Raw genomic sequence first — 57,671 nt, forward strand, 5'->3', positions numbered from 1 at the left:
ATTTTATTCGCAATTGTATTCATATTGCCGATGACTTGAATATCATCTTTCATATACAATCTGACTTTATTGCGGCTTTCCTTATCATCTGCGTATTCGACTTCAGAGATTGCTTGACGAATATTTTTCGGCATTTCTGATAAAGCTTGAATGATTTTCTCGCGGTTAGAAGCATTAAAGCCTGAAACCACAGGTGCATCATTCGGCAGTTTTCCTTTATAATCTTTTAAAATATGATCATTTGAAAGGATGGGATGAAACTTCCCTTTTTCTTCAAGCAAACCGACTAACTGATACTCTTTGACTTGCACTTCTAAGTTGTTCGGCAGTTTTCTGTTGATTTGAACATCTTTTACAAAAGGATTTTGTTTCATCTTATCGACAGCTTTGCCTTTGCCGAACATGTAGATTTTAGTATCCTTCTTTAAATTCAAGGCATTCTTAACCTCTTTATTAGAAAGATAATGATTACCTTTAATATCTACACGGTCTATATTACTAATCGGCGTAAACATATACAACACAATTAAAATAATCAGTGCGATGAGCGTACCGAAGATCGACAATTGGATACGCCGTTGTCTTTCTCTTCTTTTTCGAAGCTTTTCCTTTAGGTACTCAGAATCGATTTTACGAACTTTATCCGTCATTAAAACATCACACCCCTACTTCGAAGGCAGATGCGAACGGAAGCTGTCGATAAAGACATCGCCGCGTTCTTCAAAAGTTTTGTATTGATCCCAGCTGGCACATGCCGGTGAAAGCAAGACCACATCATTAGGTTCGATGACCTCTTGTACTTTGTTAACAGCATCTTTCACATCGGTCGCACGAATCACATACTTGCCTTGGCTTTCGCCGAGTTTCGTTAACTTATCTTGTGTTTCGCCGAATGTCAGCATCACTCTTACATCCTTCATGTAAGGAATCAGCTCATCGAAGCCGTTGCCTCTGTCTAAGCCGCCGCATAACCACACAATCGGCTGATCAAATGAATTCAAGGCAAATTGTGTTGCTAACGTATTCGTTGCTTTAGAGTCGTTGTAATATTTGTTCGTTTTGTTAGAACCGATATATTGCAGACGGTGTTTGATACCAGAGAATGTAGTTAATGTATGATTAATCGCATCTACAGGTACACCTGCAAGTACAGCTGCCAAAACTGCAGCTAAGATATTTTCAAGGTTATGCTCGCCAGGGAGCACAATATCATCTTTATGAATGAGACGTAAACCATTCAACATGATATAGCCGTCTTTGATGTAAATACCGTCAACTTCTTGATTGGTTGAGAAGTAATAGGTTTTAGCTTTTAAATCTTCTGTTTCAATCAAATGACGCTGACTGTAGTTGCAAATCAAATAATCATCTTCTGTTTGATTTTTATAGATACGGCGTTTGGCATTGCGGTATTCTTCCAGCGAACCATGATAATCAAGGTGGGCTGAATAGATATTAGTAATAATCGCAATATGCGGACGGTACGTATCAATACCTAATAATTGGAAAGATGACAACTCTGTAATCAAGTAATCATCAGGATGTGCTTCTTGTGCCACTTTAGAGGCAACATAACCGATGTTGCCTGATAACAGCCCTTTGATTCTGCTGTTGTCAAACATGTTTCCAATCAAGGATGTTGTGGTTGTTTTACCGTTCGTACCAGTCACCGCAATAATCGGTGCTTCTGAAACTAAGTAGCTTAATTCAACTTCAGTTAAAATCGTTAACCCGCGTTTTTCTGCTTCTTCAATTAAAGGCACAGTATATGGAATCCCCGGGTTCTTTACGATAATAGGATGATTATCAAGCAATGAGAGCGGATGGTGACCGCCGATAACTGTTAATCCCATTTTCTCTAAATCATTTGCGTGCGGATCTTTGGAAAGGTCGCCGCCATCATTCACAGTAACATCTGCACCTAAATGATTTAATAATTTAGCTGCTTCATAACCGCTTTTCGCTAAGCCAACTACTAAAACATTTTTTCCTTCTAATCCTTTGTATTTAAGCATTTATCAATGCACTCCAATCCATAATCCTATCAAACCTGTAATGAGGCCTACTGTCCAAAATACAGTAACAACTTTCCATTCATTCCATCCGCTTAATTCAAAGTGGTGATGCAGCGGACTCATTTTAAAGATACGTTTGCCGGTTAATTTGAATGATGCTACTTGCAAAATAACAGATAATGTTTCAGCAACAAACACAAAACCGATAAACAGTAATGAGATTTCCGCATTCAGCATAATCGACACTGTTGCGATAATACCGCCTAATGCCAAGCTGCCTGTATCACCCATGAATGTTTTGGCCGGGTTGACGTTATAGAATAAGAAACCTAATAACGCAAAGACCATAATGATACAAAACGTACCCACAGCATGGTCGCCCAGCATAAAGCTCATAATCGCATACATCGCAAATGCGATGATAGATAAGCCGGTTGCCAATCCGTCTAAACCATCTGTTAAGTTCACAGCGTTAGAGAAACCGACTTGCCAGAATACGATAAAGATGACATAAGCGACTGACAATGGAATATGCACTGTCGTAAACGGAATATGGATGCCTGTCGCAAAATGAATCATATTGAATGTATCACTTAAGATAAAGAAAATAACCGCAATCGCAATTTGCGCTAAGAATTTTTGTTTGCTTGTCAATCCTTGGTTATTCTTCTTAACGACAATAATATAATCATCAATGAACCCGATTAATCCGAATCCTACTGTCACAAATAACAATAAGATGAATGGATTAGGGTTATTTGAAAAGATGATCGCAATAATCGTAGTGACAATAATACTGATTAAGAAAGTCAGGCCGCCCATTGTCGGTGTGCCTGTCTTTTTCATGTGGCTTTTCGGCCCTTCTTCTCGAATACTTTGGCCGAACTTCATTCTCTTCAGTGTTGGAATCAAAATCGGCACTAATACTGCTGTGATTAATAATCCAACGATTGCTAAAACATAAACCATAGTTATCTCCTTGTTATATATAATTTTAAACACTTATGTAAAGCGAGGCTTGGGTACCGAGGGTACCCCTTGCCTCTTCTGTCTATTCTGCTGAAGGTGCGGACAATTCAACTTCTAATTGTTTTTGATCTTTAAGCGGTGTATTCGGACTGATAGATTGTTTAGATACAAATCCATTACCTTTCATTTTAACACTAATTCCAGTTAAGGATTCAAAAGCTAATACATCATCTTTGCCCCAGTCTTTCATATCCGGCATAGTCATGTCGCCATCTGTTTTGATGAACACTTTGCTGTAAGGCAATGTTTTTTCGTTGCCTTCAGGCAGCTGCTGCGCCACGTTGTCGCCTTGACCGATGACAACCGGTTTTAAATTCTGAGCTTTAAGTGCATCTTTTGCTTTATCAACAGATTGTCCTGAAACATCAGGCACCTTGCTGAAGGATGCTTTAGATGATGAGTCGCTTGATTTGCCTACATTCAAGTATTTCAATGTATTTTCCATAATTGGATTAAAGGCTTTGCTGACACTCATTTCATACGCTTCTTTTTTGTTTTTCTGAGCCAAGCTCATACCTGCATAAACCACAACTTTAGGGTCTTTGCTCGGTGCATGGCCGATAAAGCTTGTGAAGTATGGATAAGGTCCTTCTACGTAACCGCCGTTTTCCGGATCGGCAACTTGTGCTGTACCGGTTTTACCGCCGATACGGTAGCCTTTGACTCTGAAGTTCTGCGCATGGCTTTTCTCGCTGTTAACAACTAAGTCTAATTCTTTCATCACTTTCTTAGAAGTTGCTTCGGTAATCGGTTTACCGACAATTTCTCTTTTACCTTTATATAATTCTTTATCTTTGACTGGATTATTGATACTGCTGACATACCAAGGTTTAATCATGTTCCCTTTATTGAACATTGCACTTTGCGCTTGCAGCATTTGAACCGGAGTGACAGTTGTTGATTGTCCGAATGCTGATGTTTTTTGTTGCAGTTCATTATCCCAAGCGATACCGCCAGGTGCTTCGCCATCGAATAAACCGCCTGTTTTCTTACCGAAACCGAATTTTTCATACCAAGATTTCATCTTATCAGCACCGACTAAATCTTGAAGGTGCATCATCAATGTGTTGGATGAATAAGTGAAACCAAGACTCATTGGAATTTTACCCCAACCAGTACGGTTCCAGTCAGAGATTTCAGAACCCATAATCGTACGATGTCCTGATTTATATTCTTTCTTAGGATCGAATTTGCCTTCTTGAATGGCTGCTGCTAAACCGTATGTCTTAAATGTAGAACCAGGCTCATACGTGTTTTGATATAAATCATTCGCCCAATTTTTACCGAAGTCTTTCCCTGTTTCAGGGTTGAACGTCGGACGTTGGCTGAACGCCAAGATTTCGCCAGTATGAGCATCCATAACGACCACGAATGCATCTTTCGGTGCGAAGTGATCATCGAGCTGATTCAACGCTTCTTCCACAAACACTTGGATATTTGAATCAATTGTTAAATGCACATCTTCACCGCGCTGCGGTGCCACTTCTCGTTTAGAATTCGGTGCAATATAACCCCAAATATCATGAATATATTTTAAAGAACCATGTTTACCAGCTAAATAACTGTCGAAGATTTTTTCAACACCCATCGCACCTTTCAACTCGCCGTTATCCGGATTCTTTTGCGCCATACCGATTAAGTGTGAGGCAAAATTACCGTTCGGATAGAAACGTTCCGTTTCAGGATACAATTTAACCCCAGGTATCTTCATCTTCTCAATTTTATCTTTTTGCTGATACGTCAAATTACTGCCTTTTCGTCCGAACTCTACTTGGAACGCTTTTTTGTTATTCAACATTTTCTCTATTTCTTTCGATTCCATATCTATTACAGTTGAAAGCTTTTTAGCTGCTTCTTTTTTATCCACGACATGTCGCGGTTTCTCAGAGCCTTCATCCGCTTTTTTATCGATGACTGCTGTCAGCTTGAAGCGTTCAACATCTTCAGCCAGGACTTTGCCGTGGCGGTCATAAATCTTACCGCGTTCCGGTTGTTCTTGACTTTCTACTAAATACTTTTCATTGGCTTTATTAATTAAATCTTGCCCAGATGAATGCCCTGTCAGCATGACAAAGGCATACCTTAAAACCAATAGAAAAAAGAGCAGTCCGAACAAACTGACGAGGAGGACTGCCCCTATTTTATTTTTTTTAATTTTAATTTTTCGCTTCGGCATTATTACGCACTACCTTTACATTATCGTTCTTTAAGCTCATGCCTTGTTTTTGAGCTTTGTCGTAAATGCGTTCATAAGAAGAGTTCTTTTTGATTTCTGACTTTAATGCACTATTTTGACTTGATTGTTGTTCGATTTTGTAATCTAAATCTGCAATTTTTCCTTTAGTGTCATAAGCATCCATTTTCAAAGAAAGTATATAAATACTTACCATTGCGATGACAGCGACTAAAGTTATGTATAATACCTTCTCAAATTTAGTTAGTTGAACAACTACTTTTCGTTTTACTTTTCTGGTTGGCGATGGTTCGGTTTGCGGTACTTGTCTTGCTGGTTCATATTGCTCGTTATATGGTTCGTAGATCTTTTCAACAGCCATAGCAGCTCGTCACTCTCCTATCATTTTAAAATCTCTGCTACACGCAATTTAGCACTGCGGGCACGATTATTTTCTGCTAAATCATCATCTGTTGCGGTAATCGGTTTGCGGTTCACGCGTTTTAATTTCGGTGTATATTCCTCTGGAATAATCGGTAAGCCTCTCGGCACTTCCGGACCTTTCTCATATTCTTGGAAGATTTGTTTGCATAAACGATCTTCTAGTGAATGGAAAGTAATCACAGAAATACGTCCGTTAACCTTTACTCTATCGATAGCTTGTTCTAATGAATCTTCAAATGCTTTCAATTCATCGTTGACTGCTATTCTGATAGCTTGGAAGACACGTTTTGCAGGGTGGCCGCCTTTGCGTCTTGCTTTAGCGGGAATCCCTTCTTTAATCACGTCTACCAATTGTAAGGTTGTCTCAATGGGTTCATGTTCTCTCGTTTTTTCAATTCTTCTTGCAATCTGTTTAGAGAATTTCTCTTCACCATAGCGATAAAAGATTCTGACTAAACTTTCATATGGCCACTCATTTACAACTTCATACGCTGATAAAGGCTGTGTTTGATCCATACGCATATCCAGTCTTGCATCTTGGTGATAACTGAATCCTCGTTCAGGCACATCTAACTGCGGGCTGGAAACCCCTAAGTCATAATAAATGCCGTCAACTTTGTCAATGTTCAAATCATCAAGGATTTGATTGATTTCTCTGAAATTGCTATGCACAAATGTGACACGATCTAAATGGTCCTTTAAGACCTCTTTAGCATTTTCTATGGCTGTCATATCTTGGTCAATCGCAATCAAATGTCCATTGTCGTTAAGTTGATTCAATAAATAAAGGGCATGGCCTGCTCCACCAAGTGTGCAGTCAACATATACACCATCTTCTTTTATATTTAATTCATCAATGGTTTCTTTTAACATGACACTAACGTGATGAAACACTTTCATTCCTCCATTTAAAAATCAAAATCTATCAAATCTTCAGCGATATCTTCGAAACTGTCTTCAGATTCATCATAGAACGCATTCCATGTTGCTCTGTCCCAAATTTCGATACGGCTTGAAACACCGATCACTGTACATTCCTTACTTAAGTTAGCGTACTCCCTTAAATTTTTAGGGATATTGATACGCCCTTGTTTGTCGAGTTCCACTTCAACAGCACCTGAGAAGAACATACGCATAAACTTACGTGCGTCACGTTTTGTCATCGGTAATGACTTCATTTTCTCCTCGATATTCTGCCATTCTTCCATAGTGTATCCGAACAAACATTTATCAAGGCCTCTGGTAATGATAAAACGTTCATTTAATTCATATCTGAATTTAGATGGTACAATCATGCGGCCTTTTGCGTCTAACTGGTGTTCGTACTCACCCATGAACATTTATCTCACCTCACCTTATTTATAATTTACCACAACTCCCCACTATCCTCCACCATTTATGTAAACATATCGAAAAAAATTCACTTTTGGCATAAAAAAGACCCGTGCTCCTCACCGCGAGCACGGGCAAACTATTGGTATATTAAGGTTTTATGATAATTTGATCTAAAGTGTAACGAAGTGGTGGATAGGTGGAGGGACTGAACATATCTGTCCCAAATTCATTCATAAATTGCAGTGCATTCCACACTCTTTCTTGAAGTCCTCCCATTGGGTGGAGAGAGTCATTGATTTCTCTGAAATGTTTCATGCTGATTGCATTTTCTCTTTCGATATTCACGAAATAGCGTTTTCGCAAGTAATCATATTGCGATTGATGAATTTGATTATTCTTATTCACTAAATTTTTATTATCCTCGTTACCCTCTACTTCAGCTAAAAGCTGTACATACACTTTTTGCTGATTTTCTTTTAACGCCTCTAATTGATTTAAGAAAGTTTCAGAAGCATGCGCTCTGATAAACTTATTCTTTTCATCTTCGATGCCGTGCTGAATCACTTCTTCTGCTGTGATGTCATAACGTGCTAATAATTTTTCAACACGCTGTGTCAGATAAGTCATCTTCGTTCTCGGCAATACAATCGGCATATCAACACCTAAAACTTCAAATGCTGTTTTTAATTCGGCCCAGTATTTAATTTCGCTTGGTCCGCCGACAAAGCTGACTGTATTAAACAGCCATTCTTCCATGATAGGTCGTGTGACTACGTTATTGGAGAATCTTTCAGGACTTTGTTCTAAAATCTCCAATAAGTCCTCTTTGGTATAAGCCGTCTGTGATTTGCTTGTGTAATAGTAGCCTTCTTCAAACGTTAATAATTGACGCATGTCATCTTCATGTAAAAACAAATGTACATTTGTATCTGTTTGAATCATTGCATCCATACCTGCACCAACTGAACGTGCTTGCTGCGAACGAAACGCTTGGTCTACTTGTTTGTGCTTTTCAATCATCTCTCTCAAGATCGGCTGTTCTAATTCTCTGAGTTTCTGATATTGTGCATCTATCAGCAGCAAGCCATAGTCTTTGAAAACTTCGTGACATAAGGCTTTAAACATATCTGACCATGTTTCATAATTTGTGATTATCTCACGCATCATTTGATGCAGCGGCTGCGTATGTTTAGTTTCAGGCAGCTGTACCATAAATTGATCCAATGCATGCAGTAACGCTTCCTTATCAGGTACATAACGCGACACATTGCTTTCAGGCGGTGTCATTGTATGATATTTTACTTTGTGCAATAATGCTTTTTGTTCATTAAAGACATACGTATGATTCACTTCATCGAAGTCATGGTCCTCTCCCGCAATCCAAAATACAGGCACAACTTCTTTGTGATAGTCTTCTTGCAATTCACGGCTTAAATTAACAATCGATAATATTTTATGAAAAGTATACAGCGGTCCCCCGAACAAGCCAGCTTGCTGCCCGCCGATGACTACTTTAGCTCCTTGATTCAATTTATCAATATTATCTCTTTGTTGATCAGATAAATCTAAATCTGACATGTACTGTGCAATAATTGAAGCTAACTCCTGCTCTCTGCCGTTATTCGGCTTGTTTAAAACTGTTTTAAAACTTTCAGGAGACATCGCATCATATTGGCAAAATGAGTTTAACAATGCATCACTTTCTTTTAATTTTGTCAGAAACTGATCATTCTCATTGATTTTTGCGGTTAAACAATCCATACACTTTTCTCCTTAACTACTGAGTTTTCTCAACCATAAGTATAATGTTTATCTATATATAACACAATTTAACGGCTTATCGTATTCAATGCGTGTAAGCGTTATTTATTATATAATGGCTATAACGAAGCAAGGGGGGAGACAGAAATGAGCAACGTTAAACATTTAGATATTAACTATAAGACAGATGAGTTATTTGCGGACTTTAGAGAAACAAGCAATCCTAACCTCGCCTTAATTGATGAATTTGCCGGCGAAATGATTGACGCAAGTTCTGAATCACCATTCTACGGCATTTTTGTAGGGGAAAAAATCGCAGCAAGAATGGCATTATACGAAAATGGCCAAGTTGAAGAACATTACTTCCCAGAGTACGACAATTACTTAGTATTGTGGAAACTTGAAGTACTGCCTTCTTTCCAATCAAGAGGATTAGGTACAGAACTTGTTGATTTCGCTAAAGAAAAGCACTTGCCGATTAAAGCAATTGCTAGAAACAAGTCAAAAGACTTCTTCATCAGACATGGTTTCAAAGATACAGAAGCCAAAAATCCTGAGGGTTATGATGTTTTAATTTGGGCACCAGGACATTAATACTTAAAGTTGTAATCAAATATCAGCTTAATATATGAATACGGTCTCGCATATCACAATGCAAGACCGTATTTTTATTGGATAATAGATTTAATCTCACTCAGATTCTTAATTTCATAATCCGGTTGAATATTTGACGCATTCGCTTTGTTTCTATAGTTAAACCAGCATGTATCAATGCCTGCATTAATACCGCCTTTGATATCTGATGTTAAAGAATCACCGATAATCAATGCGCTTTCACGCTGTGTATCAATACGGTCAAAGACATAATCAAAGAATTCAGGCATCGGTTTTTGGAAACCTGTCACTTCTGAAATAAAGATATCATGCATGATATTTTCAAGCGGTGTTTGCGTTAAACGACGCAACTGTGTATCCTCCACACCATTTTTCACAATATAAACCTTTGCATGCTGCGACATATATTCAATTGCTTCAATCGTTTGCGGAAAATATTTAACCGGTGCTGTCGCTAATCCATCTCTGAATGTGACATCCGCTTCATGCCCATTCACTTCCATCCCAAAACGCTTAAAGTAATTAATAAAACGCTCCGTCAGCACTTTGAACTGCTCCCTGTCAAGTAGACAGGAAAAAAACAAAAAATAATTTATTGGGAATCTGATAAACAAATTTTAAGTTACTGTACAAATGAGTTGATAAATCTCGTTTGTACAGTTTTTTTATTCTCCTAGCGCACTATCGTTTGCTTGATCTGGTAAAAAAAGTGGTGCGCTACGCACACTACTTCTTTTACCAGATTATTTAGGGTAGACATTAGTTAGAAGTTAAGCAATTAATCTTTCCATTTCCAAAGTAATTCTCTCATTGTTGTAAAAATCAATGTATTCTTTAAACTGCGAGCGTGCAGTTTTTATATCCTTGAATTTATAATGTCTATTACCGCGATAAATTTCTGATTTCATTATTCCCCAAAATGATTCCATTGGACTATTATCTATGCATCGTCCGACTCGTGACATGCTTTGAATAACACCTTGCTCATCGAGCAAGAATTTAAAATGTTTGCTTGTATATTGAAAACCTCTGTCGCTATGTAGTATTAAGCCGCTTATATTTTTCACTTTCTTTAACGCTTTATTGAAAGTATTAAAAACCAGCTGATTGTTATTTGAATAACTTATATCATAGCTTACAATTTTACCTGTTCCGAGATCTCTGATAGCGCTTAAATAAAATTTCCTTCCATTTTCTAAAATAAGTTCTGTCACATCTGTTACCCATTTTTTGTTAGCTTCCGTTTCACTAAATTCTCTATCTAATAAATTCTCTGCAGTAATAGTAGGTGTTGAGGGTCTATATCTTTTTCTTGCAGCACGTATGCAAGATTTTAGACCTAATTTTTTCATTAAACGATATACTCGTTTACGACTTACTTTTTTATCCAGTCTTAAACAGATATATATACGAATACGACGATAACCATATATACCGTTGTATTTATTGAAAATCCACAAGATTTCTTTCATTAATATTTCATCTTCAATTTCACGCTGTGTTTTAAATTCTCTTCTCTTTCTCCACTTATAATAACTGGCTCTAGAAATTCCAACCACCTTACATAACAGAGTTATTGGATATTCATTTTTTAAGTCTCTATTACAAGGTACTCAACTATTTGTCTAAACGGCGATTGATCAGCTCTCTTTCTTTCTCCTTCAACTTTTTTAAAATCTTGTTTTCCATTTCTAAGTATTTGATTCTTTCTTCAAGAGCTTTTGTTTTAGCTAATGCTTGTTCTTCATCAGTCATTGTCTGAGTTGGCTTACCTTTACCTCTTCCGTCTACAAGACCGGCACTTCCAAATTGTTCATATTTTTTAACCCAACTATATACTTGGCCATAATTAACATTATATTTTAAAGCTGTTTTCTTATAATCTTTTTCTGACTCAATACATGCTTCTACTATTTCTACACGTTCTTCGAACGTTGTTTTTCTCGCTTTCATTGAATACACCCCTAGTAATGGAGAATATGAAACATTCTCTTTTCCTAAAGTATATCGTTTTATCCAATCCCTAACAGTAGAATATGCTGGAATATTATATTTTATTGCTAAATCAACAGCAGAAACACCTTCAGTTAAGTATTCCTGAACAATTGTTTCTTTAAATGCTTTACTATAAGTATTATTGCTTTTCTTTGGTAATAGTACCTCAACGCCATGTACTTTATATTGGTGATATTTAAACATCACCTGTTTACGATTTAATTCTATACCACTCTTTTCTATAGCTTCATTACAACTATAACCTTCATCTATTAAACTAAATGTTAAGAGAAATAATTTAATGTCACTTTCGAGATATTTAGACATAAGAATGCTCCCCATATAGTTTTGTTTTTTTAGTGTCTACTATAGGGGGAGCATATCACTTCTTCTTTCGTCAGCTTATTTTCTTGAAATGCTTCCCAATGTGCTTGATTCACTTCTTTGAATAACGACAGATTTTTCGGCGTCGGATCTAACTTATATTGCTGCGCAAGGTATTCAAACGCACGATCTTCAGCATCATGAAAATCCACGATTGTATCATCAAAATCTAATAATATCGTTTCATACTTCACAACTTCACCCCCATTATTCCTCATGGTAGTTGAATTTTTAACAACTTGCAATAGCATCCCGATTTTATATTCTTAACCACACCATGAATGCATCTAACAATAAATTGCGAAACTATAATTTGTCATATATAATCAAAATAATAAACAAAGATAAACAACCTATTATTAGGGATTGGGGGATACAAATATGACCTTGCACGCTTCTGCTTTTTTAGCCCTATGGCTGCTTTTCACACTTATCTTTATCATCTTTTTATTCTTGACTTTGAATGCACTGGGAAATCAAAACAAATACAAATTCAAACTGACAGTTGCACTCACTGCGTTAATTCTAGGGCTAGTGAGTTTCGTTGGAATCTTCACTGATCAGTCACTCTATCAAAACACTAAGAACAATCTATCAATTAAAGACAAACTGCCCTTCCTCAACAACAAAGACAAATCAAAACCATCATCTGATTCAACTGTAGTACTGGATTCAAAAAGAGAATTCACACACGATGAAATTGAAGCTAAAGGATACGAAAGCGTGTACGCCTACTTTCCTTTGAAATTCAAACCCACTACCGCTTCAGGCAAATCTAAATGAAGCGACGCTGAAAAACTAACGGTCGGCAAAGATATTAAACCGGGCTATTATCGTATTTCAGTCGAAGGCGACCCACCTTATGGTACCATCGAGATCTTTAACCCATTTGGCGAAGTTGCTGAATTTGCACATTTAACTAAATCTGAAACACCTAAATCATTAACCACATACTTAGTTAAAGGACATACACTTAAACTTAATTCTGCAAAGAAAAAGTATAAAACGACATATTCCATCGCTCCAGAAAAGCACATCATGCGCAATACACTAACCGCAGGTACTTATATTGTCGGTACGGATGTAAAACCTGAGCGTTATCAGATCGCATCAGAAAAAAGTGGAAACTTCATCGTACAAATGCAAAAGAAGCGACGCTTTGAACTTAAGTATAATGAACTTTTAGAACAAGATTTCACTAAATCAGTTACATTAGGCAATGGAGATATGGTTTACATTAAAGGGGAAGCAACTGTTAAGTTAACACGTCAATAAGTTGTTTGTCTATTGTTTATCACTGGCGTATAATTAATATCGTATGTATTTAATTATCTTTTGTATTAACTATTCAATAAAGGGTATTAATAGTAATAAGAGATGTATTATAAATAAGGGAGTTGAAACATATGAACCCACGTTTAGAGCGCGCATATCAACAATATATTGAAAAGTTCGGTGAAAAACCGCCGAAACCTTACTTAAGTACATTAAGTAATTATGAAAAAGAAGAAATTCTATTACAACGCATCAGAAACAACACACCATTCTCAGAAAGTAAATATTACCGCAAATTGAACGTACAATAAGCTTTGATGATTGTCAGACGTACCCTAGCAGGTGCGTCTTTTTTATATTTAATTGCTCCTTTTTGTCATCTTTCATATAATATGTTTAACTACACTTAATTTTAAATTTGCTTCATAAACAAACAAAAAAGGAGCGAGATCTATGATGTTATCCCCTATGAAATTCTTATTGTTATGGATTTTATTTTCTTTGCTATTTATCATTTTCACCTTTTTAACTTTAAGTGCTCTTGGTAATCAAACACGCTTTAAATTAAGATTGTCTATAGCAACATTTTCTTTCTTGTTAGGTCTTATATGTTTCTTCGGCATTTTCACAGACAATTCCATCAAAACAGACTGGAAACGTATAGGGAGTTTCAAGCCTTCTATTTCCGTCAAAGAAACTTTAAACAACTTCTTTGACGGAAAAGATACAACACCAAAAACGACGAAAAATGATTCAGACACACCGCCTGCTCCACCAAAAAACGACTCTAATACTCAACAAAAAAATAGTGGAAATTATATCTCCAAAGGCAGACACTATCCTGTAGGTTATAATCCGACTGCTGATAAAGGACACAAAACAACGAAAGGTTCCGGCATCTATACAGTTGGAAAAGATATTCAACCTGGCTATTACAAAATATCAATTAAAGAAAAAGAAATAGGAACAATCATGCTGGAAAATGAAAACGGCAGGTCTAATCTCTCTTCGATGTTGGATGGTTATCAAAAATCCAATAACAACTCTATCAACCTGCATCTAGCAAAAGATCAAAAGCTTATTATAAAAAGAACAGATCAAGTATCACTTGAACCCATACCTGTTAAAACTACAACAACTTTAAAACAGGGATTATATATTGTAGATGCCGACATCAAACCAGGTCGCTATATCGCAAAACAAACAAGCAAAGATTCAACCAATAACCTTACACTTTATAATGATAACTACAGACTTAAAACTAATGAAATTCTGACTAATAGAAAAATGAAATCCAGTAAATCAGTCAAACCAAAACCTCAAACTGCAATAGATATCAAAAAGAACGACATTATCACAATCTATGGCAAAGGTACAACACAATTGGAACCGCAATAACCTGAAAAAGAGAAAAAGGCGAGGAACAAAAAATGTTCACTCGCCTTTAATAATATTGTGAACTATTCATTATCAATTAGAATCCGAATAATTTGCTTACGATGCTTGCACCGTTAGTGATGATGTCAACGATGTTTGATCCTAAGTTTAAGTTGTCACCGCTTTGAGCAGCGTCGATTGTACCTTGAATAGCTTTGAATAAACCTTCCATGATTGTCACCCCTATAAGTAGAATAGTTAAGGTTAATGTATGTACTAACCTTCGATACATACACTATACAATGATTCTTAATTGAATTGGACAAAATTCCTCAACTCGCCATCTTTGATTCATCCTCGTGGATTTCTATCAAAACAATTACAGTTAGGCATTCCAAACTGTCCCCCAACCTCTAAAATATGATATAATTGCCATGATAAGTGCAATTCATCTACTAAAGTGAAAAATCTTATCGAAATTTATAAAGAATGGTATTGATTTAAATACATTAATTAGATATAATTATTCTTGTGTTAAAAAATCATGTCCTGGTAGCTCAGCTGGATAGAGCAATGGCCTTCTAAGCCATCGGTCGGGGGTTCGAATCCCTCCCAGGACGTAAATTGCTTATACCCCGTTAGTCTCCGTTAACCTAAACGTTGATTTAACGGGGTATTGTTGTCTTTGGTTGTCTTTGGCTGTCATTCGTTTTCAATTGTAAAATATTTTTACTGCACCAAAACTGCACCAAAAAGCCCGCCTGCTTAAATAGGCGAGCCTTTAATAAACAAAAATTACTCGTGATTTATTAAACCCTTTAATATATATTCAATCTTTTGTTCATCTAAAAACCTTTGCGTAGTCTCTCTGATTATTAGAATAGCGCTAGCATTAGAAGGAACTTTATAAATTCTATTTGCATTTTGTTTTAATGTATTATCAATATTCCCTTTATATATCTTATTTGTATTGTTATCCGTTAGACCAAACGAATTATTTTTTGGTATCAATTATATATATATTAACATTTTCGAGAGTTATTTTAGATTCGGAGACTTCATCTTTCCTATTTATACTCAAAAACTTTTGAGCACTATCAGAAGTAATTTGACTAACCTCTATAATTTCATCATTTTGTCTAAAATTGTAATACACTGTGCTCATTTCAATACTATTAAGCTCTAGTATTTCCAATAATGACAGCAATTCTTTTTTTCTTTCTTTCCATAGAGATTAAGAAAGTTTTGAGGAACATCCTTCGAATTTGTCACAAACTTTAGTATATCCATAAATCTATTGATAACTTCATCATTTTCTCCAATTCGGTTATCTTTATCAATATTTAATGAGATTCCAAAACTACTTTGAAATGGATAATTAACACTTAAACTGAACTTTTGTTTAGTTATTTCATTAAAAATATGCCCCGCTTTTTCCATAAGTTTTCCAATGCTTTCAATTGTATACTTATTGGTTTCATTATTAAAAGCAATCAGCATTCCTTCTTCATGTTTTTCAGTATAATTTTGAATTTGCTTTTTTATACCAGGTTTGTCATTTAGAAACTGCTCAACCTTTTCTCTTCCTGTTTTCAGTTCATTTTTAATGTCCCCATAATCAATTATAGAAAACTCATCATTTTCTACAGTTAAATATAAATTATGATCAGGCAACATTTTTTCATATTCTACATCGAGTTTAACGGTAGTTATTTATTTGAAATCATATGGCGATCCTTCTGTAATAAATGATTTTCTAACATTGTTCGCAAAAACTTCGCGAATTTCTATTTCACCATTTATCAATAACTTGTATGTGTTTTGATTTACAATAACATTGAGAAAAAAATCAGTTTCAGTATTTTCATCATAATGTGCAAATACAGATACAACTACCTTCTCTTTTTTACTAATAGCGGCTTTATAGGAAAAGAAAATCGGATAGAAAAGTTCATCAAAAATATGAAGGATTTCAATTTTTTCAATCTCCATTATTTTCCCTCCTAATCTCATCTACTGCACAAACATATTTATATTGAATATTATCATTACCAAAATGCCAGTATGTATGGTGATTTTTATATCTGTTGGATGGTGTACTCAAAATCTTACTGGAAGAACTACCTTGAAATTCGAAAACATATCTCCATTTTTCAGGCGTTCCTTTAGATATTTTACTTTTTACACCAATCATATCAGCAATGAATTTGTAATCTAAATATACTGAATGACCAAACATTCTACACCTTTGATCATCATTATCAGGATCTTTTTTTCCTTTATTAATCATTGGTTCTAAATACTTAGAAGGTGCTGTATCTCTATCATTAAACTTATACATTGTTAAATTTTCAGCATCATTTGCTTCTAAAGGTGGACACGTAAACAAGTTTTCATCTGGAAATTCACTTTGATTTTCAAACATAATCATACCCACAATAACTATTTTAATCATAAACCACTGGTTTTATAATAATATTAATCTCCCACACCTCAAAAAGATAGACCGAACTTAATACGAACATGAAATAAAATCACTCTCTTGCAATGTGGTGAACCTAAATAGTTGAACTTTTATGGTTAAATTAATTTTTCTAAACAAGATTTCTTTTTTCTACAGGAGTTTTATCTTTTAAATTTCCTTTTCTACTTCACTATCTTTTTGGTATTAATCAAAATTATATATTTGAAAAGAAAAAAGTTTATACGCTTTTCAACAGCTTATATTTACCTATTCCATATTGATATAGTAAACCTCGAAAACATCACATAAAGCTATGATATATAATACTCTATGCTACACTAGTGTTTCCATAGATTGAAAAGTATATAATATACTGATTACTACAAAATAACACTGTTTTTAATTTTTATTTATATCGTTTAATTGTTGCATATGCAAAAATTATATGGTACTTTTCAATAAGAATTGGTAGAAGAAGGGAGTGCTAAATAAGTGTATATAGAAGATAAAACAAAAAATTTACTAAATTATATAACATTAGTCATTTCTTTGATTTTTGTTATATACCTCACTCTAAAAGTAAGTGACTTTTCTGACCGCTTCAATACAGACATAAATTTCGGTTACTTCTTAGATAATGGTTATATTTCTGCAGTTAGAGATATTATACTTGTAATATTAGTAACCTACTTATTCATGTTCCTTACTTTTGGTATTAGTATTTGGTTATTCTTCAAAACTTATAATTTAAATGCAATAATTCAATCAATTTGCTCTATTATTCTAATGGTGGTAACCTTCAAACTAGTTAACATACCCTTTTTAATAATCATGGTTATCTTTGGAGTAATAGCTCTATTGATTATTTTGGCTTCGGCTCAAAACAAGGGTTATAAGTGATAAATGTAAAATTATAAATCTCTATCTGGAAAATATTTTCTTTAATAAGTTAGGGTTTGCATAATTAAAAGCTAAAACAAATTATTTTTTAGATAGGGGTTTATGTATTTAAAAAGCCAACCATTCAATTAATCCAATGAAAATACGTTATACACCCCATTTATCACCATAAACATTTCACATAATTTTTCATGTGTCCAATTATGCGCCAGCAAGTCGTAAATAATGAACACTTTTTTCTGTACCTACACTTTCAATTTACATCTTTAATAACAACTACTTTTTCAAACGTCATATTGTTATATAATTCTTTAATACCTTAAACAATGTCTTAGAATCTATTGTATCTCTACTTTTCCATTTTATTTGTCTGTGCTTTCTACTTACCAACTATTTTTTTTGACAATTTTTCATGAATTGTACTAATTTCATTATATTCAAGTTCTTTCGACCTCAAATAATTAGATTCTTTTTAATGCAACTCTTATCTGTTCTAACTCTTCATTTTTTCTATTTCTTCACTTAATAATTTGTCTTCGTTTCCAGTTTTTCTCTCACTAATATTAACGGGATAAAAAAGTAACCCGCGTAGAGCTTTAGCTAGATCGCTAAATAAATTATATTTTTTCAAAAAATCAAAACCCAGTGTTTATATCACACGTTCTCTCATCAAATTGCTAATATCCTCCTATCATGTAATCTGTTCAAACTTACACTATAATGTATATAAACAAAATTAAAATATCAAAAGCGACTGTTAAGGAGTTGTTGATAATGGGGAAACCTTTAGGATTTAAAGAAAGCTTTACAGAAGGCAGTATATTAACAGTGTTGGATAAAAGACAAAAACGACAATGGAATGAATTAGATGTTGAGGAGAAGCGTTATTTCATTAATCTATACAAGGAAAAATACAAAGATAATCCTCAACTGCTGATTTCAGATTTAGAACAGCTGTTTAACGAGAAAGGCACTACAGGAGAACCTAAATCTCCAGAACAAATACAAAATGAGAAGTTGGAGAAATTCTTTAAAACACAAGGTATCTATAATCCAAGCCAGACGACAATGGAAGCCTTCAAGCACCAACAAATATTTGCGAATTTCGATAACTTTTATCATGCGATCGGTCAATTTACATTCAATATGGAAAAGCAAGCACAATATAATTACTACATGAGCCAGCAAAAACAAAATTTCATTCAAGTGGCTCAAAACGATAAGATTATTAAACAAAATGATGAAATCATTCAATTACTTAAAATCATCGCTGAGAAATAGTAATAAAAATGTCCTTCAAAAATCAATTGCGTTTAATTCGGAGGTGAATTTGTGAACCCAGAAGAATTATTAGAAAAACTGAAGAAAGAAAATGAATTGCTAGTAATGAAACTGCGTTTAAAAGAAAAGTATATTAAAGAGTTGGAAGCTGAACTTCAACAACGTAAACGCCCTGCTGTCGAATATGAGAAAACGACTGAACTTGAAGATATGTTTGTGGCAGTAGATATTGAAACGACAGGTTTAAGCCCTGACTTTCATGATATGTTCCAAATTGCTTTAGTGTTATTTAAAGATGGACAGCCCGTTGATCAATTCGTAAAATACTTCAGACCTACTCGTTTACTCACTAAGAAAATTAAAGATATCACAGGGATTTCGAATGAGTTTCTTGAAGATAAGGACTTCATTCAAAAAGATGATATAGAAACGATTTATCAATTTATCGGTGATAAACTCATTGTTTCGCATTCTGCCCCTTTTGCGATGAAATTTATATTACGCTATGCGGATGACTTCGATATAGAAAAACCTAGATTGCGTGTATTAGACACGCTACCGTTGTCTAGAAAGCAGATAAAAACCACACCTAATCATAAACTAGAAACACTTAAACATCAATTCAACTTAGGCGACACAGATTCACACGATGCACTGAATGATGCCAGAGCCACAGGTTACCTTGCCTTATTGTTAAACAAAATGGCTGATAAAGTTGAATAGTAAAAAAATACACAGGAATTAAGTTTTCCTGTGCATTACTTTATGCATTAGCCTTGTTGTTTAGAATGGTCTTGTCCATGTAACATCCAGCGTACATTATATTTGTCAGTAAATGAACCATTTTACCGCCCCAGAATTGTTCTTCTAAAGGCATATCCACATCAACTGTGTCGTTGTCTTTTACTTTATTGTATAAATCTTCGACACGTTTTGAATCTGCTTCATCATTGATATCGTAGTCGATTAATAATGAAATACCTTCGTTGATTTTAACATCTTTGCCGAATGCATCTGATGCGAATAACGTAACGCCTGCGATTGTGAATTCTGAATGCATTGTTTTATCTGGTGCTTCTTCTTTGCTTACACCGAAACCTTCTGCTTGAGACGGATCTACCGGCAGGCGGTTAATATCCGCTGCGCCGAATACTTCTTCATAATATTTTAAAGCTTCTTTCGTATTTTCAAATGCTAAATATGGATATAATTGAGTCATTATAATTCCCCTTTTCATGTTTGGAGTACTGCTTTTTAATCATACCTTTTATTTGAGGTTTTAAACAACTTTTAAGCGGGCATTATGATAAGAGTTTTATTAATTATTTCGATAGAGGTGGAAAAATGATTCAAAGACTAGATGAAGTCATGTTATATGTAAATGATCAAGAAACTGCTAAAGCATTTTGGACAGAGAAGTTAGATTTTGTCGTGACATCAGATACAGAAGATCATGGCATGCGGACCATCGTATTACGACCTTCGAATGATGCGCAAACTGGAATAGTCCTCCACAACAAACAAAAGATTCAAGATTTAGATTTAGGTATCAGTACAGAAACACCGTCATTGATGTTTGCGACAGACGCAATTGATGATTTATATCAAACATTCAAAGACAAAGGATCACTGTAGGTGAATTAGTTGAAATGCCGCAAGGCAGAGTTTTCAATTTTGCTGATGAAGAAAATAATTATTTCGCAGTGAAACAAGTATAAAGAGAAAGCCGATGAACAGAAGTTGTTTTCTGCCATCGGCTTTTGTCATGAACTTATTTTTTTACTTAGGACCTACTGTAAATTCAACTGTTTCAATCACTTCATGATTTCTGTTTCTGAAGTTTAATGTCGCATGCTGGTGATCATCTTCTATTAATAATTCCGCATAAGTTTCTTCTGTCGCACTTCTTGATTGTGAAATACTGCCAGGGTTAATGACATGTACTCCCGCAATTTCTTCATAACGTGCTATATGCGTATGGCCATAAAATGCCAATCGGCATTCATGTGCTTTCGCTTGTTCAGCCAGCTTTTGGCGTGTCGTATTCACCGCATAAATGTGACCATGTGTATAGAAAGCACGTACACCTTCATCTGTCACTATTTCTTCATTAGGAAATTCCGGATAAAAGTCGCAATTGCCTTTTACTCTGCGATACAAACTTAATTCAGTATCATCATATTGGAATTCTGAATCCCCTAAATGCAATGCAACATCAACTTGGTCGTAATGATTAAAGATTTCAAACAAAATACCAGATTCTGAATGATTGTCGCTTACAATAATCCAACGTCTCAAATGTGTTCACCCTTTAAGTAATTTTTTAATTTATCAATAGCTTGGCGTCTATGGCTGATTTCGCCTTTTTCTGTATCAGTCAATTGTGCCATTGTTTTATGCATGCGCGGCACATAGAAAATCGGATCATAACCGAATCCATGCTCTCCTAATTTTTCCATCGTAATTACACCGCTGACAGTACCTTTGAATGTGACTGTTTCTTCTCCTGGTGCACTCATACTGATTACGCACACAAACTCTGCAGTACGATGGCGATCATTGCCTTTTAATTTCTCTAATAATTTTTCTATATTTGCTTCATCGTCTTTATCAGTACCCGCATAGCGTGCAGAATAAATACCTGGTTCACCGTTTAATGCATCTACTGTTAATCCGCTGTCATCTGCGATGACGCGTTTGCCTAATGCTTTTGCGGCTGCTTCAGATTTTAATTTAGCATTTTCTTCAAATGTTGTTCCTGTTTCCTCGACATCAAAGCCTTCAATTAATTCACTGATACCAATTACATTGTATTCAGGAAATATGACTTTAAAGTCATTGATTTTGCCTTTGTTGTTTGTTGCGATTACTAAATCTTCCATGTCTTTCACCTCATATTAATCCACTTTCACTTGCGTTACTTCTACGTCGTCGATTTTCAGCCATTGTCCAATAATATATTGAATATGCTGTGCATCGCCTGTCGCAAAGAAGCGATGCTTTGGATGCGGCGTATAATGCGCATGTTCATGACTGAATGTTAATAAAGCACTCACTTCACGCGCAGTTTCTAAACCTGATGATATCACAGTTTTATTACCGCCGAAATAATCAAATATCGGCTGGAATAATAACGGATAGTGCGTACACCCTAAAATAACCGTATCGGCTTCATTATTTCTATATGCCTTTAAAGTTTGATGAATCACGATATTTGTTGCTACTGGATCGTGATAACGCATTTGTTCCACCAAAGGAACAAAATCCGGACACGCAACACCTGTCACATCAACATTAGGGTTAATCGCTTGTATATGTTTCGTATACGCTTCAGATTTAATTGTACCTTCTGTACCTAATACCATGACTTTATTATTTTGTGTCGTCATGATGGCAGTACGAGAACCTGGTTCAATAACACCGATAACCGGTATCGGCAACATCGCCTTTAATATGTCTAATGCCACAGCTGTTGCTGTATTACACGCAATCACCAGCATCTTAATATCGTATTCCATCAGCTTTTGTGCAAGCTGTACTGTGAATTCGCACACTTGCTCGCCGTCTCTTGGTCCATAAGGACATCTGGCACTGTCGCCTAAGTAATAAATTGTTTCGTTTGGCAGCTGTCTAATAATTTCTTTTGCTACAGTGAGGCCGCCGACTCCTGAGTCAATTACACCAATTGGTTGATTCATGTCTTCTTCATCCTTACGAAAAACATTCTTAAACTATATTTTAGCATAATCAGGAATTCCAATGCATGAATGGTTAACTATACAATTGTAATTTATAGGTTGAATGCTTTTGAATAATGCACTTCGCCGCGCACATCATCTAATGCTCCTTCAACTAATTCTAGTGCTAACAAGTAGGGTTCTGCACCTTCAAATGGCGCTGTAATTTGCCATTCAATTGCTTTTTCAAAACCATATCGCAAATAAAATTCAGGCGCTCCCAGCACAATAATAGAACGATACCCTTCTGCTTCAGCTTTCGCAATACTCTCTTGCATCAGCTGTGTTCCTATCCCTTTTCCTTGATAATCCGACAAGATACTGATAAGCGCCAGTGCTAGTGATGGTTCTCCTTCTCCTATAGTTATTGTTGATAACATCACATGTCCGATGATGTCGCCTTGATCATTTTGTGCAATCAATGACAATGAAGGCAAATAAGCATTGGTTTGTCTCAAATTACGAACTAATAGATGTTCTGTTTGATCACTCTTCTCTGCATTGCGAAAAGCACTTTCGACCACTTGCTCGACACATCTATAGTCACCTGGTTGTTCTGGTCTGATTAACATATCATGAACTTCCTTTCATAAATAGAAAAAGGAGACAGGCATCTCTCCTGTCTCCAAAATTAATATTCAAATTAATGTACTTGGTGGTCTGAACCAAAGAATGATTTGAACATGTAGAATGAAGTTTCTCTGTTTAACGCTGCGATTGATGTTGTTAAAGGAATACCTTTAGGACAAGCATTCACACAGTTTTGAGAGTTACCGCATTCTTGCAGTCCGCCGCCGCCCATTAAAGCGTCTAAGCGTTCGTCTTTAGTCATTGAACCTGTTGGATGCAAGTTGAATAAGCGAACTTGTGAAATCGCTTGTGCACCTACGAAGTCATTTTTGCTTGTCACGTTAGGACAAACTTCTAAACATACACCGCAAGTCATACATTTAGATAATTCGTATGCTGTTTGACGTTTTTTCTCAGGCATACGCGGTCCAGGACCTAAGTCATACGTACCATCGATCGGTACCCATGCTTTCATACGTTTCAAGTTGTCGAACATACGAGAACGGTCAACTTGCAAGTCACGTACGATTGGGAAAGTGCTCATTGGTTCTAAACGAATCGGTTGTTCTAATTGGTCTACAATTGCTGAACATGCTTGACGCGCATGACCGTTGATAACCATTGAACAAGCACCGCACACTTCTTCAAGACAGTTCATGTCCCAAGTTACAGGTGCTACTTTTTCCCCTTTAGTGTTATATGGATTACGTCTGATTTCCATCAAACATGCAATAACGTTTAAATTCTCACGATAAGGAACTTCGAATTTCTCTTCATATGGCTGTGAGTCCGCATTGTCTTGTCGTTTAATGATCAAAGTTACGGTTTTAGAACTGTTTTGAGTCGGTTGTTGAACCGCTTCATCTTTAACTTCTTCTGCCATTATGATTTGCTCCCTTCTTCCTTGCTAGTATCTTTACTAGACTTAGATTTGCTTGAGTAGTCACGTTTACGCGGTGGAATCAAGCTGATATCCACATCTTCGTATTCGAATCTTGGCGGATTGTCGATACCTTCGTAAAACGCTTTAGTTGTTTTCAACCACTCATCGTCGTTACGGTCAGGGAATTCAGGTTTGTAGTGCGCACCGCGTGATTCGTTACGGTTATAAGCACCGATAGTGATAACACGTGCTAACACCAGCATATTCCATAATTGGCGTGTGAAGAATACAGCTTGGTTACTCCAAGTTTGTGTATCTTCCATGTCAATGTCTTGGTAACGTCGCATTAACTCAAGGATTTTTTCATCTGTTTCAAGTAATTTTTTATTGTCGCGAACAACTGTTACGTTTTTCGTCATGACTTCACCTAATTCGCGGTGAAGTTTGAAGGCATTTTCTGTACCTTTCATAGTCAATAAATCATCGAAACGTTTTTGTTCTTTATCGATAAGGTCTTGATATAAGCTATCGTCTAATTCAGTGTATGATTTTTCGATATTATCAATGTATTTCACAGCGTTCGGTCCAGCTACTGTACCGCCGTAAATCGCAGATAACAATGAGTTGGCACCTAAACGGTTACCGCCGTGTTGTGAGAAGTCACATTCACCTGCTGCGAATAAACCTTTGATTGTTGTCATTTGATCATAGTCTACGTAAATTCCGCCCATTGAATAGTGGACTGCAGGGAAGATCTTCATTGGAACTTTACGAGGGTCATCGCCTGTGAATTTTTCATAGATTTCAATGATACCGCCAAGTTTAACGTCTAATTCATGCGGATCTTTGTGTGATAAGTCAAGGTATACCATGTTTTCACCGTTGATACCTAATTTTTGGTTCACACACACATCAAAGATTTCACGCGTTGCGATATCACGCGGTACTAAGTTACCGTAGTCTGGGTATTTTTCTTCTAAGAAATACCAAGGTTTACCGTCTTTGTATGTCCAAATACGGCCGCCTTCACCACGTGCTGATTCACTCATTAAACGTAATTTGTCGTCACCAGGAATCGCTGTAGGGTGGATTTGGATAAATTCACCATTCGCATATACCGCACCTTGTTGGTAAACGATAGATGCTGCTGAACCTGTGTTGATCATTGAGTTCGTTGTTTTACCGAAGATAATACCAGGACCGCCAGTTGCCATAACAACTGCGTCAGAACGGAATGCATCAATCTTAGCATCTACTAAGTTTTGTGCTACAATACCGCGCGCTGAGTTATCTTCGTCTTTAACAACACCTAAGAATTCCCAACCTTCATATTTTGTCACAAGTCCGTCTACTTCGAACTTACGCACTTGCTCATCTAATGCATAAAGTAATTGCTGACCAGTTGTTGCACCTGCGAACGCTGTTCTGTGGTACAACGTACCGCCGAAACGACGGAAGTCAAGCAAACCTTCAGGTGTTCTGTTGAACATTACACCCATACGGTCAAGCAAGTGAATGATTTTCGGTGCTGCTTCAGCCATTGCTTTAACAGGTGGTTGGTTGGCTAAGAAGTCCCCACCGTATACTGTATCGTCAAAGTGAATCCAAGTTGAGTCGCCTTCACCTTTTGTATTAACCGCTCCGTTAATACCCCCTTGCGCACACACAGAGTGCGAACGTTTTACGGGTACTACTGAGAATAAATCAACATGTACACCTTGTTCTGCTATTTTAATTGTTGTCATCAGACCGGCTAGTCCTCCACCGACAACAATAACTTTTTTCTCCGCCATATAAATGTCACTCCCTGAAAATATAACCTTTATTTACGCTGATTCTATGTGTTCTTAAACGAATGCTAAAATTGCTGAAACACCGATGTAAGAAACAATAAGGAATACTACTAATGATACCCATGTGAAAATGCGTTGTGATTTAGCTGATTGCAAGACACCCCAAGTTACTAGGAATGACCATAAACCATTCGCAAAGTGGAATACAACCGCAACAGTTAATACTAAATAGAAGATTAACCAGAATGGATTGCTTAAGTAATCTTGCATCATATCGAATCCTAATTCTTTATGACCTAACCACATTTCTACTTTTGTTTGGTAGAAGTGAATGGCAATGAAAATAAATGCTAAAACACCTGTAACGCGTTGGAAGAAGAACATCCAGTTTCTGAACCATGAATAATGGCCGATGTTCTCTTTAGCCGTAAATGCAATGTGAATACCGTATAACGCATGATAAAGGATTGGAAGATAAATTAAGAAAATCTCTAATGCAAGCAAGAATGGTAATGATTCCATGAATCCAGCTGCTTGGTTGAAAGCTCCTGCTCCTTTAGTCGCTTGGTGGTTAACAGTCAAATGCACAAGTAAGAATGCACCGATCGGAATAACCCCTAGTAACGAGTGAATGCGTCGTAAATAAAATTGATTCTTAGTATAACCCAAAAGGAAGTCCCCCCTGTGAAACAAATAATATTAGTTGATTTTATTTTAAGAAATGAAATGCACCTAACTCTAAATGCTCAAAAAATTGCGTTTTTTCAATCTGACCTGTCCCAACAACCAACGAACAGCCCTGCTGGCAGTTGTAATTACACTTAGAATCAGCATGGCAGCTCAGCGCCTATTGTTTATATGTATGGACCCCTATCTTAGATGCAAAAGCTGAACTGATTTCTGACAAAGTCATGCTTCACAGTTCTGGTTGAAAACGCATTGAGAATCATTTTTATTTAGAAAACGGTTACAAACACTCCTAAAAAAATAAAATCTCGTTAACGATATTGTAACATTTTTTTAACGCCTTTTGGGCATGAGAATTATTCTCATCGTAATTTTTTCAAAAATCGTTTTAATTCATTTGCACAACGACTTAAAAATGAACCAAAAAGCGATAGCACTTTTGGGCATTAAACCTAAGCCGTCTATCGCTTTTCGTTCTCTTCTTTTTCTTCATTCAAAGCATCCAGCAAGTTTTCAGCAACCTTTTGCGGCAAGCCGATTTCTCTTAAATCCTCTACACTGGCAGCTTTCATTTTCTTAACTGAACCATATGTTCTCAATAACTTCGTTTTGCGTTTCGGTCCGATACCTTCTATATCATCCAGCACAGAAGTCAAGCCGTGCTTTTGTCTGGTTTGTCTGTGGAACGTAATCGCAAAGCGATGGACTTCATCTTGTATTCTTTGAAGCAGATAAAAGGCCTGACTGTTCTTTTTCATCGGCACCACTTCAGCACTTTTACCGTAAATCAATTCAGATGTTTTATGCTTGTCGTTTTTGCGCAGTCCGGCAACCGGAATATCCAAGCCCAATTCATTTTCAAGCACATCCAGCGCAACAGACATTTGACCTTTACCGCCATCGACAATAATCAAATCCGGCAGCGGCAAGCCATCATTTAGTACACGTGTGTAACGTCTGCGGATTACTTCTTGCATTGATTTATAATCATCCGGTCCATCCACTGTTTTGATTTTGTATTTGCGATAGCCCTTTTTATCAGGTTTGCCGTCCACAAAAGTAACCATGGCAGACACAGCATCTACACCTTGAATGTTAGAGTTGTCGAAAGCCTCAATTCGAATCGGTGTCTGAATACCCATGCATTCGCCCAGTTCTTCGATAGCTTTGATCGTTCTGGATTCATCTCGTGCAATCAATTCGAATTTGTTTTGCAGCGAAATTTCCGCATTATGATTCGCCATTTCTACTAAATCTTTCTTTTGCCCTCTAACCGGCTGTACGATTTTCGTATCCACAACAGATTGAATGATTTTAGGGTCAAGATTTTTCGGAATATGCACTTCTTTCGGCAATAAATGCTGATTCAATCGATAGAATTGACCGATAAACGTATAGAACTCCTCTTCTTCTGTTTGCTGGAGCGGAATCATCGTTGTATCACGCTGAATCATATTACCGTTTCTGACGAAGAACACTTGAACACACATCCAGCCTTTTGCCACGCTGTAGCCGAACACATCACGTGCTGTATTATCTGTAGACATGATATTTTGTTTCTTCGTGAGATTATGAATATGCTGAATCAAATCACGATATTCTTTTGCTTGTTCGAAATCTAGATTTTCACTTGCAGATTCCATTCGTGCTTCTAAGCTTTTGATAATCGTTTTATCTTCACCGTTCAAGAACTCAGAAACCTCTTGTATCATTTGAGCATATTGCTGCTCATCTACATCATAGACACAAGGTCCTAAGCATTGGCCGATATGATAATACAAGCACAATTTATCCGGCATTTTGTCGCATTTTCTAAAAGGATAAATGCGATCCAGCAGCTTTTTCGTTTCCACCGCTGAGAAAGCATTCGGATAGGGTCCGAAATATTTGCCTGTGCCTTTTTTGACTGTTCTTGTCACTAGTAAACGCGGATACTTTTCTTTCGTTATTTTGATAAACGGATAACTTTTGTCATCTTTTAACAAAATATTATAACGCGGCTGATATTGCTTGATTAAGTTCAATTCTAATAAAAGCGACTCCGTTTCACTATCAGTGACAATGAATTCAAAGTTGCGGATCTCACCGACTAAACGCGTTGTCTTGGCATCATGCGCACCAGTAAAATACGAACGCAAACGATTGCGCAAACGCTTTGCTTTCCCTACATAGATGACCTGATTGTTGCGGTCTTTCATCAAATAACAACCCGGTTCAAACGGCACAACAGATAATTTTTGTTTGATTTTCTCTTGATAAGCTTCCAAATGTATCCTCCTTTCTTTTAAGATTTTGCAATACAATGTCGTACATTATTATAGCATCTGCTTGCTTTTTACAACGAACTGATTGCTTGTGCAACTTCTCGGCATATGAAAAAGACCAGAACGTCATATTCTGGTCTCGCTGTTTTAATATAATGGTCGATTCGATATTTAGCGGCAAGTTTCAGCTTAACCGCAGAAATTCGGCATTATTCTAACAAATTAAAGTTGTTTATTTAAAACTTCAGCTAAGTTTTCTTTAGGTTGGAAACCAACAACTTTGTCTACTGGTTCGCCGTCTTTGAAGACGATTAAAGTAGGAATACTCATTACTTCGAATTTTGCAGCTGTGTTAGGGTTTTCGTCCACATCTAATTTTAAGATGTCTGCTTTGCCTTCGAAATCTTGAGCTAATTCTTCCAATACCGGCGCGATCATTTTACAAGGTCCGCACCAAGTTGCCCAGAAATCTACTAATTTAACTCCGTCTTGAACTTTTTCGTTAAAGTCAGAATCAGTTACTTTAAGTAATGCCATAAATATCGTTCCTCCTTGGATTTTAATGATGAACAAAGTATATCAGATAGCATTTGAAATTGCATCGGCTTTGCTCACTGATAAAATGCTTTATTGCCTATACTTTTTATTTTTCTATTTTATTTTAAAGTTGCTACGGTAACACCGAATCCGCCTTCGTTTGGTGTACCTACTCTGTATTCCGCCACATTTTTATGGCGTTTCAAATGCTGCTGCACTGCTTTCTGCAATGCACCTGTTCCCTTACCATGAATAATATAAACATTTTCATAATTGCTCAGCATCGCTTGATCTAAATACTGATCCAATGCTGACACTGCTTCTTCATAACGGTAACCGCGTAAATCTAATTCCATTTTGACTGGAGAACGGTTGGAACGTGAAACCGTTTTGGCTGGTTTTTCTTGTGTTTTCTTTTTCTTTTCTAAATCCGCAATCGGCAATTTCATTTTAATGATACCCATTTGCACGACCGCTTCTTCATCATCCAGCAATTCCAGAACTTCACCTTTTTGTCCGTACGTTAATACTTTCACTTCATCGCCGGCTTTGATTTCGTCCCATTTTTGTTTTTTCACATTTTGTTTAATATCAGTCGCTTCATATTGCTCATCCAGATGTTTGCGTTTCTCAATCAATTCGTGTTCTTTGACATCCGCATTCTTTTCATCTCTTAATTGGCGCAAGTCTTTAATAATATCTTCTGCTTCTTTAGTCGCAGCTTTCACACGTTGATTAGCTTTTGTTTTCGCTTCATCCATTAATTTTTGTTCGAAGTTTTGATACTGCTCGTATTTTTGACTCAATTGACGATGTAAATCTTGAGCTTCACGCAATAACTGTTCAAGTTCGATACGCTGATTGTCTACACGTTTCGTATTCTTTTCTAATGACGCAATCATACTATTGATTTCTTGCTCGTCTTGACCAATCATAGATTTCGCTTCTTGAATAATTTTGCCGTTCAAACCTAATTTGCTGGAAATCTCAAAGGCATTCGAACGCCCTGGTACACCCATGAGTAATTTATAAGTAGGACTTAATGTATTAACATCGAATTCTACACTGGCATTCATAACACCGTCTCGATTATAGCTGTAAGCTTTAAGTTCAGGATAGTGTGTAGTCGCCATCACTAGCGCACCGCGTTTTTGCACATTGTCTAAAATACTCATCGCAAGTGCTGCCCCTTCGCTCGGGTCAGTTCCTGCACCTAATTCATCAAAGAGAATCACACTGTTATGATCCGCATGTTTTAAAATCTCTACGATGTTCTTCATATGAGATGAGAATGTTGATAAGGATTGCTCAATAGATTGTTCATCACCGATATCACAATAAACATTGTCGAAGACACCTAGTTTACTGCCGTCTAATGCCGGAATTAATAAACCAGATTGTGCCATCACAATAATCATTCCTAATGTTTTCAGCGTTACAGTTTTACCGCCTGTATTCGGTCCGGTGATAATTACCGTTTGAATACCATCCACAAATTCAATCGTATTTGCGACAACAGTCTTGCGGTCTAATAACGGATGAAACGCTTTAGGCAGATACACACTGCGTGTTTCAGTGAATTCAGGTTTCGTTCCTTTAATCGAACTGCCGTATCTCGCTTTTGCAGTTAAGAAATCGATTTGTCCCATTACCGATTCTGAAACCAAACATGCATCCGCTTCTACAGCAACTTCTGCTGTTAAAGCTGTTAAGATACGTTCTACTTCAGCTTTTTCTTCATTACGCAGACGGCTGATTTTATTATTCATTTCCACAACCGCAGAAGGTTCGATATATAATGTTTGTCCTGAAGATGACTGGTCATGCACAATCCCGTTGAAATCTTGGCGATATTCAGCTTTAACCGGGATAACATGACGATCGTTTCTGACCGTAATAATCGAATCTGAAAGTTTCTTTTGATTCGATTGACTCTTTACGACTCTATCTAAATTCTGCTTAATACGCTGAGAAGTACTATGAATACGGCTTCTGATACTTTGGAGTTCATAACTCGCATCATCGAATAAATCATACGCATCGCATTTTTGATGAATTTCTTGATATAAATCAGAAAGCACGGGCAATTGTGCCATATTTTCATCTAAAATCGGATAGTTGATTGTTTCCTCTTCTTCGATTAATTGGTTGTAGAACGTCTTATATTGGTTTTGAACTTGAATCAAACGTTTGATTTGATTCAGCTCTCGTACATTTAAAATACTTCCGATTTTTGCACGATGAATCAGCGGCGATACTTTAGACAAACCGCTCAAACTCGGTAAACGGTGTTTATTATAGATTTGAGATATTTCATCGGTTTCATCCATTTGATGCACTACCGTTTTATAATCAGATGCAGGCGACATAGACGCACATTTTTCTCGCCCTAAATCACTCACTGCCTCTTTTTCCACAAATGCTTTGATTTTATCGAAATCAAGCACATCTAATGTCTTCTGTCTCACGGACATCCCTCTATTTCTTTAACTTTTTATTATTTTCCACGAAATGTTTAAATTCGTCTCTCGTCATCGTATTTAAAACACGTGATTTATCGATAAATGCTTTTTGTGCAGTTGCGACACCGTATTGCATTAATTCTAAGTTATCGATATGGTGTGCATCTGTATTAATAGTCACCATAATATCTTTTTGATGACGCAGCACTTCTGCACTTAGATCCAAACGTAATGGATTGGCATTAATTTCTAAGATTGTATCTGTCTCTTTCGCAAGTTCGAACAAACGGTCCATATTGACTTTATAACCGTCGCGTCTGCCGATAATACGTCCAGTCGGATGTGCAATATGACGTACATAAGGATTGCGGCACGCTTGTTCTAAGCGATACATAATCTCTTCTTCTGTTTGATTAAAGCTTTGATGAATCGATGCAATAACATAATCTAATTGTGCCAATACATCATCCGGATAATCCATTGTTCCGTCTGCTAAAATATCCATTTCTGTTCCTGAATAGATATCGATTTCATCATATTCTTCATTGATAGCTTTAATGTCTTCATTTTGACGCAGTAAACGGTCAATTTCTAAGCCGTGCGCGACACGCAAGCTGCGGGAATGATCGGTAATCACCATATATTCATACCCTTTTTTGATGTTCGCTTCTACCATTTCCCTTAAACTGAATGCACCATCACTCATCGTTGTATGCATATGCACATCGCCTTTGATGTCATCCAGTGTGACTATTTGAGATAAATCTCTATCGAATTCACTGCCATCGACACGCATCGGCGGTGCAATATAAGGACTGTTGAAATGTTCGTAAATCGCTGCTTCGCTATCCAGCTGCAGCAATGAACCGTCTGGTTGTTCAATGCCGTATTCGCTGACTTTCTCACCGCGTTCTTTCGCAAGTTGGCGGATACGGATATTATGATCTTTTGAACCTGTAAAGTGCTGCAGCGTATGATAGTATGCTTTTGGTTCTATAATTCTAAAATCAATTTCTATGATTTCATCTTCAAACTCCACTTCAACAGAGACTTTAGTCAATCCGACAGCTACATCTTTGACTTTATGCGGTACGTTCAATAAGGCTTGCTGAACTTTCTCAGGTTCTGTTGTACTCATAATATAATCCAAGTCTTTGCTCATTTCTTTCACACGACGGAAACTGCCTGCCACATGATACTGCTCCAATGCATCAATTGTCGATAAATATGCCTCTATTTCATCATTCAGTTTTATCAGCAAGTTGATTGGATAGCGTTCTTTTCTGGCACTCAACGCTTGTACACCTGCTAGAATATTCTCTTCAGTCTTCTTGCCGAATCCGCTTAAAGCACTGACTTCTTTATTTTCACATGCACGTGCTAATTCCTCTTTGTTGGTAATACCCAGTTCCTTATACAGCTTATGGATTTTCTTGCTGCCGAGACCTTGTATTTTAAGCAGCGGCACTAATCCTGCAGGCACTTCTTCTTCTAATGCTTGCAGTGTTTGTGATTCGCTCGTACTGATATATTCATTGATGACCTCGCCGACACCTTTGCCGATGTTTTTCAGCTCTGTCACATCTTCGATTTCATCTAATGTTCTTTCATCTGTCTCTAAACTTTGTGCAGCTTTGCGGTAAGCTGATACTTTAAAGGCATTTTCGCCTTTTAACTCCATGTACGTTGCGATTTTCTCTAATAAGCGCACGACATCCTTCTTTGTTATATGTTGACTCATTTGATTCACTCCAATTAAAAAGAGGGACTTTCTGTCATTCGAATATCGGTACTGATGGACGAATGTTTAAGCCTCCTCTTGGTTTAGTAATTAAACATTGAATTATAATGTCATCACAAAAGACGACAGATATGGGGTTTGAAAGAGTATCAATTGTGCAATTACAGATTGTGCAAATTGCTGCTGAATCAAAACACTTGGGTATAAACTGCATAAGTATAATACGAGCAGAACAATCATCACCGAACTCAAAAAGCTGATAATGCCCCCAAAACTTCGATTCATGATTGATAAGGGTTGTATATACGTTATTTTATCAAATGCGGTGACGATGAGATATAAAATAAACTTGCTCATCAAGAATATCAAAATAAACGCAACAATACTCTCAAAGCGCAAATGAATATTATGATATTCTATAAAATAATGTGTCTGTGCAGCTTGTGTCTTAGGAAACGGCAGAAACAATTCTAAACGTTTTGCGACTGGCGCATACAATGTTGCAGCTGTGATAAACGAAGCTGCTGTACATAAAAAATGAACCAGACTCCACCAGAATCCTCTGCGGAAACCCATTGCGGCAATCATGAAAAAAGTAATAAATATCAGCACATTTAATAGCATAGGCATAACCTACTGTTCATTGTTTTTCAAACGGTTCAACTCTTGTGTCAAACGACGATTCTCTTCTTCTAACAACACCTTTTCATGCATAATATTGACTGCAGTCAGTACTGCTTTTCGTGTCGTATCTAATCCGGCACTTTTACGTCCTAATTCCTGAATTTTTTCATCTACAAGATGAGCGACATATCGAATATGCTCAGGATTATCTTCGCCGACTATCGTATAGTTCTTATTATTGATTGAAACATTGATTCTATTTTTAAATTCGCCCAATTTGATAACTCCTATCTTGCTAATTTTGCGCATGTCTACACACAGATCGGTCAGTTTTTGCTTCTCTGACCGCCATTCAACTTCTCTTTTTGGTTGAAATCAATCCTATTTATTCATCACGAACCATTATACACGAGTGCTATTTATTATGTAAGTACTGTACTCTTTTTTGCAATATATTGTAAAACTAATGTAATATACTAAAATTTGTTTCGCAGACAATCTGTAGTAAACTGTGAATAGATTCTATTAAATAAGGAGCAATCATATGGCCAACGCCGTTTTTAAACTAACAGAAAAAGAAATTCAGCATTTGCTTTCAAAAATTCAAGCTGATACTTCTAATCTACCCGCTGGCATGCGTGCCAGAACCAAATATAAAGGGACAACTATTAATATCTATAATTCTAAGAAAGTCATGTTCCAAGGCAATCAAGCAGAACAATTCGCACAGCAGCTGTTCGGCACTTCTGCTTCTCCTGCCCCATCTAAAACTAAAAAAACAAAATCAGCTGATCCATCAAAAACTTTTCCATTTAATCAATCCAATTGTATCGGCAGTGATGAAGCCGGCAGCGGCGATTACTTTGGACCGCTCACAGTGTGTGCAGCATATGTTTCGAAAAAGAACGCTGAAATTTTAAAAACCTTAGGTGTCGATGACTCTAAAAAATTAACCGATGCAAAAATCGTCGAACTTGCGGAACAACTTGTGACTTTTATACCGCACTCATTACTGACTATGAACAATGACAAATACAATCAGCAGCAGCAAAAAGGCTGGTCGCAAGTCAAAATGAAAGCTGTATTGCATAACCAAGCCATTCAAAATGTTGCGGATCGAATTGCACAGCAAGGCGAACCTTTGGATTACATAGTCATTGACCAATTCGCAGTACGCGGTGTCTATCAAAACTATGCACTCTCTCCAATGCCTTATCCTGACAAAACTTGTTTTGAAACAAAAGGCGAATCCAAATCATTAGCCATTGCTGCGGCGAGTATTATCTCCCGCTATGCATTCGTTAAATATATGGATCAAATGAGCAGAGATGTACATCAAACAGTACCTAAAGGTGCCAGCAATAAAGTAGATTTATTTGCGGCACGTATCATTGACCAATACGGCATTCAAAAATTAGACAATATGTCAAAAGCACACTTTAAGAACCGAGATAAAGCTTTAAATCTCTATAACAAAAAACATTAATGTCATTTATCCAATAAAAATACCCTTTCCCCGCACAATTGTGAGGAAAGGGTAATTTTTTTGACTGCATCTTAACGAATTGTTGCACCTTGTGCAGTTAATGCGTCCACAATTTGATTGTGTACTGCAGTCACTTGTTCATCTGTTAAAGTATTGTCTTTATCCAAGTAAGCGATACGGATAGCAACTGATTTTTTACCTTCTTCCATATGTTCGCCTTCATAAACATCAAAGACATGTGCATCTTTAAAGATAGTGCCGCCGTTTGCTTTGATCGTTGAAAGCAATTCTGCAGCTGATACTGTTGTATCGACTTCTAATGCAATATCTCTTGTCACACCTGGATATTTCGGAATCGGTTGATAGTTGATATAGCCGACAGAAACATCCATGATTTTGTCGTAGTTCAATTCAAAGACATACGTACGTTGTTTCAAGTCATTGTCTTCTGCAAGCTGCGGGTGAAGTTCCCCGATGAAACCAATTACTTCATCGTTGAGCAATACTTGTGCTGTACGACCTGGATGCAAGCCGTCGATTTGAGCCGCTTGATATCCGAATTCGATATCTAATTTTTCCGCTACAGCATCTAAAATACCTTTCGCAAGATAGAAATCAGTGATTTCTTTTTTACCTTGCCATTGGTTGCCGCTGTATTCGCCAGTCATAATACCGCTGAGGTATTCTACTTCATCCGGTAATTCTCCTTTGCCGTTGCCGAAGAAGACACGACCGATTTCGTATAAGAAGACATCATGATTTTTACGTGCCACGTTATAAGCTGTCGCATCAATCAAGTGCGGCAATAAACTTTGACGTAATACAGCATGTGCTTCACTCATCGGCATCAGTAATTCGATATTAGGACGATCGCTGACTGAGAATTCTTTCGCACGCGCTTTAGAGATTAAAGAATAAGTGATAGCTTCGCTTAAGCCTGCCCCTTCAATTGCACGTTTCACAATACGTGTTTTCGCTTGTCTGTCTGTTAAATGTCCGCTTGTCACATCTTCAAAGACAGGCAATGAAGAAGGAATTTCATCATAACCGTAAATACGTGCTACTTCTTCGATTAAATCCTCTTTGATTTTAATATCTTTACGGCGTGATGGTACATAAACTGTTAAATTGCCGTTATCGTTTTCAGTTTTGAAGCCTAATTGTTCAAAACATTTAACAATATCTTCAAGTGTCATTTCAGAACCGATAGTTTGATTGATTTTATCAACTGAAATTTGAATTGGTGTAATGAATTCGCCTAAGTCGCCTTGTGCAACACGATCAGCTAATACTTCACCGTTGGCATAGTGTTCTAGTAAGTAACATGCACGGTCGACAGCTTGATCTACAAATTCTGTCGCAATGCCTTTTTCAAAACGGCTTGATGATTCACTGCGCAAGTTTAAACGACGTGATGTATGACGGATACTTACTGGATCGAAGATTGCGCCTTCAACCACAACATTTTGTGTTTGATCTGAAACCTCAGAGAAGTCGCCGCCCATAACACCGCCGAGTGCAATCGGTGCTTTGCCGTTAGTAATCACGATATCTGAAGCAAGTAATTTACGTTCAGTATCGTCTAATGTTGTCATTGTTTCGCCTTCTTGTGCTTGGCGTACAACAATTTCATCTGAACCGATTTGGTCTTGGTCGAACATGTGGAGCGGTTGACCATATTCAAGCAATACGTAGTTTGAAATATCTACGACGTTATTAAGCGGACGGATACTCGCTTTCATTAAACGTGCTTGCATCCACATCGGAGAAGGTGCAATCGTTACATTTTTAACAACACGCGCACTGTAATAAGGGACTTTGTCTCCATTTTCAACAGAAACTGATAATTCATCAGACGCAGAAGCATCTTTCGTATCAGGCTGTGTTTCTGGCAATGTTAATGGTGCACCGTAAAGTGCAGATGTTTCATACGCCGCACCTACCATACTCAATGCATCGGCACGGTTAGGTGTTAAATCAAATTCCATCACTTGATCATCTAGATACAATGCTTCTAATGCATTTGTGCCTGGTTTTACTTCGCTTGGGAAATTGAAAATACCCTCTTCAAACGCTTTTGGCACAACGTTGCCTGATACACCGATTTCTTGTAATGAACAAATCATACCTTCTGAAACTTCGCCGCGTAGTTTGGCACGTTTGATTTTAATACCGCCAGGCAAACGACCGCCTACAGTCGCTACAATTACATATTGTCCTGCATCGACATTCGGTGCGCCGCAGACGATTTGTACCGGTTCATCTTCACCGATATCTACTTTACAGATGTTTAATTTATCCGCATTCGGATGTTGTGTTTTGCTTTCTACATAACCTACTACTAACTTTTTGATCTCAGCCGTATAATCAATGATGTCATCAACTTCAATGCCTGTACGTGTAATACGTTCAGCTAAAGGTTGAATCGGTTCGTTGACAGCGACTAATGACTCTAACCACTCTTTTGATACAAACATTATGCTTCACCTCTATCTTCAACAGCTTTAAATTGATCTAAGAATCGAACATCATTTGTGTAGAAATAACGAATATCTTCAATACCGTATTTCAACATTGCGATACGGTCTGGACCCATACCAAAGGCAAATCCAGTATATTTAGATGAATCAAATCCAGCCATTTCTAATACGTTCGGATGCACCATACCTGCACCTAAGATTTCAATCCAGCCTGAACCTTTACATACGTTGCAGCCTTTGCCGCCGCATTTGAAACATGACACGTCTACTTCTACAGATGGTTCTGTGAATGGGAAGTAACTTGGACGCAAACGAATTTCGCGTGCATCACCGAATAATTTCTTCGCTACAAGTTCTAGTGTCCCTTTCAAGTCGCTCATTTTAATATTTTCCGCAACAACTAAGCCCTCAATTTGTGTAAATTGGTGACTGTGTGTCGCATCATCTGAATCTCGGCGGTACACTTTACCAGGACAAATAATTTTAACTGGTCCTTGGCCGTTGCGTTTTTCTAATGTACGCGCTTGTACCGGAGACGTATGCGTACGCATTAATGTTTCTTCAGTGATATAGAATGTATCTTGCATATCACGTGCCGGGTGTGATTTCGGCAAGTTCAATGCTTCGAAGTTGTAGTAATCTTTCTCTACTTCATAACCGTTCACAATTTCAAAGCCTAAACCTAAGAATAAATCTTCGATTTCTTGAATTGTACGTGTCAATGGATGTGCTGCACCTTGTTTAACCTTGCGGCTCGGTAATGTCACATCGATTGTTTCTTCATTTAATTGTTGATTTAAGCGCTCTTGTTCAAGCACTTGTTTGCGGTCTGCGATGGCTTGTTCAATCGCTTGACGCACTTCATTCACAGCTTGACCGAATTTCGGTTTTTCTTCATTTGATAAATCTTTCATTTGTTTCATTAAACCTGAAACAGAACCTTTTTTACCTAAGTACTTTACTTTAACATCTTGCAATGCTTTTTCATCTTCTGCTTTTGACACATCTGCCAAAGCTTCAGATTTCAGCTGATTCATTTCTTCAGTTTGAACCATGTCTGCCCCTCCTATTTTGTGTTGGCAATAAAAAAAGACTTCATCCCCCTCTTACGATATGGGACGAAATCTTCCGTGGTACCACCCAAATTTATGCATACGCATACACTTGTTTTATAATTTATAACGGTTATTAACCGACTTAAATCTCTTTAAGTTGCCAAAAAGGTGAAAAAAGCTATGGATTTCTGGAATGAGTTTCAGTCACGCTCATTCTCCCTATACAGTCATCGCTTGATAGCTTACGTCTTTTTATAGGCAAAGTATTTATTTATCTGTTCATGTTATCCTATAACAATAAACATTGAATCACATCTAATTATAAGTAATCCTTACTAAAGGGTCAACCTTTTAATTTATAGATCAAAATGCTTCCGGCAATCGCAACATTTAAACTTTCTGCATCGCCATACATCGGTATTGTCAGACGTTTTGTAGTATGTGCTAATAACTCTGGATCTACGCCTTGTCCTTCATTGCCTAATAACAAAGCAAACTTCTCTTGAGCCGCTTCTTCATTAAAATTGACCGCATCTTCTAAAGCTGTACCGTATATCGGTCCTTCAAAACTTTCAATAAACTCAGGCAATGCTTGTGTCACAATCGGCAAGTGGAACACACTGCCTTGACTCGAACGCAAGACTTTATCTTGATAGGCATCTGCAGTACCCGGTGATAAGACAATCAAATCTAAAGCTGCCGCATCTGCAGTACGGATTAATGTTCCTAAGTTGCCTGGATCTTGAATACGGTCCAGCAGCAATACTTGTTTGGCCTCTGAAACTTTAGAAACAACATCCGGCTTTTCAATTACCGCAAAGATACCTTGCGGTGTTACTGTTCCGGATAATGTTTCTGCCACTTTGAAATTAATGTGATACGCTTCTTCTGCAGCATCAATCAGTGCTGCGTCAAAGCGCTCAGGTTCTACAACAAAAAGCTGTTTAACAGTTAGGCGGCTTTTCACTGCTTCTTCAATCAAATGTGTACCTTCAACCAGCAATAATCCGGTTTTGTCACGTTCTTTTTTCTTTTTCAACTTATTCGCTTGTTTGACTTTAGCATTTTGTGCTGAAGTGATTTGTTCCATCATCGGTTCCCTCATTTGCGATTTTTCCTTATTCTATCATGGATATGTAAAAAAATAATAAAAAAGACCAACCGCAAGTACGATTGGTCACGTTAATCATCGATTATTTTGAAACGACTTCTTCACCATTGTAAGAACCACAGTTTTTACAAACGCGGTGAGATAATTTGTATTCACCACAGTTAGGGCATTCAGTCATACCTGGTACTGATAATTTGAAGTGAGTACGACGTTTATTTTTTCTAGTTTTAGATGTTCTTCTTTTTGGTACTGCCATGATTTAATCCTCCTTAAAATTCAAACACAAAAATCTTTGTTACTGTGTGATTAAGCTGTTAATTACAATACTATCTATTGTACACCAACTTCTATTGCTTTTCATCATAAAATTGTTGTAATTTTTGAAGCCTTGGATCGACTGTCTTAGAATCGTTTGCTTCTGCTTGTTCACTTTCTTCTAATTGGTCTTCGTCAATAACATCCCAACCGTGACCGCCTTGCAGCATATCGTCGATACTGCTGTCGTCTGCCACTGCTCGGATAGGCTTTTCTATGATGACAAGCTCTTCTGCGATATCACGTAAATCAATCATTCCGCTGACAGCTAAGTGATAATGTTCATTCTCATCATCTTCGCCGTCGCTGTATTCATGACCTTCTGAATCAAATATTTCCGTTGTCTCAATATCAATCGGAACCTTGACCGGTTCTAATGTACGTGCATCTTCCATAGTGTAAGCACCTGTGAGATGCATATCTGCGACAACTTCATTTGATTTGACATCAAGTTGACCCTTAACTCGGATTTCAGATAAATCTATAAGTCCTAGTTTATCAATTAAATGATTAAAATTTACTGTTTGATCAAATTCAAAAGGCTTACCTTGATATTTTCTTAATTGCGTTATTGACCATTTCATATGGCTTCACCTCTAACAAGCACAAAATTTATTTTAACTTTCTAGCGTTAAGTTGTCAAGATTTTTTCTTAACATCCTGACTTTTTGATACAATAATAATAATGAATTCTGAAAGGACGGATTGCAAATGAAATGCGCTGCACTCATTACAGAGTATAATCCCTTCCATAACGGGCATGCTTATCACGTTGAACAAGCACGTCAAATCGCAAATGCAGATGTCACTGCGGCAATTATGAGCGGACAATTTGTCATGCGAGGCCAACCTGCAATTTATAATAAATTCCTGCGAACGCAAATGGCCTTGTCTTCTTGCGACCTTGTCGTCGAATTACCTGCTTTTGCGGCACTTTCTGCAGGTGAATACTTTGCTGAAATGGGTGTGAAAGTTGCAGACTATCTGAATTGCGATGCCTTGGTCTTTGGAAGCGAATCCGGCAGCATCAAAGATTTCGAGCACATCGCCTTGCAACTCAACCATATCGAAGAACACCCTGAATTTCAAACAAAGCAGCGAGAAGGCAAAAGTTATCCTAGAATTATCAATGAATTATTAGGAGAACCGCATTTGCTTCAGACACCTAATAATATCTTAGGTCTCTCATATGTACAAGCTATACACAATTTTGCACCGAATATGACGCCTTATACAATTAAAAGACATCAATCGCAGCACCATCATCCGATCATTTCGCATAGGCAATTTGCCAGCGGTACAGCCATCCGCAAATCGCTTGAAAACGAAGACCGATTATTTGAATCAGTTGTTCCTGCAGCTGTGAAACAGCTTTACAACAAACCGCACCTTACTGTTGAAGATTGCTTCCCTTATCTCAAATATGCAATTTTACGTGCTTCGCCAGAAGAACTGCAGCACATTCACACAGTCAGCGAAGGATTTGAACATCGTTTAAAAGCACAAATTCTGCATTCACAAAGCTTTGATCAGTTGATGTCTCAACTTAAGACCAAGCGCTATACTTATACCCGTATCCAGCGTATGTTAATGAACATCTTGTTAAACTTTAAACAAGCAGAAAAACAAGACAATGTATCAGCGGTTCGTATCTTAGGTATGAACGAAAAAGGTCAAGCTTATTTGAAATCGCTCAAGCAGCAATTTCCAGATAGACATTATATTACAAACGTCAATCAATCGACTGCCCCTTACTTCAAACATGAGATACAAGCAACTACGGTATACAATTGGATATCAGGCGAAACCCAAGATGATTTCAATACACCGGTAATTAGGGTACAGTCAGAATAAAGGAGGCAAAATCTATGCAAGTTTATTCAGAAACAACCGTTCAGCAGCATTATCCGATGGCACAAGCAATTGAAGATATTGAAAATGTCTTTCGTCATTTAGACGATATTCAAACTGCACAACGTACTGTCATTCCTACAGGCGATGGCGCAAAATCTATGTTATATATGCCTTGTGTGGATACTGCAAAGCAGCTCGGTACTATTAAAATTACTTCTATTACACCAGAGAATCCGCAGCATCATCTGCCGACGACACAAGCACAAATTGTGATTACTCAACTCCAAACCGGAGAACATACGGCAGTCATCGACGGCAGTTACTTAACACGTCTGCGTACAGGTGCATTAAGCGGTATCGCAACGAAATACATGAGCAGAGAAGATGCACATGTATTAGGGATGATCGGCACAGGCGGTATGGCGTACGAACAATTTCTCGGCAATATAGCCGTCCGCGATATCGATACGGTTGTATTGTACAATCGTACAACTGAAAAGGCTGAGGCGTTCAAAGCACGTATCCTTAAAGACTATCCGGATTTAACCGTTAAAGTAGAAGAAAATGTGGCAGACCTTGTCAAACAAGCAGATATTTTAAATTGTCAAACCCCTTCTACAGCACCTGTGTTCAACGCTGATGATATTCAACCTGGTACACATATCAACGGTATCGGTTCTTATCAGCCAGCGATGAAGGAACTAGATAATCGTATTTTTCCGCAAGCAGAAAGGGTTGTCGTAGATGATTTAGAAGGTGTCAAAGATGAATCTGGAGAATTAATTGATGCAGATGCGAATGGTACGTTCACATTCGACCAAATCAGCGATGAATTAAAGACCCTCTCGCTGAATGGTCAATCGTATCGCAAAACAGATGAAGGTATTACTGTCTTCAAATGTGTCGGCGCTGCTTACTTTGATTTAGCTGTCGCAATCGGCGCTTACAATCAATTAAAATAAAACAAAAAAACACGTTTCAACTTCCCTTGTTACTTACAAGCTTGAAGTTGGAACGTGTTTTAATTATTTTCCGAACTTTTCTCTTAATGCTCTTTCAACCGGTGGGGGTACAAATTCAGAAATATCCGCTTTGTATTGTGCAACCTCTTTTACTACGCTCGAACTGATAAATGAATAATTAGTACTTGTCATCATGTAGAGTGTTTCTACATCACTGTTCAGCTTTTTATTCATAGATGTTAAACGTAATTCATATTCAAAGTCGCTGACTGCACGTAATCCGCGAATGATTGTTTTCGCACCGATTTGGTCGCAAAAATCTACCAGCAACCCGTTAAATTGGTGGACTTGAACATTCGGGATATCCGCTACAGAAGCTTCAATCAAAGCGATGCGTTCTTCTACAGTAAATGTGCCCGATTTGTTACTATTCTTTAATACACAGATATGAATCTCATCAAAGCGTTGTGCAACACGTTCGATAATATCCACATGCCCATATGTAATTGGATCGAAACTACCTGGAATTACTGCTTTTGTTTCAGCCATCATGTTCTCCTTTTTCTAATAACATAGTATCTGTTAATCCATAATGATAACGTTTAATCAACTTGAAAGTATGAATATCAATGTTTTCTTTATGGTTGAACTCACACACGATGATACCACTTTTCTTCAATAAGTTAAACTCCGCAATTTTAACAAGCGCTTCATCAATCAGCCCTTTTTCATAAGGCGGGTCTAAAAAGATTAAATCAAATTGGATTTCGCGTTTCGCTAAGGCTTTCAATGCACGATCCGCATTGTTTTTATATACTTCTGATTGTTTCATTAAATCCAAGCTTTTCAAGTTGGATTTGATAACTTTGACAGCTTTGAAGTTCTGGTCCACGAAAATCATTTTGTCTATACCGCGAGATAATGCCTCTATGCCGAGTCCTCCGCTTCCCGCAAATAAATCTAAACCGATACCAGTTACTTCATGCAGACTATTAAAGATACTTTCTTTTACTTTATCCATTGTCGGACGTGTATTACGCCCTTCTAAACTTTCTAACGGCTTGCTTTTATGCAGTCCTGCAATCACTCTCATCTTACACTTCACTTCCTCTCTCGTTCTATAATATAATTTGGGTATTAAGGAGGATTTCCAAAATGAAACAATCTTTTATTGTACTCGGTGAAGGTCTCACCGATTTATTCGAGTTCAAAACATTAATCGAATACAATCATGCCCGTATTAACAGAATTGTATTCTTTAACAGCCCTCAATCAGAAAAAGGCTTGAGTTCAGCTGCAATCATCATGAATCCGACAGAAGGCAATTACTTTCAAGCCATGTACATTATGGTCAATGCTTTTGACTATCCTCATCCAAAAGATAATAAAAAGTCTGAGATGATTCGAGGATTCGCCGAACAATATAACGTGCAATTAACAGAACTAGACGTTAAATCAACCGATGACTTTTATGATTTAGACCTCTACTTCAATTATCTCATCGGCGTACTGCGTCTCTATCGTTGGATTCCGCCGTTGCAATAACGTTTAATGACATGAAAGTTAGGATATAGTTGATGATACAGTAGTGGTGCTGCTAATTGATTTCGTATTTTTCTTTTTCATACGTTTTCTTTAAATATTTATAAGGAGAACCATCAATGTGACGCACATACTTTAATTTCATGAGTCGGTTTACAATACGATCTGCATCATTTTCATTAATATACATGACAACGTATTTACGTGTGCGGTTGCTATAGATAATGTGCCCGTATTTTCTAATATGACGTTCATGTTTCATGTGCTTAAGGTATATAATTAAACTGGTTCTAGGTATGATTTCTGTCATTTTGATCACTCCATTACTTTAATCTATAGTATCACGACTTGACCATTTTTGAAATAACGAACAAGCACTGCTATCACTGAAATCCATTGTGATAGACAGAGGCTTGACGCTGTTTTCATAACAAATTAGGAGGCAAATTACATGGTAAAAATAAGTAGACTTATCAGAAACAGTGCAGCAGGTGCTGCCGGTATATTCAGCGGACTTATCTTATTCTCTAAATTTAAGGGTCAACCTGAATCTCATCCGATTCCGCCTTTCTTCACACGTAAATCCCATTATATTTTCGCACATCGCGGCGGAATGGCTTTACGTCCGGAACAAACGAAACTTGCATTTGATAACGCCAAAGACTATGAAGTCGACGGCTTTGAAACAGATGTCCGCGTGACAAGCGATGAAAAATTAATCGTCTTCCACGATGCGACAGTAGACCGTACGAACAACGGTTCAGGCAAAGTGCGCGAACATCGTTTAGATGAATTGCAGCGCTTAGATGCAGGCTATCACTTTAAAGACATTAATAATGACACACCTTACCGCAATCATCCGGATGCGAAAATTTTAACTTTTGATGAACTCTTAGAACTTTATCCGGATATGCTGATTAATGTCGATTTAAAAGACAGTCCGGATTCATATGAAGGTACAATTGCTCCGGAATTATTATTCGAATCGATTGCGCGTCACGATGCACAAGACCGTGTCTTAGTTACAAGTTTCTATCAAGATCAAATCGCCCGCTTCTCTGAATTCAGTTTAGGCACTGTCGCTGTAGGCGCTAGTCAAGAAGAAGTAACAGTCGGCTTAGCTAAATTCTTTACCGGACTCGGCAACATGTTCGAAGTACAAGCCAATACGTTCCAAATGCCTACAAGCTATAACGGCATTCCATTAACATCTCAACGTTTAATTCAATGGTTGAATTCACGTAATATTGTACCAGGCTATTATGGTGTGAACAGTATTGATTTAATGAGCGACTTATTCAACAAAGGTACACATACCATTGTGACCGATCGACCGGATTTAGCTTATCAATACCGTCAAAATCAATCGCAGCATTAATATAGCTCATCCCAACAATATATAACTATAACGAAAAGCACACGCCCATTTATTTGAGCGTGTGCTTTCTATCTATCTTATTAAACTTTATGCATGTACTTGGCATTGGCAGCTGCCGCCTGTACTGCAGCCGTGCATATCCGTTCTGAAGAAAGGATTGCCGACTTCGATTTTAACGTTATCTGAAATAGAAGTTGCGATGATTGTAATCACTTCATCTACCAAATTTTGAAGTTCTACTTCCTTTTGTTTATAGGCCATGACAGATGGCACCATTTCGTAATCACGTTTGCTTTTTCTTGTTGCACGCGATACCGTTTGATAATCTGGATGATATTTGCCGAAACGCATCACTTCATCATATTGCACTTTGTTTTTCATAAACGTTTGATAATGTGCTTGTGCTGTTTCGTCTTCATTCATCTCTTGTCGTGCCAGACGATAAGCATGATAAATGTCAGACTGCAAAATCATATCGCTCACTGCATCTACATGGTCTAAAACATCAATGACTTCAGTATTTATCATTCGTGTCACCTTCCATCATTCTTCAATAAAGATTAATGTATAATAACCATCCATGACGTCTCCGCCCATTTCAGTATACTGTGTATTCAAGATTCTTGAACGATGTATATCCGAGTTCAGCCAACTGTGCAGCAAGGTCGGTACATCATTAAAGTCATATCCGACGTTTTGGCCAACAGATTTGAACTTGATATCTCTATCATCTAATTGTTGTTTTAAAGCACCTTCTGTAAATTCAACATTCTTATTATTAGTACTTTCATATAAGTTTACTGAAGCAATATGACTTAAATCATTATTGACTTTAAACGGTTTTAATCCTTTTAAGTGACGGATTTGGTTTGTCACTTCGTATAACGTCATCAATTGGTTTACGTTTTGTTCATACGGCACATTTTTATGTTTGTTTTCAATTGTCTTTTCATCTGAAGACTTCGTCATTTGATAAGGATTAAACATTACCAGCGCTTCTGCGTCTAAGAAACGTACACCTACAACTTTATTGGTTTGCTGATCAATGTAAACTTGGGCGTAAGTATTGCCGTATTTTATCAGCATTTGTGTTTTCATATCTTCATCTGAAAGTTCTAAATCATATTGTTTACCATTTGCGTTGACTGTAGGTTCAGGGTTGATGCTCGTATTTTCAAAAATACTAGAAGCGTCTTCTGAGATTTTAATCGGTTCGATATCTGCTTTAGTACCTGTCGCATAGACCGATTTAATAATATTGTTTTTAGTCGTCACAATATAATATTGGTTGTTTTCTCTGAATACATAGTTCTTATAGTCATCATAATATTCATAAACACGGTCAGCTTGACCGAATTTTTTAGTTAAACCGCTAATATCATTATTCACCCAAGTCCCGATACCTGATTTAGGTTTCGGATTCTCTGCTTGTTCTACTTTCTTTTGTGTTTGTTCAGTTTTCGTCGGCGTTTTCTTGTTCGGATTTTCTAACACATCGAATTTCAGCCGAGGCGAATAAAATAAATAGATAAGAAAAGTTATGAGGAGCAGCACTCCTACCACTTTAATAATTAAGTTCCTCATTCTCCGCCCACCTCAATGTTAAGTAATTATCATTGTACACGTTTCACACGTGCACTCGCAAGGATTGTATGCTAATTAAAAACATCGACTAACAACAAAACGTTATCAGTCGATGTTTAATGTTTAAAAGCCGAAAGTAGCTTTGAATAATGAAGTTGTTTCTCCGCCAGGATACATAACATATAACAAGATGTATACGATGATTCCTGTGAAAGCTGTAAAAATCCAAATAATTGCAGCCCAAGGGCCCACTTTTCTGTGGAGATTAAATTTATCTTTGAATGCTGTAATGATTTGGAATAATCCCATTAATCCGCCCACTGTCGATAATGCAATGTGGAAGATTAAGAAGAAATGATAGTAACCTTTCAACCATGCGGGACCGCCGAATGCGGTATTCCCGATAAAGAATGTTCTGCTCGCATAAATTACGAAGAATGTTAAAGCAAAGAAAGCAGCTGTTAACATGACTTTTTTATGCGCTTCAATTTTACGTTTTTTAATCAAGTACCACCCAACAATAACAAGCGCTGCACAGATTTGAATACAGCTGGTACTTATTGTCGGCAATATAGGTAGACTCATAAATCTCATCCTATCTTCAATTTATTTAAATCATATTGATTAAAGAAATTACTACTGCTAAAGCAAAGAATAGCACTAAGTAGTTAAGTGAGTAAACAAACATTAAAGTAGTCCATTTCTTTTGATTGAAGTTCTTCTTGAAGCTTGTTAATCCAAGATAAATCCAACCTAAGTTAAGAAGTGTTGCCAATACAACGAACACCGTGCCTAAGTTTGTAAGCAATAATGGTAAAGGCAATAATGCGATTAACCATACAAACATGCCTACTCTTGTACGGTTAAAGCCTTTAACCGATGGAAGCATAGGTATTTTTGCTAACGAATATTCGTCTTGGCGTTTAATTGCTAATGCATAGAAATGAATCGGCTGCCAACAAAATACAACTAAGAATAATGCGATTGCTGTTAAGCTGAGTTGTCCCTCAATCGCTGTCCATCCGATTAGCGGCGGTACAGCACCAGGAAAGCTCCCGATAACAGTATTCCAAGTAGTATGGCGTTTAGACCAGATTGAGTAAAATGAGACATAACCGATAATCCCCATTAAACCGATAACACCTGATGGTATGTTTAAGATGAATAATAAAATTTCACCTAGTACCATCATTCCAAAACTTAAAATCAATAAATTTTTATTTGAAATTCTGTCATTGACTGTTGGTCTTGACTGTTTGCTCGGCATGATGCGGTCAATATCTTGGTCATAATAGTTATTGAGTGCACATGCGCCCCCCATAATGAGTGTTGAACCAATCATCATTAACAGAATTTGCGGCAGAGATGATAGGAAGGAATGATTCGCTAATGCAATCGCCAGCCATGATCCTGTAAACGTAGGAATTAAGTTCCCCTGAACCAGCCCCATTTTAATAATTGCTTTCAGTTCTTTAAGGGTTACACGGCTCGAGCTTGTCGACAAAGTGTGTCCTTTATCCATAATGCCCCTCCTTAAAATATTCATATAATACAATGATATAGCAAAAAGTAATAATTGACTAGATGAAATAAGACAAATTTGTGACACTTTAGCGACAACAACCATTTCAATAAATCGTCAATTTTGTGACACATTTTCAATCTACTTACTATTAAAATTCTAGGGTATTATTGATATAATGTTTATAAATATTACAAAATATCGAATGACAACTAGGCTTGAGGTGCGGAAAATACGATAATCTCTACTTATCGTTCCCATTCTCTGCCTTTATCTATGTCAATCAATCAGTGGGGTGTTTTACATTGTTTAAGAAACGTAACCTTAAATGGTTAGCAGTTCTCGCAACGATTATTATGGCATGGGTTCAATTAGGAGGCGCACTTGTTACTAAAACAGGTTCAGCAAACGGCTGCGGTTCATCATGGCCGTTATGCCACGGTGCATTCTTGCCGCAAAACCTTCCAATCGATACCATCATCGAACTCAGCCACCGTGCTACATCATTATTATCATTAATCGTTGTTTTATGGCTTGTCATTACAGCTTGGAAAAACATCGGGTATATCAAAGAAGTAAAACCTTTAGCAATTATCAGTGTCGGTTTCTTGCTGATCCAAGCACTAGTCGGCGCAGCTGCAGTACTTTGGCAGCAAAATGATTATGTACTTGCGTTGCACTTCGGGATTTCATTAATCAGTTTCTCATCTGTCTTCGTACTTACACTTATCATTTTCGATGTCGATAAAAAATACGAAGCGAATAAAGTGCACATCGACCATAAACTTAGAATCTATACATGGACAATGGCCATTTGTTTATACGTTGGTATTTACACAGGTGCCCTTGTACGTCATACCGATTCTTCATTAGCCTATGGTTCTTGGCCATTACCGTTCGCAGACTTGATTCCGCATACTGAACAAGACTGGGTACAACTTGCACACAGACTCTTAGCTCTTGTCGCAAGTATCAGTGTCTTCCTCGCATTCAACTATGCGATCAGACATTACCATGAAAACCGTACAATTCGTTATGGTTACACAGCCGCATTATTATTAATCGTGCTTCAAATTGTGACTGGCGCATTATCCATCTTCACAGGTGTTAATTTATTAGTCGCATTATTACACGCATTGATTATCACATTTGAATTCGGTTTAATCGCCTACTTCATCTTATTAATGCTGCGAACAAGACGTGCAGAAAAAGCAAATCAATAATATATTCAATGCATCCGTTCATCTTATTGGTGAGCGGATTTTTTACGCATACAGAGAAAAAAGATGCCCTGCGCTGATACGCAAGACATCTTAATCAATGATTATTCATCTTTTTCAAGTTCTACTAATAAATCTCCAGTTTGAATGCCTTCGCCATTTGTGACAGTGACTTGTTTCACTGTACCGCTGAATGGCGCTTGGACTGTTGTTTCCATTTTCATTGCTTCAGTGATTAACAGTGCTTGACCGCTGTCTACATGGTCGCCTACTGCTACTTTCACTTCTGAAACTGTACCAGGCATTTGTGCACCGATATGGTTCGGATTAGATTTATCTGCTTTTGGTTTTACAGTTTCATTTGTTTTAACATTTTCATCTTGGATTTTAATTTGTCGTGTTTGACCGTTCATGATGAAGAAGATCGTTCTGACACCTTTTTCATCCGGTTCAGTAATCGCTTCTAAAGTTATAATCAGTGTTTTACCTTTATCAATTTCAACTTCCACTGTTTCTCCGACTTGCATACCGAAGAAGAACGTTGGTGTATCTAATAAAGAGACATTGCCGAATTGTTCTTTTGTCGCAATATATTGTTCGTATACTTTCGGATAAATCGCATAACTGATTAAATCTTGTTCAGTAACAGGTTTATCTTGTTTTTCTTGAAGTTCTTTGCGCAATGCTTCGAAATCAATCGCTTCAAGATATTCGCCAGGACGTTCAGTTAAAGGTGTTTGACCTTTCAATACAACTTTTTGAAGTTCTTTATTGAAGCCGTCAGTCGGTTGGCCGATTTCACCTTTAAAGAATGATACCACTGATTCTGGGAAATCAAGTTTATAACCGTCGCGTAAAACATCTTCTTCATTCAAGTCGTTTTGAACCATGTATAATGCCATGTCTCCAACTACTTTAGAAGATGGTGTTACTTTAACAATATCGCCGAATAAGAAGTTGACACGGCGGTACATATCTTTCACTTCGTGGAATCGGTTGCCAAGGCCTAAACTTTTCGCTTGTTGGTTTAAGTTAGAGTATTGTCCGCCAGGCATTTCGTATTGATAAATCTCTGTATTCGGAGATTTGAAATCACTTTCGAAATCGCTATAGTAATGACGGACTGTATCCCAATATTGTCCTAAACGCTCTAAGCCGTTGATATTGGCACGTGCATCACGTCCAAAGCCGTTTAATGCATAATACAATGAGTTGGCACTAGGCTGACTTGTTAAGCCGCTCATAGAAGATACTGCAGTATCGATTACATCGACACCTGCATCAGCTGCTTGTTTATAAGTTAAGATACCGTTACCGCTTGTATCATGTGTATGCAAGTGGATAGGAATATTAACTGCTGCTTTTAATTCTCCTACTAATTCATAAGCTGCTTTAGGTTTTAGTAATCCGGCCATATCTTTGATGGCTAGAATATGGAAACCTTCACGCTCTAATTCTTTCGCAAGGTTCACATAGTATTCCAATGTGTAAATGTTTGAACGCTGCGGATCTAAAATGTCGCCTGTATAACAAATTGTACCTTCAGAGATTTTACCTGCTTCTTGTACCGCTTCATTCGCAACTTTCATTTGATCTAACCAGTTCAATGAGTCAAAGATACGGAAGACATCAATACCTGCATCGGCACTTTCTTGCACGAATTTTTTAATGACATTATCCGGATAGTTTTTATAACCTACTGCGTTAGAAGCACGTAATAACATTTGGAATAAAATATTAGGAATAGCTTTTCGCATTTTCTCTAATCTTTCCCAAGGATTTTCTTTTAAGAAGTTATACGCAACATCAAATGTAGCACCGCCCCACATTTCTAATGAGAACGCATCTTGCAAGATTTCTGCTGTTTCAGACGCAATCGCAAGCATGTCATTAGTACGCACACGAGTCGCAAGCAATGATTGGTGCGCATCACGGAATGTTGTATCTGTAATCAACACATCATCTTGTTTCAATAACCAATCCGCTACTGCTTTAGGTCCTTGTTCATCCAAGATTTGTTTTGTACCTCTTAATTGATTGATTTTGTTTTGAGGCACACGCTCAATATGCGGACGCTCAAATTCAGGTTTCGGACGTTTTTCAACATTCGGGAAACCATTGATTGTCACATTACCGATATATTCCAATGTTTTCGTACCACGGTCTTGTGTCGGTTTGATATCGAAGAGTTCAGGAGTTTCTTCGATAAATTTCGTTGTGTAGTCGCCTTCTTGGAATTGTTTGTTTCTGATTACATTGATTAAGAATGGAATATTCGTTTTAACACCGCGAATACGCATTTCTCTCAAAGAACGATCCATCTTTTCAATTGTTTGTTTAAACGTTAAAGCGTGTGTAGACAATTTAACTAATAACGAGTCATAGTAAGGTGAAATTTCTGCACCTTGGAATCCGTCACCTGCATCTAAACGGACACCGAAACCGCCGCTTGAGCGATAAGCAATAATATGGCCTGTATCAGGCATAAAGTCGTTTGTCGGATCTTCTGTTGTGATACGGCATTGGATTGCATAACCTAAAGTATGAATGTCCTCTTGATACGGAATACCGATTTCATCACCGAATAATGATTCGCCGTCAGCCACAAGAATTTGAGACTTCACAATATCAATACCAGTAATCATTTCAGTAATAGTATGTTCCACTTGTACACGAGGGTTGACTTCAATAAAGAAGAACTCATTGCCGGATACTAAGAACTCGACTGTACCCGCATTCACATAACCTACATTATTCATTAATTGCAGCGCTGCATCGCAAATACGCTGACGAAGTTCTGGGTCCATTCCTACAGAAGGTGCAACTTCTACTACTTTTTGGTGACGGCGCTGTACAGAACAATCACGTTCATAAAGATGCACAATATTGCCGTGTGCGTCACCGATGACTTGCACTTCGATATGTTTTGGTTCGTTAATATACTTTTCAATATAAACTTCACTGTTGCCGAATGATTTTTGTGCTTCAGATTTCGCACGTGAAAAAGCTTCTTCTAATTCTGATTCCTCATTCACGATACGCATACCTTTACCACCGCCGCCGCTAGTGGCTTTAATCATTAACGGATAACCAGCTTCTTTCGCAAAATCAGCTGCTTTATGATAATCCTCAATCGGTCCGTCTGTACCAGGGATAACAGGCAAGCCCGCTTTAATTGCTGTTGCACGTGCTTTGACTTTATCACCGAACATATCTAAATGTTTTAATTCTGGTCCGATAAAGATAATGCCTTCTTCTTCACAACGTTCTGCGAAGGTTTCATTCTCACTTAAGAATCCATATCCTGGATGAATCGCATCTACTCCTGCATTTTTAGCCACTTCAATAATACGTTCAATATTCAAATAGCTGTCTGCCGGTCCTAAATCTTCACCGACCAAATAAGATTCATCTGCTTTGTTTCTATGTAATGAACCCTTGTCCTCATTCGAATAAATCGCTACTGTTTTAATATTTAATTCAGTGGCTGCACGGAAAATACGAATTGCGATTTCACCGCGGTTTGCTACCATTAATTTATTAATCTTCTTCAAGTGATCAACCCCCAAAAATCAATTATTAGAATTTTCTAAACCTTTGTTGTAAATTTTATTATACCAAAACACGAACATTGATGACAGTTAATTTCACAGCCCGTTCACAAAAATAAGCTTTGCTTTTTGTTTTCACAAAAGACTTTACTTAATTCTGCTTTTAAAACAATGTCTCATGCAGCGGTAATAATATGACTTATCTAAACATACAGATATTATATCATATTTTCTTATAACCAATCATAACTTTTGTTTATATACTTCACTTAAAGCAATCATTTTAACTTAACTTTTAATTCTTAACATTGCTTGCACTCCACTCAGAAAATGTTTGTGTTTTTGTTAAGAAAACGTAAAAAGATATAAAAAAGACCAAGAGATAGGAAATCTCTCGGTCCTGAATATTAATATCTTCTTGGAATATCTATATGTCGCTGCTGTGCTGCTCTTTTTTCCATTTTGATTTGTTTCGCCGTTATCAATAACAAGCCTAAGGCTATACTTAAACTGATCATTGAAGAACCGCCGAAACTGATAAACGGCAATGGTACCCCTGTTAACGGGATTAATGCTGAAATACCGCCTAAGTTAACGAAAGTTTGACTTCCGATATAACTAGCGATACCTACACAAACCAATTTATAAAAATATGACTGTGTTTGTGCAGCTAGCTGGAATGCTCTGTATACAATAAAGAACAAGAGGCCAAGTACAAAAAGACCGCCGATTAAGCCCAGCTCTTCACATATTACTGCGAATATAAAATCGGTATGCGGCTCTGGCAAGTAACCAAGTTTCATCACACTGTTGCCGATACCTTTACCAAATAATCCGCCATTGCCTATCGCCATTAATGAGTTGGAAATATGGTAACCTGTTCCGGATTCATAGTGGAACGGGTCTGTCATAATTCTAAAACGGGCAACCAAGTATGCGGGCAGCCAGCCTAATGCGGCAAATAAAATCAGCGAGGCGATACCGCCGGCTGCAATCAATCCGCCCCATTTCAGTATCGGTTTAACCCAGATACCTGCATAAAAGACTATAGACATAAAGATAATCGTAATCAGCATGGTTTGCCCTACGTCACGCTGCAGCAATACTAAAAAGATACAGCCTATGATTAATAATATAGGTCCTAATATCACTTTAGAATTGCTGAGCACTTTGGCACGCTTTTTGTTAATCATATACGGCAAATATAAAATGATTGCAATTTTCAACAGCTCAGACGCCTGCAAGTTCATAAAACCTAAGTTAATCCAGCTTTTTGAACCATTAATATTCTTACCTACAATCAAAGTTGCAAATAGTAATAAAAAGACGCCGATCATGACACCTTGCTGAACCTTTTTATTCTGCAGAATTTTTACATTCATGAAAAAGGCCATAAAGAACACAATGAGGAAACTCATGATGACATACATTAATTGTCTCGTATAGAAATAAGTCCCAGACACCGGTGTTCCGCCTGTCAATGTACCTTTCGTTGCTGCGACCATACTGGCACTGTAAACCATTACTAAGCCGATTAAACAGATCATAATATATGTAATTACAAGCGGGTAATCGATATATCTTGCGTACTTCCCTACATGTCGAAAGAAAGCTTTTACGTTATTCATTTATTAAATCATCCAATTCTAATATTTGAAGCAGTTTCAAATATTTTGCAGAGTTTGTTTAAGGTGCAATGACACCTTACTTCTTTTTCAACTTTCAAGATATCTTTATAAAACCATATTTTTAAGCGGTGTTGCAAGTAATTCTATAACGCTTTTTGAAATAAAAAAGCGGCTGGAGATTCTATCAAACTCTGACAGAACTGCAGCCACTTCATACGTTTTTATCTGATGCCGTTGCTTTAAACGTTTGTGAATGCTTCGTGAAGTTTAGACAATTCTTTTTCAAGACGCAGCATAATTTCTTTGCCTTGTTCAATTTCAATAAGGCCTAAATTCGCTGCAAAGTCTACTTCTTTTTGCAAACCAAACATTTGTGTATCTAATACTTCTTCGTATAATGGACATTGCGGCAATGTTAAATTGTCCATTTGTACTTTGATTAATTTCAGAATACGCTCTGCATCTTTATTTAATTGGTCATATGCCGCGTTATTTATTGTGTTCGCTTTCGTCATGACATACTCCCCCTATCATTTCTTGTCATATAAAAATTTTAGCTTACTCAATATCAAATTGCAAGTAAATTTCAATTCAGTATTTCTAATCTATGTTATCATAGACTCAGATAATATAAAGGGGAGCGCATAAAATGATACAAATTAAGGGTAAAGTCAAATTTCCGATTACTTTAGACAGTACAACTTGGATTTTTGATGATCGTAAAGTAAAAATCGAAGATTTAGAAGCAGGTGTCTTTGAAGGTACGAAGCCTGTAGAATTCCAAAACAACCGTGAATGGAACAGAGCGATTTTGGAAGGCCAAACGAACCCGCCAACACTTAATTCTGAAATCAAATACAAAAAACGTGCCATGATTGAAGATACATTTGTAATCAATATGACACCTTTCTTCAAGAATGCTGAGCCGGATGATTCAGCATCCGCAATTCGTTTGTCTAATGAAGAAGATGCTATTGAAGTTCCATTAAGCTTGTTGCCTTACCTCTTCTTTAAATTTGCGGACAAAGGCAAACGCTTATATGATGATAACGGTGTAGACAGCTTCGTGTACATACCTGAAGAAGGGTATTCACATGAATTCAAACATGTGACACATATCGAGGTGGTATAACTTGAGAAAAGTACAGTGTATCTTATGTGATACAGAAGTACTGATAGACGAAAATACGTTAGAGGCAAAACAGCTTAAAAATCATCCCATGCGTACATTTATGTGCGAAGAATGCAAAAGCCGTTTAGATGTGCCGAAACAACGTAACAATTACTATAAGTCGCAAAATAACTTTAATATTTTCACAAAAGATCATGAGTAACCATCTCATGGTCTTTTTTTCGACCTCGGAACACCATTAACTTAAATATATTTATACAAGATAAAGTATTTGAAATTAAAAAGAGCGTTTGAACCGGCAATCATTACCGATTCAAACGCTCTAACTTTATATTGAACAAATTATTCTTCTTCAGCCATAATTTGTTTTACACGTTTTGCTTCTTTTTCACGTTGAGATTTATTTAAGATTTTCTTTCTCATACGGATGTTTTCTGGTGTAACTTCTAATAATTCATCGTCATCGATAAATTCTAATGCTTCTTCAAGTGTTAAGATACGCGGA

General features: G+C 37.1%; 58 protein-coding genes, 1 tRNA gene and 3 pseudogenes (2 of these 62 running past the window's edge). 17 read left to right on the plus strand and 45 right to left on the minus strand.

Annotated features, from left to right (window positions below):
* From MUA90_RS09215 to bshC, 8 genes are all read right to left on the minus strand, one after another.
* Positions 1 to 650: the 5' portion of a cell division protein FtsQ/DivIB gene (locus MUA90_RS09215; RefSeq protein WP_262586475.1), read on the minus strand. The gene continues 280 nt to the left of window position 1, outside the view; 650 of the gene's 930 nt are visible here — the first part of the coding sequence; it begins with the start codon at positions 648 to 650; its stop codon lies beyond the left edge, outside the window.
* A 15-nt stretch (positions 651 to 665) separates the two neighbouring features.
* Positions 666 to 2,015 (minus strand): UDP-N-acetylmuramoyl-L-alanine--D-glutamate ligase, encoded by a 1,350-nt coding sequence (murD, locus tag MUA90_RS09220; RefSeq protein ID WP_262586477.1) that lies wholly within the window; start codon positions 2,013 to 2,015, stop codon positions 666 to 668.
* 3 nt (positions 2,016 to 2,018) lie between these two features.
* Positions 2,019 to 2,984 carry a phospho-N-acetylmuramoyl-pentapeptide-transferase gene (mraY, locus tag MUA90_RS09225; RefSeq protein WP_262586479.1) on the minus strand — a complete coding sequence of 322 codons (966 nt, stop codon included), beginning with the start codon at positions 2,982 to 2,984 and terminating at the stop codon, positions 2,019 to 2,021.
* A gap of 82 nt (positions 2,985 to 3,066) precedes the next feature.
* A complete protein-coding gene (locus MUA90_RS09230; protein ID WP_262586481.1) occupies positions 3,067 to 5,220 on the minus strand; it encodes a penicillin-binding protein in 2,154 nt (717 codons plus the stop codon).
* Positions 5,201 to 5,599: a cell division protein FtsL gene (gene ftsL, locus MUA90_RS09235; RefSeq protein ID WP_105993871.1), complete on the minus strand. Its 399-nt coding sequence runs from the start codon at positions 5,597 to 5,599 to the stop codon at positions 5,201 to 5,203. The genes MUA90_RS09230 and ftsL overlap by 20 nt, the downstream gene beginning before the upstream one ends.
* A 20-nt stretch (positions 5,600 to 5,619) precedes the next feature.
* A complete protein-coding gene (rsmH, locus tag MUA90_RS09240) occupies positions 5,620 to 6,555 on the minus strand; it encodes a 16S rRNA (cytosine(1402)-N(4))-methyltransferase RsmH (RefSeq protein WP_114603587.1) in 936 nt (311 codons plus the stop codon).
* A 14-nt stretch (positions 6,556 to 6,569) separates the two neighbouring features.
* Entirely contained in the window at positions 6,570 to 7,001 is a 432-nt protein-coding gene (mraZ, locus tag MUA90_RS09245; protein ID WP_114603588.1) for a division/cell wall cluster transcriptional repressor MraZ, read from the minus strand.
* Positions 7,002 to 7,143: 142 nt separating this feature from the next.
* Positions 7,144 to 8,757 carry a bacillithiol biosynthesis cysteine-adding enzyme BshC gene (gene bshC / locus MUA90_RS09250; protein ID WP_262586484.1) on the minus strand — a complete coding sequence of 538 codons (1,614 nt, stop codon included), beginning with the start codon at positions 8,755 to 8,757 and terminating at the stop codon, positions 7,144 to 7,146.
* A gap of 147 nt (positions 8,758 to 8,904) precedes the next feature.
* On the opposite strand from bshC, the gene MUA90_RS09255 reads away from it, so the two are divergent.
* Entirely contained in the window at positions 8,905 to 9,351 is a 447-nt protein-coding gene (locus MUA90_RS09255) for an N-acetyltransferase (RefSeq protein WP_105993867.1), read from the plus strand.
* Between the two features lie 74 nt (positions 9,352 to 9,425).
* Here MUA90_RS09255 and MUA90_RS09260 read toward each other — a convergent pair whose 3' ends face one another.
* From MUA90_RS09260 to MUA90_RS09275, 3 genes and pseudogenes are all read right to left on the minus strand, one after another.
* Positions 9,426 to 9,917, minus strand: coding sequence for an HAD-IA family hydrolase (locus MUA90_RS09260; protein WP_262586486.1), 492 nt, complete (start codon positions 9,915 to 9,917; stop codon positions 9,426 to 9,428).
* Between the two features lie 225 nt (positions 9,918 to 10,142).
* Positions 10,143 to 11,709 (minus strand): annotated as a pseudogene (locus MUA90_RS14090) (IS3 family transposase).
* 38 nt (positions 11,710 to 11,747) lie between these two features.
* Positions 11,748 to 11,945 (minus strand): annotated as a pseudogene (locus tag MUA90_RS09275) (noncanonical pyrimidine nucleotidase, YjjG family); the annotation flags it as partial.
* Positions 11,946 to 12,132: 187 nt separating this feature from the next.
* Between MUA90_RS09275 and MUA90_RS09280 the strand changes: the two are divergent.
* From MUA90_RS09280 to MUA90_RS09295, 4 genes are all read left to right on the plus strand, one after another.
* Positions 12,133 to 12,534 (plus strand): hypothetical protein, encoded by a 402-nt coding sequence (locus tag MUA90_RS09280; protein WP_262586491.1) that lies wholly within the window; start codon positions 12,133 to 12,135, stop codon positions 12,532 to 12,534.
* A gap of 255 nt (positions 12,535 to 12,789) precedes the next feature.
* On the plus strand, positions 12,790 to 13,026 hold the full coding sequence (locus MUA90_RS09285) for a hypothetical protein (RefSeq protein WP_262586493.1): 237 nt from the start codon (positions 12,790 to 12,792) through the stop codon (positions 13,024 to 13,026).
* A gap of 131 nt (positions 13,027 to 13,157) precedes the next feature.
* Positions 13,158 to 13,337, plus strand: coding sequence for a hypothetical protein (locus tag MUA90_RS09290; RefSeq protein WP_114603591.1), 180 nt, complete (start codon positions 13,158 to 13,160; stop codon positions 13,335 to 13,337).
* Positions 13,338 to 13,479: 142 nt separating this feature from the next.
* Positions 13,480 to 14,424: a hypothetical protein gene (locus MUA90_RS09295; protein WP_262586497.1), complete on the plus strand. Its 945-nt coding sequence runs from the start codon at positions 13,480 to 13,482 to the stop codon at positions 14,422 to 14,424.
* Positions 14,425 to 14,500: 76 nt separating this feature from the next.
* On the opposite strand, the gene MUA90_RS09300 is transcribed toward MUA90_RS09295, so the two are convergent.
* A complete protein-coding gene (locus MUA90_RS09300) occupies positions 14,501 to 14,635 on the minus strand; it encodes a beta-class phenol-soluble modulin (RefSeq protein WP_105993862.1) in 135 nt (44 codons plus the stop codon).
* 314 nt (positions 14,636 to 14,949) lie between these two features.
* On the opposite strand from MUA90_RS09300, the gene MUA90_RS09305 reads away from it, so the two are divergent.
* Positions 14,950 to 15,023, plus strand: a tRNA-Arg gene (locus MUA90_RS09305).
* A gap of 562 nt (positions 15,024 to 15,585) precedes the next feature.
* On the opposite strand, the gene MUA90_RS09310 is transcribed toward MUA90_RS09305, so the two are convergent.
* The 3 genes from MUA90_RS09310 to MUA90_RS09320 are packed head-to-tail and all read right to left on the minus strand — an operon-like array spanning position 15,586 to position 16,828.
* Positions 15,586 to 16,080 (minus strand): hypothetical protein, encoded by a 495-nt coding sequence (locus MUA90_RS09310; protein ID WP_262586500.1) that lies wholly within the window; start codon positions 16,078 to 16,080, stop codon positions 15,586 to 15,588.
* A 36-nt stretch (positions 16,081 to 16,116) separates the two neighbouring features.
* Complete coding sequence (locus MUA90_RS09315; protein WP_262586502.1) at positions 16,117 to 16,395, minus strand: hypothetical protein; 279 nt, start codon at positions 16,393 to 16,395, stop codon at positions 16,117 to 16,119.
* Positions 16,385 to 16,828: a hypothetical protein gene (locus MUA90_RS09320; protein ID WP_262586503.1), complete on the minus strand. Its 444-nt coding sequence runs from the start codon at positions 16,826 to 16,828 to the stop codon at positions 16,385 to 16,387. The genes MUA90_RS09315 and MUA90_RS09320 overlap by 11 nt, the downstream gene beginning before the upstream one ends.
* Before the next feature lie 1,713 nt (positions 16,829 to 18,541).
* On the opposite strand from MUA90_RS09320, the gene MUA90_RS09325 reads away from it, so the two are divergent.
* A complete protein-coding gene (locus MUA90_RS09325) occupies positions 18,542 to 19,048 on the plus strand; it encodes a hypothetical protein (RefSeq protein WP_262586504.1) in 507 nt (168 codons plus the stop codon).
* A 51-nt stretch (positions 19,049 to 19,099) separates the two neighbouring features.
* On the plus strand, positions 19,100 to 19,771 hold the full coding sequence (locus tag MUA90_RS09330) for a 3'-5' exonuclease (RefSeq protein ID WP_262586506.1): 672 nt from the start codon (positions 19,100 to 19,102) through the stop codon (positions 19,769 to 19,771).
* Between the two features lie 47 nt (positions 19,772 to 19,818).
* On the opposite strand, the pseudogene MUA90_RS09335 reads toward MUA90_RS09330, so the two are convergent.
* Positions 19,819 to 20,267 (minus strand): annotated as a pseudogene (locus MUA90_RS09335) (VOC family protein).
* A gap of 125 nt (positions 20,268 to 20,392) precedes the next feature.
* Here MUA90_RS09335 and MUA90_RS09340 point away from each other — a divergent pair.
* Positions 20,393 to 20,683, plus strand: coding sequence for a VOC family protein (locus tag MUA90_RS09340; protein WP_398577344.1), 291 nt, complete (start codon positions 20,393 to 20,395; stop codon positions 20,681 to 20,683).
* A 144-nt stretch (positions 20,684 to 20,827) separates the two neighbouring features.
* On the opposite strand, the gene MUA90_RS09345 is transcribed toward MUA90_RS09340, so the two are convergent.
* The 13 genes from MUA90_RS09345 to zapA form a co-directional block, all read right to left on the minus strand.
* Positions 20,828 to 21,346: a metallophosphoesterase gene (locus MUA90_RS09345; protein WP_262586508.1), complete on the minus strand. Its 519-nt coding sequence runs from the start codon at positions 21,344 to 21,346 to the stop codon at positions 20,828 to 20,830.
* The gene (locus tag MUA90_RS09350; protein ID WP_262586510.1) at positions 21,343 to 21,930 is read right to left on the minus strand and encodes an XTP/dITP diphosphatase; all 588 of its coding nucleotides are present in this window, start codon (positions 21,928 to 21,930) and stop codon (positions 21,343 to 21,345) included. The genes MUA90_RS09345 and MUA90_RS09350 overlap by 4 nt, the downstream gene beginning before the upstream one ends.
* A gap of 15 nt (positions 21,931 to 21,945) precedes the next feature.
* Positions 21,946 to 22,746, minus strand: a complete 801-nt coding sequence (racE, locus tag MUA90_RS09355; protein WP_262586512.1) for a glutamate racemase — start codon at positions 22,744 to 22,746, stop codon at positions 21,946 to 21,948.
* A gap of 92 nt (positions 22,747 to 22,838) precedes the next feature.
* On the minus strand, positions 22,839 to 23,357 hold the full coding sequence (locus tag MUA90_RS09360) for a GNAT family N-acetyltransferase (protein WP_262586514.1): 519 nt from the start codon (positions 23,355 to 23,357) through the stop codon (positions 22,839 to 22,841).
* Between the two features lie 71 nt (positions 23,358 to 23,428).
* Positions 23,429 to 24,238 (minus strand): succinate dehydrogenase iron-sulfur subunit, encoded by an 810-nt coding sequence (sdhB, locus tag MUA90_RS09365; protein ID WP_105993852.1) that lies wholly within the window; start codon positions 24,236 to 24,238, stop codon positions 23,429 to 23,431.
* A complete protein-coding gene (gene sdhA, locus MUA90_RS09370) occupies positions 24,238 to 26,031 on the minus strand; it encodes a succinate dehydrogenase flavoprotein subunit (protein WP_262586516.1) in 1,794 nt (597 codons plus the stop codon). The genes sdhB and sdhA overlap by 1 nt, the downstream gene beginning before the upstream one ends.
* 54 nt (positions 26,032 to 26,085) lie before the next feature.
* The gene (locus MUA90_RS09375) at positions 26,086 to 26,700 is read right to left on the minus strand and encodes a succinate dehydrogenase cytochrome b558 subunit (protein WP_114603602.1); all 615 of its coding nucleotides are present in this window, start codon (positions 26,698 to 26,700) and stop codon (positions 26,086 to 26,088) included.
* A gap of 479 nt (positions 26,701 to 27,179) precedes the next feature.
* Complete coding sequence (gene uvrC / locus MUA90_RS09380; RefSeq protein WP_114603603.1) at positions 27,180 to 28,985, minus strand: excinuclease ABC subunit UvrC; 1,806 nt, start codon at positions 28,983 to 28,985, stop codon at positions 27,180 to 27,182.
* A 219-nt stretch (positions 28,986 to 29,204) separates the two neighbouring features.
* Positions 29,205 to 29,519, minus strand: a complete 315-nt coding sequence (trxA, locus tag MUA90_RS09385; protein ID WP_105993848.1) for a thioredoxin — start codon at positions 29,517 to 29,519, stop codon at positions 29,205 to 29,207.
* 119 nt (positions 29,520 to 29,638) lie between these two features.
* Positions 29,639 to 31,987, minus strand: a complete 2,349-nt coding sequence (locus MUA90_RS09390) for an endonuclease MutS2 (protein WP_262586518.1) — start codon at positions 31,985 to 31,987, stop codon at positions 29,639 to 29,641.
* A 10-nt stretch (positions 31,988 to 31,997) separates the two neighbouring features.
* On the minus strand, positions 31,998 to 33,710 hold the full coding sequence (gene polX, locus MUA90_RS09395) for a DNA polymerase/3'-5' exonuclease PolX (RefSeq protein ID WP_262588831.1): 1,713 nt from the start codon (positions 33,708 to 33,710) through the stop codon (positions 31,998 to 32,000).
* A gap of 114 nt (positions 33,711 to 33,824) precedes the next feature.
* Complete coding sequence (locus MUA90_RS09400) at positions 33,825 to 34,346, minus strand: CvpA family protein (protein WP_262586520.1); 522 nt, start codon at positions 34,344 to 34,346, stop codon at positions 33,825 to 33,827.
* 9 nt (positions 34,347 to 34,355) lie between these two features.
* Positions 34,356 to 34,622 carry a cell division protein ZapA gene (zapA, locus tag MUA90_RS09405; RefSeq protein WP_105993844.1) on the minus strand — a complete coding sequence of 89 codons (267 nt, stop codon included), beginning with the start codon at positions 34,620 to 34,622 and terminating at the stop codon, positions 34,356 to 34,358.
* A 268-nt stretch (positions 34,623 to 34,890) separates the two neighbouring features.
* Between zapA and rnhC the strand changes: the two genes are divergently transcribed.
* Positions 34,891 to 35,832 (plus strand): ribonuclease HIII, encoded by a 942-nt coding sequence (rnhC, locus tag MUA90_RS09410; RefSeq protein ID WP_262586522.1) that lies wholly within the window; start codon positions 34,891 to 34,893, stop codon positions 35,830 to 35,832.
* A 71-nt stretch (positions 35,833 to 35,903) separates the two neighbouring features.
* On the opposite strand, the gene pheT is transcribed toward rnhC, so the two are convergent.
* The 5 genes from pheT to MUA90_RS09435 all read right to left on the minus strand — a co-directional run bounded on the left by pheT (position 35,904) and on the right by MUA90_RS09435 (position 41,377).
* Positions 35,904 to 38,309 carry a phenylalanine--tRNA ligase subunit beta gene (gene pheT, locus MUA90_RS09415; protein ID WP_262586523.1) on the minus strand — a complete coding sequence of 802 codons (2,406 nt, stop codon included), beginning with the start codon at positions 38,307 to 38,309 and terminating at the stop codon, positions 35,904 to 35,906.
* Entirely contained in the window at positions 38,309 to 39,367 is a 1,059-nt protein-coding gene (gene pheS, locus MUA90_RS09420) for a phenylalanine--tRNA ligase subunit alpha (protein WP_105993841.1), read from the minus strand. Before pheS ends, pheT begins: the two co-directional genes overlap by 1 nt.
* A gap of 343 nt (positions 39,368 to 39,710) precedes the next feature.
* Positions 39,711 to 40,457 carry a TrmH family RNA methyltransferase gene (locus tag MUA90_RS09425; protein WP_262588832.1) on the minus strand — a complete coding sequence of 249 codons (747 nt, stop codon included), beginning with the start codon at positions 40,455 to 40,457 and terminating at the stop codon, positions 39,711 to 39,713.
* Positions 40,458 to 40,560: 103 nt separating this feature from the next.
* The gene (gene rpmF / locus MUA90_RS09430; protein WP_002480558.1) at positions 40,561 to 40,734 is read right to left on the minus strand and encodes a 50S ribosomal protein L32; all 174 of its coding nucleotides are present in this window, start codon (positions 40,732 to 40,734) and stop codon (positions 40,561 to 40,563) included.
* Positions 40,735 to 40,825: 91 nt separating this feature from the next.
* Positions 40,826 to 41,377 carry a YceD family protein gene (locus MUA90_RS09435; RefSeq protein WP_262586527.1) on the minus strand — a complete coding sequence of 184 codons (552 nt, stop codon included), beginning with the start codon at positions 41,375 to 41,377 and terminating at the stop codon, positions 40,826 to 40,828.
* Positions 41,378 to 41,504: 127 nt separating this feature from the next.
* Here MUA90_RS09435 and MUA90_RS09440 point away from each other — a divergent pair, with 127 nt between their 5' ends.
* The gene (locus MUA90_RS09440) at positions 41,505 to 42,647 is read left to right on the plus strand and encodes a nucleotidyltransferase (RefSeq protein ID WP_262586530.1); all 1,143 of its coding nucleotides are present in this window, start codon (positions 41,505 to 41,507) and stop codon (positions 42,645 to 42,647) included.
* A 14-nt stretch (positions 42,648 to 42,661) separates the two neighbouring features.
* Positions 42,662 to 43,609, plus strand: a complete 948-nt coding sequence (locus MUA90_RS09445; RefSeq protein WP_262586531.1) for an ornithine cyclodeaminase family protein — start codon at positions 42,662 to 42,664, stop codon at positions 43,607 to 43,609.
* Between the two features lie 63 nt (positions 43,610 to 43,672).
* Here MUA90_RS09445 and coaD read toward each other — a convergent pair whose 3' ends face one another.
* Together coaD and rsmD are read right to left on the minus strand one after the other, a co-directional pair.
* Positions 43,673 to 44,158, minus strand: a complete 486-nt coding sequence (gene coaD, locus MUA90_RS09450; protein WP_114603612.1) for a pantetheine-phosphate adenylyltransferase — start codon at positions 44,156 to 44,158, stop codon at positions 43,673 to 43,675.
* On the minus strand, positions 44,151 to 44,702 hold the full coding sequence (gene rsmD, locus MUA90_RS09455; RefSeq protein WP_114603613.1) for a 16S rRNA (guanine(966)-N(2))-methyltransferase RsmD: 552 nt from the start codon (positions 44,700 to 44,702) through the stop codon (positions 44,151 to 44,153). Before rsmD ends, coaD begins: the two co-directional genes overlap by 8 nt.
* Positions 44,703 to 44,764: 62 nt before the next feature.
* Between rsmD and MUA90_RS09460 the strand changes: the two genes are divergently transcribed.
* Entirely contained in the window at positions 44,765 to 45,154 is a 390-nt protein-coding gene (locus MUA90_RS09460; RefSeq protein ID WP_262586533.1) for a DUF7147 family protein, read from the plus strand.
* 52 nt (positions 45,155 to 45,206) lie between these two features.
* Here the strand turns inward: MUA90_RS09460 and MUA90_RS09465 are convergent, their stop codons facing one another.
* Positions 45,207 to 45,461, minus strand: a complete 255-nt coding sequence (locus tag MUA90_RS09465) for a DUF2129 domain-containing protein (RefSeq protein ID WP_105993833.1) — start codon at positions 45,459 to 45,461, stop codon at positions 45,207 to 45,209.
* Positions 45,462 to 45,602: 141 nt separating this feature from the next.
* On the opposite strand from MUA90_RS09465, the gene MUA90_RS09470 reads away from it, so the two are divergent.
* Entirely contained in the window at positions 45,603 to 46,529 is a 927-nt protein-coding gene (locus MUA90_RS09470; RefSeq protein ID WP_262586535.1) for a lysophosphatidylglycerol phospholipase D, read from the plus strand.
* 87 nt (positions 46,530 to 46,616) lie between these two features.
* Here the strand turns inward: MUA90_RS09470 and MUA90_RS09475 are convergent, their stop codons facing one another.
* From MUA90_RS09475 to cyoE, 4 genes are all read right to left on the minus strand, one after another.
* Complete coding sequence (locus tag MUA90_RS09475) at positions 46,617 to 47,057, minus strand: YlbF/YmcA family competence regulator (protein WP_262586536.1); 441 nt, start codon at positions 47,055 to 47,057, stop codon at positions 46,617 to 46,619.
* 15 nt (positions 47,058 to 47,072) lie between these two features.
* The gene (locus MUA90_RS09480) at positions 47,073 to 48,113 is read right to left on the minus strand and encodes a CAP-associated domain-containing protein (protein WP_114603617.1); all 1,041 of its coding nucleotides are present in this window, start codon (positions 48,111 to 48,113) and stop codon (positions 47,073 to 47,075) included.
* A 123-nt stretch (positions 48,114 to 48,236) separates the two neighbouring features.
* Complete coding sequence (locus tag MUA90_RS09485; protein WP_105993829.1) at positions 48,237 to 48,698, minus strand: DUF420 domain-containing protein; 462 nt, start codon at positions 48,696 to 48,698, stop codon at positions 48,237 to 48,239.
* A 25-nt stretch (positions 48,699 to 48,723) separates the two neighbouring features.
* Complete coding sequence (gene cyoE / locus MUA90_RS09490; RefSeq protein WP_262586538.1) at positions 48,724 to 49,635, minus strand: heme o synthase; 912 nt, start codon at positions 49,633 to 49,635, stop codon at positions 48,724 to 48,726.
* 305 nt (positions 49,636 to 49,940) lie between these two features.
* Here cyoE and MUA90_RS09495 point away from each other — a divergent pair, with 305 nt between their 5' ends.
* Positions 49,941 to 50,858, plus strand: a complete 918-nt coding sequence (locus MUA90_RS09495) for a COX15/CtaA family protein (protein WP_262586541.1) — start codon at positions 49,941 to 49,943, stop codon at positions 50,856 to 50,858.
* A 101-nt stretch (positions 50,859 to 50,959) separates the two neighbouring features.
* On the opposite strand, the gene MUA90_RS09500 is transcribed toward MUA90_RS09495, so the two are convergent.
* The 3 genes from MUA90_RS09500 to MUA90_RS09510 form a co-directional block, all read right to left on the minus strand.
* Positions 50,960 to 54,409 carry a pyruvate carboxylase gene (locus MUA90_RS09500; protein ID WP_262586543.1) on the minus strand — a complete coding sequence of 1,150 codons (3,450 nt, stop codon included), beginning with the start codon at positions 54,407 to 54,409 and terminating at the stop codon, positions 50,960 to 50,962.
* Between the two features lie 404 nt (positions 54,410 to 54,813).
* Positions 54,814 to 56,034 carry a cell division peptidoglycan polymerase FtsW gene (gene ftsW / locus MUA90_RS09505; RefSeq protein WP_262586545.1) on the minus strand — a complete coding sequence of 407 codons (1,221 nt, stop codon included), beginning with the start codon at positions 56,032 to 56,034 and terminating at the stop codon, positions 54,814 to 54,816.
* 239 nt (positions 56,035 to 56,273) lie between these two features.
* Positions 56,274 to 56,549 carry an Fpa/YlaN family protein gene (locus MUA90_RS09510; RefSeq protein ID WP_262586546.1) on the minus strand — a complete coding sequence of 92 codons (276 nt, stop codon included), beginning with the start codon at positions 56,547 to 56,549 and terminating at the stop codon, positions 56,274 to 56,276.
* Positions 56,550 to 56,683: 134 nt separating this feature from the next.
* On the opposite strand from MUA90_RS09510, the gene MUA90_RS09515 reads away from it, so the two are divergent.
* A complete protein-coding gene (locus MUA90_RS09515; protein ID WP_114603622.1) occupies positions 56,684 to 57,166 on the plus strand; it encodes a hypothetical protein in 483 nt (160 codons plus the stop codon).
* Between the two features lies 1 nt (position 57,167).
* The gene (locus MUA90_RS09520) at positions 57,168 to 57,368 is read left to right on the plus strand and encodes a DUF2197 domain-containing protein (protein ID WP_105993822.1); all 201 of its coding nucleotides are present in this window, start codon (positions 57,168 to 57,170) and stop codon (positions 57,366 to 57,368) included.
* A gap of 140 nt (positions 57,369 to 57,508) precedes the next feature.
* On the opposite strand, the gene typA is transcribed toward MUA90_RS09520, so the two are convergent.
* Positions 57,509 to 57,671: the end of a translational GTPase TypA gene (gene typA / locus MUA90_RS09525; protein WP_114603623.1), read on the minus strand. 1,685 nt of this gene lie beyond the right edge of the window; the window shows 163 of its 1,848 coding nt (coding positions 1,686–1,848); its start codon lies beyond the right edge, outside the window; its stop codon occupies positions 57,509 to 57,511.

Origin of the sequence: Staphylococcus sp. IVB6181, assembly GCF_025561445.1 — a bacterium.
In the GTDB taxonomy this organism is placed as follows: Bacteria; Bacillota; Bacilli; order Staphylococcales; family Staphylococcaceae; genus Staphylococcus; species Staphylococcus simulans_B.

What these genes read in the sequence shown, in the direction of transcription:
- mraZ (WP_114603588.1), bottom strand. Translation starts at nt 7,001, where the DNA reads ATGTTCATGGGTGAGTACGAACACCAGTTAGACGCAAAAGGCCGCATG.
- trxA (WP_105993848.1), bottom strand. Translation starts at nt 29,519, where the DNA reads ATGGCATTACTTAAAGTAACTGATTCTGACTTTAACGAAAAAGTTCAA.
- MUA90_RS09310 (WP_262586500.1), bottom strand. Translation starts at nt 16,080, where the DNA reads ATGTTGCCTGATCATAATTTATATTTAACTGTAGAAAATGATGAGTTT.
- ftsL (WP_105993871.1), bottom strand. Translation starts at nt 5,599, where the DNA reads ATGGCTGTTGAAAAGATCTACGAACCATATAACGAGCAATATGAACCA.
- ftsW (WP_262586545.1), bottom strand. Translation starts at nt 56,034, where the DNA reads ATGAATAACGTAAAAGCTTTCTTTCGACATGTAGGGAAGTACGCAAGA.
- MUA90_RS09300 (WP_105993862.1), bottom strand. Translation starts at nt 14,635, where the DNA reads ATGGAAGGTTTATTCAAAGCTATTCAAGGTACAATCGACGCTGCTCAA.
- racE (WP_262586512.1), bottom strand. Translation starts at nt 22,746, where the DNA reads ATGAATCAACCAATTGGTGTAATTGACTCAGGAGTCGGCGGCCTCACT.
- MUA90_RS09470 (WP_262586535.1), top strand. Translation starts at nt 45,603, where the DNA reads ATGGTAAAAATAAGTAGACTTATCAGAAACAGTGCAGCAGGTGCTGCC.
- MUA90_RS09290 (WP_114603591.1), top strand. Translation starts at nt 13,158, where the DNA reads ATGAACCCACGTTTAGAGCGCGCATATCAACAATATATTGAAAAGTTC.
- MUA90_RS09340 (WP_398577344.1), top strand. Translation starts at nt 20,393, where the DNA reads ATGATTCAAAGACTAGATGAAGTCATGTTATATGTAAATGATCAAGAA.
- rpmF (WP_002480558.1), bottom strand. Translation starts at nt 40,734, where the DNA reads ATGGCAGTACCAAAAAGAAGAACATCTAAAACTAGAAAAAATAAACGT.
- pheS (WP_105993841.1), bottom strand. Translation starts at nt 39,367, where the DNA reads ATGGTTCAAACTGAAGAAATGAATCAGCTGAAATCTGAAGCTTTGGCA.
- rsmD (WP_114603613.1), bottom strand. Translation starts at nt 44,702, where the DNA reads ATGAGAGTGATTGCAGGACTGCATAAAAGCAAGCCGTTAGAAAGTTTA.
- MUA90_RS09515 (WP_114603622.1), top strand. Translation starts at nt 56,684, where the DNA reads ATGATACAAATTAAGGGTAAAGTCAAATTTCCGATTACTTTAGACAGT.
- MUA90_RS09460 (WP_262586533.1), top strand. Translation starts at nt 44,765, where the DNA reads ATGAAACAATCTTTTATTGTACTCGGTGAAGGTCTCACCGATTTATTC.
- MUA90_RS09255 (WP_105993867.1), top strand. Translation starts at nt 8,905, where the DNA reads ATGAGCAACGTTAAACATTTAGATATTAACTATAAGACAGATGAGTTA.
- MUA90_RS09440 (WP_262586530.1), top strand. Translation starts at nt 41,505, where the DNA reads ATGAAATGCGCTGCACTCATTACAGAGTATAATCCCTTCCATAACGGG.
- coaD (WP_114603612.1), bottom strand. Translation starts at nt 44,158, where the DNA reads ATGGCTGAAACAAAAGCAGTAATTCCAGGTAGTTTCGATCCAATTACA.
- MUA90_RS09485 (WP_105993829.1), bottom strand. Translation starts at nt 48,698, where the DNA reads ATGAGTCTACCTATATTGCCGACAATAAGTACCAGCTGTATTCAAATC.
- MUA90_RS09320 (WP_262586503.1), bottom strand. Translation starts at nt 16,828, where the DNA reads ATGTTTGAAAATCAAAGTGAATTTCCAGATGAAAACTTGTTTACGTGT.
- MUA90_RS09230 (WP_262586481.1), bottom strand. Translation starts at nt 5,220, where the DNA reads ATGCCGAAGCGAAAAATTAAAATTAAAAAAAATAAAATAGGGGCAGTC.
- MUA90_RS09325 (WP_262586504.1), top strand. Translation starts at nt 18,542, where the DNA reads ATGGGGAAACCTTTAGGATTTAAAGAAAGCTTTACAGAAGGCAGTATA.
- MUA90_RS09445 (WP_262586531.1), top strand. Translation starts at nt 42,662, where the DNA reads ATGCAAGTTTATTCAGAAACAACCGTTCAGCAGCATTATCCGATGGCA.
- MUA90_RS09475 (WP_262586536.1), bottom strand. Translation starts at nt 47,057, where the DNA reads ATGATAAATACTGAAGTCATTGATGTTTTAGACCATGTAGATGCAGTG.
- MUA90_RS09315 (WP_262586502.1), bottom strand. Translation starts at nt 16,395, where the DNA reads ATGGAGATTGAAAAAATTGAAATCCTTCATATTTTTGATGAACTTTTC.
- MUA90_RS09480 (WP_114603617.1), bottom strand. Translation starts at nt 48,113, where the DNA reads ATGAGGAACTTAATTATTAAAGTGGTAGGAGTGCTGCTCCTCATAACT.
- rnhC (WP_262586522.1), top strand. Translation starts at nt 34,891, where the DNA reads ATGGCCAACGCCGTTTTTAAACTAACAGAAAAAGAAATTCAGCATTTG.
- MUA90_RS09425 (WP_262588832.1), bottom strand. Translation starts at nt 40,457, where the DNA reads ATGGAACAAATCACTTCAGCACAAAATGCTAAAGTCAAACAAGCGAAT.
- MUA90_RS09435 (WP_262586527.1), bottom strand. Translation starts at nt 41,377, where the DNA reads ATGAAATGGTCAATAACGCAATTAAGAAAATATCAAGGTAAGCCTTTT.
- murD (WP_262586477.1), bottom strand. Translation starts at nt 2,015, where the DNA reads ATGCTTAAATACAAAGGATTAGAAGGAAAAAATGTTTTAGTAGTTGGC.
- MUA90_RS09285 (WP_262586493.1), top strand. Translation starts at nt 12,790, where the DNA reads ATGCGCAATACACTAACCGCAGGTACTTATATTGTCGGTACGGATGTA.
- cyoE (WP_262586538.1), bottom strand. Translation starts at nt 49,635, where the DNA reads ATGGATAAAGGACACACTTTGTCGACAAGCTCGAGCCGTGTAACCCTT.
- pheT (WP_262586523.1), bottom strand. Translation starts at nt 38,309, where the DNA reads ATGTTTGTATCAAAAGAGTGGTTAGAGTCATTAGTCGCTGTCAACGAA.
- MUA90_RS09510 (WP_262586546.1), bottom strand. Translation starts at nt 56,549, where the DNA reads ATGACGAAAGCGAACACAATAAATAACGCGGCATATGACCAATTAAAT.
- sdhA (WP_262586516.1), bottom strand. Translation starts at nt 26,031, where the DNA reads ATGGCGGAGAAAAAAGTTATTGTTGTCGGTGGAGGACTAGCCGGTCTG.
- MUA90_RS09465 (WP_105993833.1), bottom strand. Translation starts at nt 45,461, where the DNA reads ATGACAGAAATCATACCTAGAACCAGTTTAATTATATACCTTAAGCAC.
- MUA90_RS09400 (WP_262586520.1), bottom strand. Translation starts at nt 34,346, where the DNA reads ATGCTATTAAATGTGCTGATATTTATTACTTTTTTCATGATTGCCGCA.
- mraY (WP_262586479.1), bottom strand. Translation starts at nt 2,984, where the DNA reads ATGGTTTATGTTTTAGCAATCGTTGGATTATTAATCACAGCAGTATTA.
- MUA90_RS09280 (WP_262586491.1), top strand. Translation starts at nt 12,133, where the DNA reads ATGACCTTGCACGCTTCTGCTTTTTTAGCCCTATGGCTGCTTTTCACA.
- MUA90_RS09360 (WP_262586514.1), bottom strand. Translation starts at nt 23,357, where the DNA reads ATGTTAATCAGACCAGAACAACCAGGTGACTATAGATGTGTCGAGCAA.
- sdhB (WP_105993852.1), bottom strand. Translation starts at nt 24,238, where the DNA reads ATGGCAGAAGAAGTTAAAGATGAAGCGGTTCAACAACCGACTCAAAAC.
- bshC (WP_262586484.1), bottom strand. Translation starts at nt 8,757, where the DNA reads ATGGATTGTTTAACCGCAAAAATCAATGAGAATGATCAGTTTCTGACA.
- MUA90_RS09295 (WP_262586497.1), top strand. Translation starts at nt 13,480, where the DNA reads ATGATGTTATCCCCTATGAAATTCTTATTGTTATGGATTTTATTTTCT.
- MUA90_RS09350 (WP_262586510.1), bottom strand. Translation starts at nt 21,930, where the DNA reads ATGGAAGATTTAGTAATCGCAACAAACAACAAAGGCAAAATCAATGAC.